The sequence below is a fragment of the Kineococcus esterisolvens genome (genome assembly GCF_050871405.1).
GTDB lineage: Bacteria > Actinomycetota > Actinomycetes > Actinomycetales > Kineococcaceae > Kineococcus.
In genome coordinates this window covers 114,673-162,800 of record NZ_JBJLRI010000002.1, presented here as the reverse complement: position 1 = coordinate 162,800, position 48,128 = coordinate 114,673, and the positions used below count along the sequence as shown (strand labels likewise).

Sequence of the window (48,128 nt, the reverse complement as noted above, 5' to 3'; positions counted from 1 at the left end):
GTACTGGCCCGAGGTCACGCAGGCGTCCAGCCAGACCGCTGCCACCCCCACCCCACCCCCCCCCCCCCCCCCCCCCCCCCCCCCCCCCCCCCCCCCCCCCCCCCCCCCCCCCCCCCGGGTAGGATCGAGCGCACAGGCGTCGACCCGGCCATCACCGGTGAGCCTCCGGAAGAACGGGCGCCGGCCACCGCGGCGGCGCCCCACTAGACCCGGACGGGTCCGGCCCGTGACAGCCGGGCGACGAGCGGTCGTCGCCGCACCTCCCGCGGGGAGGGGTGGTGGCGGCAAGCGGGGTGGTACCGCGGCACCGCCGGCCCCGGCGGGAGTCGTCCCCGCGGCAGCAGCGACGTCGTCGAGGAGCACACGTGTCCGAGGTCACGGACCAGGCAGTGGAGCAGGCCCCCGAGCCGGGGAACGCCGCCACCGAGCAGAGCGGCACCGGCCCCCGCTTCCCCGAGATCGAGCGCGCCGTCCTGGACTCCTGGGCGGCCGACGGCACCTTCGCCGCCAGCGTCGAGGCGCGCCGCGGGTCGGCCGCCGGCGAGTTCGTCTTCTACGACGGCCCGCCGTTCGCCAACGGCCTGCCGCACTACGGCCACCTGCTCACCGGGTACGTCAAGGACGTCGTGCCCCGGTACAAGACCATGCGCGGGTACCGCGTGGAGCGGCGCTTCGGGTGGGACACCCACGGCCTGCCCGCCGAGGTGGAGGCCGAGCGCCAGCTCGGCATCACCCACAAGTCCGAGATCGAGACGATGGGCATCGCGACGTTCAACGACGCGTGCCGCACCTCCGTGCTGCGCTACACGCGCGAGTGGGAGGAGTACGTCACCCGCCAGGCGCGCTGGGTCGACTTCGAGCACGACTACAAGACCCTCGACACCGACTACATGGAGTCGGTGATGTGGGCGTTCAAGACGCTGCACGACAAGGGCCTGGTCTACGAGGGCTTCCGCGTGCTGGCGTACTGCTGGCGCTGCGAGACGCCGCTGTCGAACTCCGAGACCCGCCTGGACGACGTCTACCGCAACCGCCAGGACCCCGCCGTCACCGTCGGGTACCCGCTGCTGGGCTCGCAGGCGCACCCCGAGCTGGCCGGCGTGCTCGCCCTGATCTGGACCACCACGCCGTGGACGCTGCCCAGCAACCTGGCGATGGCCGTGCACCCCGACCTCGACTACGTCGTCGTCGACGGCGCCGACGCCACCGAGCACGCCGGCCGGAGGTTCCTGCTGGCCGAGGCGCGGCTGGGCCACTACGCCCGCGAGCTCGGCGAGGACGCAGCCTCGCGGATCAGCGCCCGCTACCGCGGCGCCGACCTGCTCGGTGAGCGCTACCGGCCCCCGTTCGGGTACTTCGAGGGCCGCGAGAACGCCCACCAGGTGCTGGCCGCGGACTACGTCACCACCGACTCCGGCACCGGCGTCGTGCACATCGCCCCCGCCTTCGGCGAGGAGGACAAGGCCGTCACCGACGCCGCCGGCATCGTGCCCGTGGTGCCGGTGGACGCCCGCGGCCGGTTCACCGCCGAGGTGCCCGACTTCGCCGGCGAGCACGTCTTCGACGCCAACAAGGCGATCACGCGCGCGCTGAGGGACGGCACCCCCAGTGGTGCGCTGCTGCTGCGCCAGGAGACCTACGACCACCCGTACCCGCACTGCTGGCGCTGCGGCAACGCCCTGATCTACCGCGCCGTCTCCAGCTGGTTCGTGGCGGTCACGAAGATCCGCGACCGCATGGTCGAGCTGAACCAGCAGATCACCTGGGTCCCCGAGCACGTCAAGGACGGCTCCTTCGGCAAGTGGCTGGCCGGCGCGCGCGACTGGTCCATCAGCCGCAACCGCTACTGGGGCAGCCCCATCCCGGTGTGGGTCTCCGACGACCCGGCGTACCCGCGCACCGACGTGTACGGCTCCCTGGACGAGCTCGAGCGCGACTTCGGCGTGCGCCCGGCCGACCTGCACCGCCCCCACGTCGACGAGCTCACCCGCCCCAACCCCGACGACCCGACCGGGAAGTCGACCATGCGCCGGGTGCCGGAGGTCCTGGACTGCTGGTTCGAGTCCGGTTCCATGCCGTTCGCGCAGGTGCACTACCCGTTCGAGAACACCGAGTGGTTCGAGAGCCACTACCCGGGCGACTTCATCGTCGAGTACATCGGGCAGACCCGCGGCTGGTTCTACACGCTGCACGTGCTCGCCACCGCGCTGTTCGACCGGCCGGCGTTCCGCACCTGCGTCTCCCACGGCATCCTGCTGGGCGACGACGGGCGCAAGATGAGCAAGTCGCTGCGCAACTACCCCGACGTGTCCGAGGTCCTGGACCGCGACGGGTCCGACGCCATGCGCTGGTTCCTCATGAGCTCGCCGGTCCTGCGCGGCGGCAACCTCATCGTCACGGAGCAGGGCATCCGCGACTCGGTGCGCCAGGTGCTGCTCCCGCTGTGGAACACCTTCCAGTTCTTCCAGCTGTACTCGGGCACGTCCAGCCACACCCCGCGCTGGCGCACGAGCTCGGCGGACGTCCTCGACCGCTACGTGCTGGCCAAGCTGCACGACACCGTCGTGGCCGTCACCACCCAGCTCGACGAGTACGACATCGCCGGTGCCTGCGAGAACGTGCGGCAGTTCCTGGACGTGCTGACGAACTGGTACGTGCGCCGCTCCCGCTCCGCGTTCTGGGACGGGGAGTCCGAGCGGGCCCGCGACGCCCTGGACACCCTGCACACCGTTCTGGAGACCACCACCCGGATGCTCGCCCCGCTGCTGCCGCTGGTGAGCGAGCACGTGTGGCGGGCGCTGACGGGCGGCCGCTCGGTGCACCTGACCGACTGGCCGGACCCGGTCGACCTGCCCGCCGACCCGGACCTGGTGGCCGCGATGGACGCCGCGCGCTCGGCGTGCTCCTCGGCGCTGGCCCTGCGCAAGGCGAACGGGTTGCGGGTGCGGCTGCCGCTGAACCGCCTGGAGGTCCTCGTCCCCGACCCGGCCGCGCTCGAGCCGTTCGCGCAGCTGGTCGCCGAGGAGGTCAACGTCCGCGAGGTCGCCCTCGGGCCGGTCGAGCGGGCCGTGGAGCACGGCGTGACGGCCAAGCTCACCGTGAACGCCCGCGCCGCCGGCCCGCGACTGGGCAAGCAGGTGCAGCAGGCCATCAAGGCGTCCAAGTCCGGCGACTGGGAGGAACGCCCCGACGGCACCGTCATCGCCGGCGGCATCGAGCTGCAGCAGGGCGAGTACGAGCTCGCGACGACCGTCGAGGGCGGAGACCCCGACCTGGCCACGGCCGCGCTGGACGCCGGCGGGTTCGTCGTCCTGGACACCGCGGTCACGCCCGAGCTGGCCGCCGAGGGCATGGCCCGCGACGTGGTCCGCCTGGTGCAGCAGGCCCGCCGCGACGCCGGCCTGCACGTGTCCGACCGCATCCGCCTGACCGTGGCCGCCGACGGCCCCGTCTGGGAGGCCCTGGTCACCCACCAGAACCTCGTCGTCGACGAGACCCTGGCGCAGCAGTTCGGCTCCTCCGGGCAGGCCGACGTGCTGCCGGCCGAGCGCACCACCCTGGTGGGCTCGGTGGAGGGCCACGAGGTCCGCATCGCCGTCGAGAAGCTGGAGGAGCGGTGAACCACGACCCCGGCGGGGAGCACGGTCGCGAGCGCGGCGAGGAGCACGTCCACCTCGAACCCGGCGTCTTCGAGGACGACGTCGTGTTCGGCGGCGAGGCCCTGCGCCGCGGGCGCGTGCCGCAGGACCACCGGCCACCGGCCACCGGGGCCGAGCGCCGCCGCCGCGAGCAGCGCCGCGCCTCCGGGGCGGACGACGACCCCCGCTACGCCGAGGTCGTCGCCTCGATCCTGGCCCGCAACCCCGAGAACCGCATCCACCCCGCCCTGGACCGGGTCCGCGAGGCGTGCCGGTTGCTGGGCGACCCGCAGCGGGCGTTCCGGGTCGTGCACGTCGCCGGCACCAACGGCAAGACGTCCACGGCGCGCATGGTCGAGCGGCTGGTGCGCGAGCACGACCTGCGCACCGGGCGCTTCACCAGCCCGCACCTGTCGGAGGTCACCGAGCGCATCGCGATCGACGGCGAGCCGATCGACCGCCCGGCGTTCGTGCGCGCCTTCGACGACGTCGAACCCGTCGTGGCGATCCTCGACGCCCGTGCCGACGAGGCCGGCGAACCGCGGTTGAGCTTCTTCGAGGTCCTCACCCTCATGGCGTTCGCGGCCTTCGCCGACGCCCCCGTCGACGTCGCCGTGATCGAGACGGGCCTGGGCGGCACGTGGGACACCACGAACGTCGTGGTGCCCGACGTCACCGTCGTCACCCCCGTGTCGATGGACCACGAGGCGTGGCTGGGCTCGACGCTCGAGGAGATCGCCGCGCAGAAGGCCGGCATCGTCAAGCACGGCGCGACGTTCGTCATGGGGCGGCAGGAGGAGGAGGCCGCGGCGGTGCTGCTGGCCAGGGCCTCCGCCGAGCGCGTCACCGCGGTGCGCGCCGGCACCGACTTCGGCGTGGTGGAGCGCTCGCTGGCGGTGGGCGGGCAACTGGTCTCGCTGCGCACGCGCGGCGGCACCTACACCGACGTGCTGCTGCCCCTGCACGGCGCCCACCAGGCCGACAACGCCGCCACGGCGCTCAGCGCCGCCGAGGCGCTGCTGGCGCTGCCCAGCGACGCGCTGCCGCCCGGCCTGGTGGAGGCGGCCTTCGCGGACGTCTCCTCCCCGGGCCGGCTGGAGCTCCTGCGGACCTCCCCGGCGGTGCTGGTGGACTCGGCGCACAACCCGGCCGGGGCGCGGGCGCTGGCCGAGGCGGTCGCCGAGGCGTTCACCCTCACCCGCCTGGTGGGGGTCCTCGCCGTCGCGGGCGACAAGGACGTCGACGGCATCCTGAACGCCCTCGAACCCGTGCTCGCCGAGGTCGTCGTGACCCGCTCCTCCTCGCCGCGCTCGCTGGAGCCGTCCGAGCTGGGCGAGATCGCCGAGGACGTGTTCGGCGAGGACCGCGTGCACGTCGTCGAGCGGCTCGACGCGGCCCTGACCACGGCGGTGGACCTGGCCGAGTCCGAGGGCGGACCCGGTGCCGGTGTGCTGGTGGCCGGCTCGGTGGTCCTGGCCGGCGACGCCCGGCTCCTGCTGCGCCGGGGAGGTGCGCAGTGAGGAACCCCAAGCGGGTGCTGGCCGCGTCCACGCTGATCGCCGAGGCCCTCGTGGTCTTCTTCGCCACCCTGGCCGCCACCGCCCTGCACCGCGAGGAGCAGACCAGCTACCTCGTCGCCGGTGGCGTGGTCGCCCTGCTCTGCGTGCTGTGCGCGGGGCTGCTGCGCTCGCGCGCCGGTTACGCCCTCGGCTGGGTCCTGCAGGCGGTCATCGTCGCCTCCGGGTTCGTGGTGCCCGAGGCGTTCCGCTGGACGATGGTCGGCATCGGCGTGGCCTTCGCCGGCATCTGGTGGGGGTGCCTGCACGTCGGCACCCGCGTCGAGCGCGAGCGCGACCTCGTCGCGCGCGGCCTGGCGGAGAGGCGCCCCGAGGGTTCCTGAACCGTGCGGGGGTCCGCTTCCCCGGGTGGGGCTCCGTGGGCTGCGGCACCGCGGTGCTCGCCGGCCCCGCGCCGTGGTGGGGGTGGAGGCGATGGGAACACCCCACCACCCGGGCCCGAACGCGGACCCGAGTGGTGGGGGAGGGATCAAGCGGAGCGGGCGGAGTCCTCGGAACCCATCTCCTCGAGCTCCCGGCCCTTCGTCTCCGGCACGGCCTTGAGGACGAAGAAGAACGACAGCAGCGCGAACGCGGCGTACACGCCGTAGGCGACCGTCAGGCCCAGGTGCTCGGACATCGGCGGGAACGTCGTGGAGATCGTGAAGTTCGCGATCCACTGGGCGGCGGCCGCCACGGCCAGGGCGGCGGCGCGGATGCGGTTGGGGAACATCTCGCCCAGCAGAACCCACACGATCGGCCCCCACGTGGCGCCGAAGCCGATGACGAACAGGTTGGCGGCGACGACGGCGACCGGGCCCCAGGCGCCGGGCAGGCTGAGGTCCTCGCCGGTGCCGACGGACTGCGAGAAGGCCACCGCCATGACGCCCAGGGCGACGAACATGGTCGCGGAACCGGCGATCAGCAGCGGCTTCCGGCCGATCCTGTCGACGGTGGCGATCGCGATGAAGGTGACCACGACGTTGGTCACCGAGGTGATCGTGGACGTCGTGAACGCGTCGCTGGACTCGAACCCGACGGACCGCCACAGCGACGTGGAGTAGTAGAAGATCACGTTGATGCCGACCGCCTGCTGGAAGACCGACAGCAGGATGCCGATCCAGACGATGGGCTTCAGCCCCAGCCTGGGCCCGCGCAGGTCACTCAGGCTCGGCTCGTCCTCGCGCTGCATGCTGGTGCGGATGTCGGCGACCTTGCGCTGCAGCGCGCCGAGGTTGCGGGTGCCGAGCACCTCGCGCAGGACGTCGGTGGCGCGCTGGGTCTCGCCCTTGGCGATGAGGTAGCGGGGGGACTCGGGCACCTGCAGGGCCAGGAACGCCCACACCAGCGACGGGATGACGCCGACGAGGAACATCCACCGCCACGCCTCCCACCCGAGCCAGGTCTCCTCCCCGGCGCCGCCGGCCGTGTTGGCGATGAACGCGTCGGACAGCAGCGCGGCGAAGATACCGACGGTGATGGCCAGCTGCTGCAGCGAGCCCAGCCGGCCCCGGACGTGGGCGGGGGCGACCTCGGCGATGTACGTGGGGGCGATGACGGAGGCCACGCCCACGCCCACGCCGCCCACGACGCGCCACAGGATCAGGTCCCAGACGCCGAACGCGAACGCCGAGCCGACGGCGCTGATCGCGAAGAGCACGCCGCCGATGACCATGACGGCCTTGCGGCCGAAGCGGTCGGCGAGGCGGCCGGCGAACCAGGCGCCGGTGGCGGCGCCGAGCAGGGCGCAGGAGACGGCGAAGCCCTTCAGGAAGGCGGTGAGCCCGAACTGAGCGGCGACGGCGTCCACCGCGCCGTTGACGACGGCGGTGTCGAAGCCGAACAGGAAGCCGCCGATGGCGGCCACCACGGAGATGAGCACCACCTTGGTGGTGGTGCGGCGTTCTTCCTCGCCGGCGTCGGCGGCGCGTGCCGCCGGCTGGTCGGGGTGATCTGCTGACATGCCGGGTTCCTCGTGCTCGGTGGACGTCGCGGGGACGTTGCGCTCCGGTGCGGAGCGCGTGCTCGATGGTCCTGCCGCCGCTCCCGACGCGCACGCCGGGGGGTCTACCGCTCGGGGTGCCCGAGGTGGTATAGGCCGCGCCGGAGGGGTCAGGCGTCCTCGCCCCGGGCCGTCGCCAGGTCGTGCGCGGCCATGTCCACGGCCTCCTCGGCGCGCCGTGCGGCGTCGACCAGGCCGGCGAGGGCCGAGCCGTCCGGCACGCGCCCCGAGCGGGAGGCGTACGCCTTGGACAGCGACCGGGCCTCGGCGGCCAGCTCGGCCAGCACCTCGGCGGCCTCCTCGCGCGCGGACCGCAGGGCCAGCTCCTGCTCCCGGGTGTCCTCGCGGTCGCTGCGCAGCGCCACGGCGCCCTCCTCCCGTCCCGGCCGGCTGCTCGCCGGCGGTGCCCACCTCCCGGTGCCCGCCACCGGTGGGCGGCCATCGTGCCAGGCGCGCTCGGTAGGGTGCCGTCCGTGGCCACGCAGACCGACGTCCAGCGCACCCTCGTCCTCGTCAAGCCGGACGGTGTCCGGCGCAACCTCACCGGGGAGGTGCTGCGCCGCGTCGAGGCCAAGGGGTACTCGCTCGTGGCGCTGCAGCTGCGCACCGCCGACCGCGAGCTGCTCGCCGGGCACTACGCCGAGCACGAGGGCAAGCCGTTCTACGAGCCGCTGGTGGAGTTCATGTCCTCCGGCCCGGTCGTCGCGGCCGTCGTGGAGGGGCACCGCGTCATCGAGGGCTTCCGCTCCCTGGCCGGCACCACCGACCCCACGACCGCCGCGCCCGGCACGATCCGTGGCGACCTGGGCCGCGACTGGGGCCTGAAGGTGCAGCAGAACCTCGTCCACGGTTCCGACTCGCCGGAGTCCGCCGCCCGCGAGATCGGGCTGTGGTTCCCGAACCTCTGACGCACCGGTGAGTCCTGCGCCACGCTGAGGTCTGAACGGGCAGCAGGGCCCGCCCGGGGCCCGCGTCAGGAGGAGACCGCCGTGCGCATGATCTTCGTGAACCTCCCGGTGAGCGACCTGGAGGCGTCCAGGACCTTCTTCACCTCGCTGGGGTTCTCCCTGAACCCCGACTTCAGCGACGAGGGCACCACCTGCGTCGTCATCGAGGAGAACGTCATCGCCCTGCTGCACGCCCCGGAGAAGTGGAAGGGCTTCCTGCACTCGCAGCCGGCGGCGCCGGGCACCACCGAGGTGATGCTGGCGCTGTCGGCGTCCAGCCGCGAGGAGTGCGACGACCTGCGCGCCAGGGCGCTGGCCAACGGTGGTGCGGAGTACGCCCCGGCGATGGACTTCGGCTGGATGTACGGGGTGAGCTTCCGCGACCCGGACGGGCACGTGTGGGAGGTCAACTGGATGGACGTCGAGGCCGCGAGGCGGGCCGGCGCCGACGGCGCCTGAACGGGACCCGCGGGCGGTCCCCGGCCGCCCGCGGGCTCACAGGAGCGCGCCGGTCAGCAGCACCAGCGGTATCGACCCGGCCCAGGCGGCCGTCGTCAGGCAGGACCACCCCTTCAGCGCTGCGGTGCCCTCCAGGCCGGTGAACCGGGTGACGACCCAGAAGTACGAGTCGTTGAAGTAGCTGAACACCATCGAGCCGGCGCAGCAGGCGACGGCCGCAGCCAGCGCGGACACCCCCAGCCCTCCGACGAGCGGCGCCGTCACCGACGCCGCCGTGATCATCGCGACCGTGCCCGACCCCTGCGCCAGGCGAACCAGCGTGGCGATGAGGAACGGCACCAGGACCCCCGGCAGCGCGAGGGAAGCCACCGCCTCGGCGAGCGCGTCGCCGACGTCGGAGTCGCGCAGCACCTGCCCGAACCCCCCGCCGGCGCCGGTGATGAGGATGACGAGCCCGGCCGACGCCGCGGCGTCCGAGAGCCAGCCGGTCACCTGCCGGCGGCTCGTCCACCGGGGCAGCAGGCCGTACACGGCGATGACCAGGCCGATGATCAGCGCCACGACGGGGTGGCCGACGAAGGAGAACACCTGCGCGAGACCCGACGGCTCGTACCCGTCGTCGCCCTGCAGGACGCCCTGCGCCTCGCGGTCCACGGCCGTGGTCACGGTGTTCGCCACGATGAGCACCAGCGGCACCAGCAGCGGCAGGGCGCCGAGGAGGGCCCCCGGGCGGTGCGGGGCGGCCCCGTGCGGCGGCTCGCCCAGCGCTGCGGCCGGGTCCGGCGTCTCGTCGCCCGGCCCACCGGCGACCGCACCGGCACCGGTCCCGGCGGCCGCCCCGGCGTAGACGGCCTCGCGCACCTGCGGCTGCACCTGGTCCTCCAGCTTCGGCCCCACCCACGCCGAGTACAGGACCACCACCGGCAGCAGCAGCACCGAGAACACCAGGCCGGTGAGGATGAGCGCGCCGAGGTCGGCGCCCAGGATGCCCGCGACCCCCAGCGGGCCCGGCGTGGGCGGCACCATGTGGTGCGTCAGCGTCATCCCGCAGCCCAGCGCCAGCGCCAGCGCCACGTACCCGTGGCGCCGGCGGCGGGCGATGGACCGCGCCAGGGGGTTGAGGATGACGTACCCGGAGTCGCAGAACACCGGGATGGACACCACGGCTCCCGTGCCGCCGAGCGCCCACGCCTCCCGGTCCTTCCCCAGCGCGCGCACGAACGCGCGGGCCAGGGCGTCGGCGCCGCCGGAGACCTCCAGCACCTTGCCGACGGCCACGCCCAGGCCGATGACGATGCCGATGGACGCCAGCGTGTTCCCGAAGCCGGTGACGAGGGAGTCGAGCGTGTCGCCCGGTGCCGACCCGGCGATGGACCCGGTGACGAGGGCGGCGAGCAGCAGTGCGACGAAGGCGTCCAGCCGGGTGCGCAGGACGACGAGCACGATGACGGCGATGCCGGCGACGAGCGCCGCGAGCAGCTGGAGATCCACGGTGATCCTCCGGTGTCGGTGCGGGTGCGGTCACCCGACGCGGACAGGGTGGCGCTGCCCGCCGGTCCTGTCGACCGGTCCTGCCGACCGGTCCTGCCGACCGGTGCGGCGGGGGACCCGCGCGTCTAGGGTTCCCGGCGTCGCCGTGACGACGCGGCGGCGCCCCGCACGCCCCGAGGAGGACCCCGATGGCCACCGAGTTCCCGACCGCCCGCACCGCCGTCGTGACCGGAGGGGGTTCGCCGCGCGGCATCGGGCGGGCCCTCGCGCACCGCCTGGCGCGCGGCGGCTGGTCCGTCGCCGTCCTCGACCTCGACGGCGCGGCCGCGCGCACCGTCGCCGCCGAGCTGGAGGGGGCCGGTGCCGCCGCCCTCGGCGTGCAGGTGGACGTCGCCGACCCGGCGTCCGTGCACGCGGCCGCCGCCGCGGTCGAGCGCGAGCTGCCGCCCGTCGTCGGGCTCGCGAACCTGGCGGGCATCAGCTCCCCGACGCCGTTCCTGGACACCACGCCGGAGGAGTGGGACCGCGTCATGGCCGTCAACGCGCGCGGCACGTTCCTCGTCACGCAGCGCTTCGTGCGCGGCATGGTGGAGCGCGGCCTGGGACGCGTGGTGAGCGCCTCGTCGGTCTCCGCGCAGCGCGGTGGCGGCACCTACTCCAAGGTCGCCTACAGCGCGTCGAAGGCCGCGATCATCGGGCTGACGCGCGCCCTGGCGCGCGAGGTCAGCCCGATGGGCGTGACGGTGAACTGCGTCGCCCCCGGTCCCGTGGACACCGACATCATGGGCGGGCCGCTCACCGAGGACCGCAAGGCGGCGATGGCCGCCGACGGGCTGGTGGGCCGGGTCGGGACCGTCGACGACGTCGCCGCCCTGGTGGAGTTCCTGCTGGGACCGGACTCCGGGTACGTCACCGCCGCCACCTACGACGTCAACGGCGGCCTGCAGATCTCCTGACGGGGGGGGGCGGGGAGTCCTCAGGGGTCCCCCGGTGGTCACGGGGTGGGGCGGGAGGCGGCGTGGGCGGCCCAGGCCGCTTCCACGGCGGCCAGGGCCGTCTCGTCCTGCAGGGACGTGACGTCCCCGCCGCCGCGACCGGCGGTCAGGTCCGCCATGAGCCGGCGCATGATCTTCCCCGAGCGGGTCTTGGGCAGGTCCGGCACCACCACCACGTCACGGGGCTTGGCGACCGGGCCGATCGCCTCCGCCACGTGCGCGCGCAGCTCCTCGGCCAGCGCCGCGTCGGCGACGCCCCCGCCGTCACCGCGGGTGATGACGAACGCGACGATCCGCTGCCCCGTCGTCTCGTCCGGGGCCCCGACGACCGCGGCCTCGGCCACCCGCGGGTGCGCGACCAGCGCCGACTCCAGCTCGATGCTGGACAGCCGGTGCCCGGAGACGTTCAGGACGTCGTCGATGCGCCCGCCGATCCACACGTACCCGTCGGCGTCCTTCGTCGCCGCGTCCCCGGCCAGGTACCAGCCCTGCGCGGCGTACGGCTCCCAGTAGGACTTCACGAACCGGGCGTGGTCGCGCCACACCGTGCGGGCCATGCCCGGCCAGGGGCGGGTGATGACGAGCACCCCCGTCTCGCCGGGCGCCGTCTCGCGGCCGGCGTCGTCGACGACGGTGGCGGCCAGGCCCGGCAGCGGCACCGTGCCCGAGCCGGGCTTCAGCGGCGTCACGCCCGGCAGGGGAGCGACGACCGCGGCGCCGGTCTCCGACTGCCACCAGGTGTCCACGATCGGGCAGCGCCCGCCGCCCACCTCGCGGTGCAGCCACAGCCACGCCTCGGGGTTGATCGCCTCGCCCACCGAGCCCAGCAACCGCAGCGAGGACAGGTCGAAGCGCGCGGGCAGTTCCGGGCCGTGCTTCATGAACGTCCGCACCAGCGTGGGAGCGGTGTAGTAGGTCGTCACGCCGTACTTCTCGATGACCTCGAAGTGCCGGCCCGGGTGCGGCGTCAGCGGCGAGCCCTCGTAGATCACCTGGGTGGTCCCGTTCGACAGCGGCCCGTACATCTCGTAGCTGTGCGCGGTCACCCACGCCAGGTCCGCCTGGCACCAGTAGACGTCGTCGTCCTTGACGTCGAACACCGCCCAGTGCGACCAGGAGGTGTGGGTGAGGTACCCGCCGCTGGTGTGCACCAGGCCCTTCGGCTTCCCGGTGGTGCCGGAGGTGTAGATGATGAACAGCGGGTTCTCGCTGTCGAAGCTCGGCGCGTCGTGCTCGGTGCTCTGCCGGTCCACGACGTCGTGCCACCACACGTCGCGGCCCGGCGTCCACGGCACGTCCGGCGTCAGGTCCCCGGTGCGGCGCAGGACGAGCACGTGCTCGACGTGGTCGAGGCCCTCGACGGCTGCGTCCGCGGCGCCCTTGACGGCCACCGCCTTCCCGCGGCGGAACTGCCCGTCGGTGCACACCAGCAGCTTCGCGCCGGTGTCCTCCACCCGGAAGCGCAGCGCCTCGGCGGAGAAACCCCCGAAGACCAGGCTGACGACGGCGCCGATGCGCGCGCACGCCATCGTCGTCACGATCGTCTCCGGCAGCACCGGCAGGTACAGCACGACGCGGTCGCCGTGGCCGATGCCCAGCTCCTGCAGCGCGTTGGCCGCCCGGCACACCTCGTCCTGCAGCTGGGCGTAGGTGATCGTGCGGGAGTCGCCCGGCTCGCCCTCCCAGTGCAGCGCCACCTTGTCCCCGCGGCCGGCTGCGACGTGCCGGTCCACGCAGTTCACCGCGACGTTCAGCTTCCCGCCGACGAACCACTGGGCGGTGGGCAGCGTGGAACCGTCGAACACGGTGTGCCAGGGCTCGTCCCACTGCAGCCGCCCGGCCTGCTCGGCCCAGAACGCCTCCGGGTCCGCCGCGGCCCGCTCGTACTCCTGCGGCCCCACGTTGGCCCGGGCGGCGAACTCCGCCGGCGGGGGGAAGACCAGGTCGTCGCCGGCGGGGACGGGGGCGGTGCTCATGCGGGCGGGTCCTCCCGGGGGGGGGTCGTGGGTCCGGCGGTCAGCGTACCCAGCGGGTGGGGACGTCCCGCCGGTCGCGGTGGCGAACCGCAGGACGGGGGCAGGGCGGGGGCGTGAGCTGCCCCGGCCCGTCCCGCACGGCGTGCCGTACCCTGCTCGGACCATCCAGAGCGGCCGAGAGACCTGGCTCGACGACGCCGCAGCAACCCCCGCGCGGAGGGTGCTCACGCCAGGACCGATGGGAGAGCGCGCCATGAGCACGACGACGTCCGCCGGCGGCGGACCCGCCGAGGACGCCCTGCGCGAGGCGGCCGCGTGGTCCACCTGGCAGGAGTCGCCGTGGGGGCGGCTGCGCTACCGGGTGCTGGCGGCCCTGCTGCGCGAGCGGTGCGCACAGCTGGGCCCGGCGCCGCTGCGGGTGCTGGACGCCGGTGGCGGCGACGGCCGCGACGCGCTGCAGCTGGCGCTGGCCGGCCACGAGGTGACGGTGCTGGACACCTCCCCGGACGTGCTCGGCGCCGCCCGGGCGGCCGCGGCCGCCGCCGGGGTGGCCGACCGCGTGCGCACGGTGGCCGCGGACCTGGAGGACCTGGCCGCCCTGGCCGCGCTGACCCGCCACCGCGCGGGCGGTTCGGGGTCCTTCGACGTGGTGCTGTGCCACGACGTGCTGCAGCACCGCGGCAGCGTGCAGCAGGTGGCGGCGGACGTGGCGACGCTGGCCTCCTCCCTGCGGCCCGGTGGGCTGCTCTCGCTCATGGCCCCCAACCCGGCCGCCGACGTCCTGACCGCCGCGCTGCGCGACGGGCCGGCGCAGGCGTGGGTCCTGCTGGACGCCGAGCGGGGCGAGGACCGGGCCACCGGCCGCTCCGTGCTGCGGCTGGACCCCGCCGCCGTCGAGGCGGCCGCGGCCGCGGCGGGCTGCGAGGTCGTCGGTCGCGCCGGGGTCCTGACGGTCACGACGCTGCTGGAGGACGCGCAGCGGGCCGACGAGAACTCCGTCGCCGACCTGGAGGAGCTGGAGGTCGAGCTCAGCCGCCGCGAGGAGTTCCGCCGGACGGCGCGGTTCTGGCACCTGCTGGCCCGCCGGCGCTGACGGCCGCGCCCCCCACGTCGCCGCGGGTGCCGGCACCGGCACCGCCCGCCCTCACCGGCGGTGCCCCAGGACGAACGTGCGGATCGCGGTGACCGCCGCCCCCCGCGCCCACTCCGGGAAACCCGTGTGCTGCACGGCGACGTCGAGCTCGGAGGCGCGCGGGTTGCGGTGCGCGCGGATCCCCGCGCGCACCGCCTCCCGCCCCACCTCCGCCAGCCCGGCGTTCTCCCCGGACACCAGCACCGTGCGCGGCATCGTCAGGTTCCCGATCGCCGCCACCAGGACGCCGAGCGCGCGGGCGGAGTCGTCGACCACCCGCCGGGCCAGCGGCTGGCCCGCGACCGCCAGGTCCAGGACCTCCGTGAACCCCACGGGGCGGCGCAGCGCGAGGCCGGCGCGGACCTCGACCGCCTGGCGGGTGAGCATCGCCTCCGCGCAGCCGGTGTGCCCCTCGGGGCAGAGCGGCCCGGTCGGGTCCAGCGGGAAGTGCCCCAGCAGGCCCACCCCCGCGTCGGGGTGGTCCACGACCTCGTCGTGCACGACGAGGCCGTACCCCACGCCCGTGCCGATCGCCAGGACCGCGAAGCGGTCGCAGCGCCGGGCCGTGCCGAACCACTGCTCGGCGCGCGTCAGGGACAGCACGTCGTTGTCCACGACGACCGGCACACCCAGTTCCGCCTCCAGCGAGGGACCGAACGGCACGGACTCCCACCCCAGGTACCGGGCGGAGAGGACCTCCCCGTCGGGGGCGACCCGCCCGCCCAGCCCGACGCCGACCGCGCGCACCCCCGGGCGGCGCGGACCGGTCAGGTCCGCGAGCGAGCGCACCAGGTCGCCGACGACGGCGACGCAGGTGGCGGGGGAGCGGTCGGGCAGCGGCGCCTCCAGTTCCGCCACCACCCTCGCCCGCAGGGTCGTCAGCACCGCGTAGGCGGTGTCGGCGGTCAGCTTGACGCCCGCGAAGTGGTGGCCGTCCTCCTCCACGTCGAGCGGGCGCGTCGGCCGGCCCGACGTCGGGTCGAGGGCGCCGGGGGTCTCCACCAGCAGACCGGAGTCCAGCAGCGGGCGCGAGAGCCGCGTGAGGCTGCCGGGGGAGAGGTCCAGGCGGCGGGCGAGCTCGCTGCGCGGCAGCGGCCCGTCGAGCAGGACCTCCAGGGCGATGCTGTGGGCCGGGCCGGTCAGCGGCGTCCAGGCGGTGGCCGGTCGCCCCGGTGTCGTCGTGGTCATCCCGCTCCTCCGCTCGTCGCGCACCGGGGCGCGTGCCGGGAACGGTAGCTCAGTATCGTGACGAAACCCCCGGCGGCGCCCGCCTTCCTCCGAGGGTGGCTGGATCGAGCTCGGAGGACCGTTGACGGCGTGCTGAGTTTTGTCGTAGAACTCTGCGCAGCGCACGACCCCGTCCACGACGACGTGATCCGGAGATGCCGTGACCGTTCTGCAGCACGAGAGCACCGCCCCCACCCGCACTGCGGGGCCGGGGGAGGTGGTGCACCTGCGGGCCGCCGGCGTCGGCGTCGTCCTGCGCACGCACGCCGACCAGCTCCCCTCCGTGGTGCACTGGGGCGCCGACCTCGGCGACCTCGAACCGGCCGCCCTCGACGGCCTGGTCGCCGCCGGCGCCACCGCCCGCGCCAACAACGCCGTCGACGTCGAGCGGCCCCTGGCCCTGCTGCCCGAGCAGGCCCAGGGGTGGAGCGGGACCCCCGGCCTCGCCGGGCACCGCGACGGCACCGGCTGGACCACCCGCTTCGCACCCACCGCCGTCGAGGTCGCCGACGCCGGGCCGCTCGGCGGGCGCGTCGAGGTCCACGCCACCGACGCCGCGGCGGGGCTCGAACTGCGCCTCGAGCTCGACCTGCTGCCCTCGGGCCTGCTGCGCCACCGCGCGCACCTGGCGAACACCGGCCGGGGCGCCTACGAGGTCGGCGCCCTCGCCCTCGCGCTGCCGGTGCCCCCCGTGGCCACCGAACTGCTCGACATGGCGGGCCGCTGGGGCAAGGAGCGCGTGCCGCAGCGGCTGCCGTTCGTCGTCGGGGCCCACGTGCGCGAGAACCGCCGCGGGCGCACCGGCCCGGACGCGCCCCTCGTGCTCGCCGCAGGCACGGCCGGCTTCGGCTTCCGCACCGGGGAGGTGTGGGCCCAGCACGTCGCCTTCAGCGGCAACCACCGCAGCCTGGCCGAGCGCCAGCACACCGGCACCGCCGTCCTGTCCGGCGGGGAGCTGCTGCTGCCCGGCGAGGTGCGCCTGGCCGCCGGCGAGGGCTACAGCTCGCCCTGGGTGTACGCCGCCCACTCCGAGCACGGCCTGGACGGGATCGCCGCCCGGTTCCACACCCACCTGCGCTCGCGGCCGCACCACCCCTCGAACCCGCGCCCCGTCATCGCCAACACCTGGGAGGCGGTGTACTTCGACCACGACCTCGGCAGGCTCACCGACCTGGCCCGCGCCGCCGCCGAGGTCGGCGCCGAGCGGTACGTCCTGGACGACGGCTGGTTCCGGCACCGTCGCGACGACACCGCGGGCCTGGGGGACTGGTACGTCGACGAGGACGTCTGGCCGGACGGGCTCACCCCGCTCGTCGACGTGGTCACCGGCCTCGGCATGCAGTTCGGCCTCTGGGTTGAACCCGAGATGGTCAACCCCGACTCCGACCTGGCCCGTGCCCACCCGGACTGGATCCTGCGCCCCCGCGAGGACGTGCTGCCCCCCGCCGCGCGCCAGCAGCAGGTCCTCGACCTGGGCCACCCCGACGCCTACGCCCACCTGCTCGAGCGCCTGGACGCCCTGCTCACCGAGAACGACATCGCCTACCTGAAGTGGGACCACAACCGGGACCTGCTCGAGGCCGGTTCCGGCCCCGGGCGCCGACCCGGCGTGCACGCGCAGACCCTCGCGGTGTACCGGCTCATGGACGAGCTGCGCGCGCGGCACCCCGGCGTGGAGATCGAGTCCTGCTCCTCCGGGGGCCTTCGCGTGGACCTGGAGGTGCTCGAGCACACCGACCGCGTGTGGGGCAGCGACTGCATCGACCCCCTGGAACGTCAGCAGATCCAGCGGTGGACGGCGCAGCTGCTGCCGCCGGAGCTCGTCGGCTCGCACGTCGGCGCCTCCCCCTCGCACACCACCCACCGCAGCAGCGACCTCTCCTTCCGCGCCGGCACCGCGCTGTTCGCGTCCTTCGGCATCGAGACGGACCTGACGCGGATGGAGCCCGCCGAGCGCGCGGAGCTCGCCCGGTGGGTGGCCCTCTACAAGGAGCTGCGGCCGCTGCTGCACACCGGGACCACCGTGCGCGCCGACCCGCACGACGAGTCCCGCGCCGTGCACGGCGTCGTGTCCGCCGACGGCGCCGACGCGCTGTTCGCCGTGGTGCAGCTGAGCACCCCCGACACCAGCCTGCCCGGGCGGGTACGCCTGCCCGGCCTCGACCCGGACGCGACCTACCACGTCGCGCCGCAGCCGCCGGGCGACACCCCGGCGGTGCAGGGCGGGGACGTCCTGCCGTGGACGGCGGAAGGGGGCGTGCGGCTCACCGGTCGGGCGCTGGCCGCCGCCGGGGTCACGACCCCCGCCCTGCAGCCGCAGCAGCTCCTCCTCCTGCGCACCCGGAAGGTCTGACGCGATGGCACTCACGAGCAGAGCCGCTCGTCCGGGCAGCAGCACACGTCCCACCCTGCAGCTGCGCGGCTACCGCCCGGACAGCAACGGCACCCCCCGCGAGCGCCTCACGGCCCTGGCGTTCGTCCTCCCGGCGCTGCTGGGTTTCAGCGTCTTCTACCTCTGGCCCACCCTGCGGGGCCTGTACTACAGCTTCACCGACTTCGACGTCTTCAACCGGCCCACCTGGGTGGGGCTGGACAACTACGCGACGATCCTGGACGACCCGACGTTCTGGAACGCGATGAAGGTGACGCTGCAGTACGTCGTCATCAACATCGGTACCCAGACCGTCCTGGCGCTGCTGCTGGCCGTCCTGCTGCACCGGCTCACCCGCTCGGTCCTCGTCCGCAGCGTCATCGTCCTGCCGTACCTCATCTCCAACGTCGTCGTCGCCCTGGTGTTCTACTGGATGCTCGACGCCCAGATCGGCATCACCAACCAGTTCCTCGGCTGGCTCGGCGTCGACGCCGTCCCGTTCTTCGGCAGCCAGGACTGGGCGATCCCCACGATCGCGCTGGTGAACACCTGGCGGCACCTCGGGTACACGGCCCTGCTGATCTTCGCCGGGCTCCTCATGATCCCGGACCACGTGTACGAGGCCGGCCGGGTCGACGGCGCCTCGGAGTGGAAGATGTTCTGGCGGATCACGCTGCCGCTGCTGCGGCCGATCCTCGCCCTCGTGCTCGTCATCACGGTCGTCGGCTCGTTCCAGGCGTTCGACACCGTCGCCGTCACCACCGCCGGCGGGCCCGCCGACGCCACCAAGGTCATCCAGTACTACATCTTCGACCTGGCCTTCCAGCGCTACCAGTTCGGGTACGCCTCGGCCGTCTCGGTCGTCCTGTTCCTCATCCTCGCGGCCGTCGCCTTCGTCCAGCTCAGGCTGATGCGGGCCAACGAGTCCGACGTCGCCTGAGCGCGACCCCATCGAACGATCCCAGGAGGCGACGTGGCCACCGCAGTGACGACGTTCGACGAGGCCGTCGCGGCCTCACGACCCACCAGGACCCGCCGGGGACGGCCCGGTGCCGGACGGTTCCTGGCCTGGACCGCCCTGGTCCTCATCGTGCTCGTGACCCTCTTCCCGTTCTACTGGATGCTGCGCACCGCGTTCTCCAACGGTGCCTACCTCGCCACCCAGCCGTCCAGCCTGCTGCCGGTCGAGCCCACGCTCGGCGCCTTCGAGCGGGTCCTCGGCCTGGCGACCACCGAGGAGGCGCAGGCTCAGGCCGGTTCCGGCGCCTCCGTGAACATCGGCCGCTACCTGCTGAACTCCGTGGTCGTGGCCACGCTCATCACCGCCGGGCAGGTGTTCTTCGGCGCACTGGCCGCCTACGCGTTCTCCCGGTTGCGCTGGCCCGGCCGCGACGCGGTCTTCTTCGTCTTCCTCACCGCGCTCATGGTTCCGCCGATCTTCACGCAACTGCCGAACTTCCTGCTCATGCGGGACCTCGGCATCCTCAACACCTACGCCGCGATCGTCCTGCCGTTCTTCTTCATGACCCCCTTCGCGATCTTCTTCCTGCGGCAGTTCTTCCTCGGCATCCCGCACGAGGTCGAGGAAGCCGCCCGGCTCGACGGCGCGGGCGCCCTGCGTCGCTTCTTCGGCGTCGTGCTGCCGATGGCGTCCGGGCCGCTGGTGACCCTGACGATCCTGCAGTACATCCAGGCGTGGGGCGAGTACTTCTGGCCGCTGCTCGTCGCCAGCGACCCCGACGTCCGCGTGCTCACCGTCGGCCTGGGTGTCTTCCGGGCTCAGACGCCGCAGGGCTCGCCGGACTGGGCGGGCCTGATGGCCGCGACGCTGCTCGCCGCCCTGCCGATCATCGTCCTGTTCGCGATCTTCAGCCGGAAGGTCGTCAACTCCATCGGCTTCTCCGGCATCAAGTGAGGAACCCCGTGACGCACCAGCGCCCCACCTCCCGAGCCCGCCGCGCCGTCGCGGCCGCCGGCACCGCCCTGCTGCTGACGGCCTGCGGCTCCTACGGCGTCGACCCCGGCGCCGACGCCGGCACCGGCACCGTCACCTACTGGCTGTGGGAGTCCGCCCAGCTGCCCGCCTACCAGCAGTGCGCCGACGACTTCGAGGCCCGGAACCCCGACATCGACATCCAGATCGAGCAGTTCGGGTGGGACGACTACTGGAACAAGCTGTTCACCGGTTTCGTCGCCAACTCCGCCCCCGACGTCTTCGCCAACCACACCTCCCGGTACGGGGAGTTCGCCGAGCGCGGGCTCATCGTCCCCGTCGACGAGTACGTCGAGCGGGACCGCATCGACCTGTCGAAGTACGTCGCCGGAACCACCGAGCTGTGGGTCGGGCCCGACGGCAAGCGCTACGGGCTGCCGAAGGACTTCGACACCATCGGCATCTTCTACAACGAGGGGATGACCGAGGAGGCCGGCATCACCCGGGAGCAGATGGGGTCCCTCACCTGGAACCCGCAGGACGGCGGCACCTACGAGGACGTCATCGCGCGCCTGACCGTCGACGAGAACGGCGTGCGCGGCGACGAACCGGGGTTCGACAAGGACAACGTGCGCACCTACGGGCTCGGCCTGGGCAGCGCCGGTGCGCCGTTCGGCCAGGTGGAGTGGTCCTACCTGGCCATGACCACCGGCTGGTGGTACATGGACGCCGAGGCGTGGGGCACCGCGTTCCACTACGACGACCAGCGCTTCCTGGACACCTACGCCTGGTGGCGGGGCCTCATCGAGAAGGGCTACATGCCGCCGCTGGCGCTCACCGAGGGCGGCGCGCCGGACCAGCAGATGCAGGCCGGCCGGTACGCCATGGTCACCGAGGGCTCGTGGCAGACCGCCAACTACGGCGCCCTGGAAGGCGTCGACCTGGCCCTGGCCCCCACCCCCGTCGGGCCCGCGGGGCACCGCGCGGCCATGCAGAACTCCCTGGCCGACTCCATCTCCACGTCCTCGCAGGTGAAGGGAGCGGCCTGGGAGTGGGCCTCGTACCTGGGGTCGGTCCAGTGCCAGTCCGTCGTCGCCGAGGCCGGGGTCGTCATGCCCGCGGTCGCCAGCACGGTCGACACCGCGAAGCGGGCGCTCGGCCGCACCGGCTTCGACATCAGCGCCTTCACCGACCAGATCGAGGCCGGGACGACCTTCCCGTACCCGGCCGTCCTCAACGCCGCCGAGGTCCAGAGCATCACGACGTCGGCGATGGAGAACGTCATGGCGTTCAACGCCGACGTCTCCACGCTGAGCAGGATGAACGAGGAGGTCAACGCCCTGTTCGACTGAGCGCGGTGCCGGCGCTCGTGCCCGCCCGCGCGGCGCGGTACGCGCCCGGCGAGCAGCCGCACGCCCGGGTGAAGTGGGCGTAGAGGCTGCTCTGCGAACCGAAACCGGCGGCGTGCGCGACGGCCGCGGTGGTCATCGACGTCGTCAGCAGCAGCCGCTGCGCCTCGGCCACCCGGTGGCGCGCGAGCTGCTCGCCCAGAGAGACCCCCACCGACCGGCGGAACAGGGTGGTGGCGTAGTTCGGGTTGAGGTTCGCGGCGCGGGCGATGTCCGCGGCGGTCACCGGTTCGCGGAAGTGCTCCGCGGTCCAGCTGGCCATCCGGGCGACCGGGCGCAGGTCCGCCCGACCGCTCTGCCCCGCCCCGGCGAGGCCGGGTGAGCGGCCCGCTGCTGCCACGATCCTCAGCAGCAGCGCGTGCACCTCCAGCAGCAGCGCCTGCGCGCGCTCGCCGCCGTCGTCGAGGTCCTGCTGCCACGTGGTGAAGAGGGCCGGCGCGTGGGCGCCGACCTCGGCCGTGGGCACCACGAGCGTGCGGTGGGCCAGGACCTCGGTGGTGAACGCCTCCGGCAGCGACCACCGCAGGACCGTCGCGAGGGGGACGTGGATCCACGCGACGTCGCTGCGCGGCAAGGGGTCCTGCTCCAGCAGCCGGTGCGGTGCGGCCGCCCAGAACATCGCGGTGCTGCCGGCCGGGACGCTCGTCCGCGACCCGCCCGAGAGGTACTCCAGCCGCCCCTCGACGACGACGTTGACCTCCACGTCGTCGTGGCGGTGGAACCGGCGCATCGGCGGTGCGGGCCCGCGGTGCACCCACAGGGCGGACTCCTCGACCTCCGCCTCCTCCGGCACGCGGGCCAGCCTAGGTGCTGAGGATCCTGGAAGTTCCCGGTGGCTCGCCGGAGGCCCGCGGGCTCGGCTCCCTCCTAGCGTCGAGCTCATGAGCCCGACGCGCCCCCCGAAGATCACCATCATCGGCGCCGGGGGGTACGTCTTCCCCCTCCGCCTCATCGGCGACATCCTCAGCTTCCCGGCGCTGCGCTCGGCCCGGCTGTGCCTCATGGACGTCGACCCGGGCAAGCTCGCCCCCGTCGCCGAGGCCGCGCGCAAGCTCGTCGCGCACCACGGCTTCGGCGTGGAGGTCACCGAGACCACCGAGCGCCGCCGGGCGCTGGAGGGCGCCGACTTCGTCATCATCACCTTCCAGGTCGGGGGCGTGGCCTCCTACCGCCACGACGTGGAGGTCCCGCGCCGCTACGGCGTCGACCAGACCGTCGGCGACACCGTCGGCCCCGGCGGCGTCTTCCGCTTCCTGCGATCGGTGCCGGCCTACGAGGCCATCGCCGCCGACGCCCGCGAAGCCTGCCCGGACGCGGTCTTCATCAACTACGCGAACCCGATGGCCATGGCCACGGCCTTCCTCAACGCCCGGGGGCTGCGGACCGTCGGCCTGTGCCACAGCGTCCAGGGCACCACCCGCATGCTGGCCCGCACCCTCGGCGTGCCCTACGAGGAGGTCGACTACCTCTCGGCGGGCATCAACCACCAGGCCTGGATCCTGCGCTTCCGCCGCCGCGGCGGCGAGGACCTCTACCCGCGGCTGCGCGAGGTCATGACCGAGCGGCACGTCGTCGGCAGGGCCGCCGCCGACCTGGCCGGCGACGACGGTGACCACAGCGGTGCCGCGGCCGCGGCCAGCACCTACGAGGGCGGCAACGAGCAGGTCCGCACCGCGCTCATGAACGCCTTCGGCTACTTCGAGACCGAGTCCAGCCACCACGCCTCGGAGTACCTGCCCTACTTCCGCAAGGACCCCGAGACGGTCCAGCGGTACGTCCCGCAGCGCTGGGACTACTACGAGATCTGCGCCGCCCACGACGACCAGGGCGACATCGACGCCCAGCTGGCCAGGCTCCAGGCCGACCTGGCGCCGAGCGTGGAGTACGGCGCCACCATCGTGAACTCGGTCGTCACCGGCGTGCCGTCGGTCGTCTACGGCAACGTCCCCAACGCGACGGGGGTGATCGCCAACCTGCCCGCCGACGCGTGCGTCGAGGTCCCGTGCCTGGTCGACGCCAACGGCGTGCAGCCGACGGCGGTGGGGGCGCTGCCCCCGCAGCTGGCGGCGCTGAACCGCACCAACGTCAACGTGCAGACGCTCGCCGTCCAGGCGGCGCTGACGGGGGAGCGCGAGCACGTCTTCCACGCCGTCGCCCTCGACCCGCTGACCGCGGCGCTGCTCACCCTGGAGCAGGTGCGCGCGATGACCGGGGAGCTGCTCGCCGCCCACGCCGACCTGCTGCCCGAGGCCCTGAAGCCCTGAGCGCCGGCCCCCGCCGACGGGTCCGGCGCCGTCAGCAGGGAGCGGGCGGTGAGCCTGTGAGACACTGCGGACGGTCGGGCGTTCCCCACACCGGGCGACCGACCCGCCGACCAGACCGCCGTTCGGAGCGTGGCGGCCGGGCAGCGCCGCGGTCCAGTGGAAGGGCCTCGCAGGCGCCCCGGTCCCCGATCCGGCCGGAGGGCGGGCGGCGGCACGAGCGGAGCGCCGCCCACCGCGCGCGAACCCCGCCCGTGCACCGAGGACTTCCGCCGGGTGCGGGCCACCCCACCCGGCGATCCCTTCGAGGACGCCCTCCGGCGGCCACGGGTTCACCGGTGGAGTGGCCGTCGGCGGGCGACGGGAGCACCCGTGACGACCACACCTGAAGAGAACGAACGCAACGCGGCGACGCAGGCGGAGACCGGCCCCACCCGCCCGCGACGGCGCCGAGCCGCCAGTCGCCCCGCGGGGCCGCCGGTGCGCACCGAGCAGCCCGCGGCCGCTGCCGAGCAGTCCGCGGGGACGACTGCGGACCAGCCTGCCGGCGAGGTGGCCGGCGGCACCGCCGAGCAGACCGTGCCGGCACCTCCCGCTGCGCCGTCCGCGCGAGCCTCCGCGGCAGCTCCCGCGGAAGAGCCGGCCCCTGCGGAAGAGCCGGCCCCTGCGGAAGAGCCGGCCCCTGCGGAAGAGCCGGCCCCGGTGGAGGAGCCCGCCCCCGCGCCCCGGCGCCGCGCCCGCCGGGCCACGCGCCGCACCGGCACTCCCGCGGCCGTCGCCGAGGAGGCTGCCGTGGAGCAGCCCGTCGGTGAGGTGGCGGGCGGCACCGTCGAGCAGACCGTGCCGGCCACCCCCGCCGAGCCCGCTCCCGAGGCGCCCGCCGAACCCGCCGCCGAGGCGCCCGCCGAACCCGCCGCCGAGGCGCCCGCCGAACCCGCCGCCGAGGCGCCCGCCGAACCCGCCGCCGAGGCGCTCGCCGACCCGCCCGCGCGGCGCCGTCGCGCCTCCCGGTCGCGCTCGAAGGCTCCCGCGGAGCCGGCCGAGGTGGCCGTGGCGCAGGACCGTCCCGTCGAGGAGGAGCCGGTCCAGCCGCCCGCCGAGCCCGCCGCTCCTGAGGCCGCCGCCGAGCCCGCGGCCGAGCTCACCCCGGTGGCCGCGGCCGAGCAGGCCCCGTCGGACGACCTGCAGGACCTCATGGACGACCCGGTGCTCCTGCGCGCCGGGCTGGCGCGCCGTGAGCGCACCGCCGCCGAACGCGCTGCCGAGGCCGCCGCGCGCGCCACGGCCGTCTTCTTCCAGGCGCCCGCCGTCGACGAGGCGCCCCGCCGCAGCCGGCGCGCCTCCGCGCCGGCCGGCCCGCCCCGCCCCGCGGCCGAGCGCTCCGCGCACGAGCCCGGTGAGGACGCGGTCCGCGACCCCGAGGACCTCCTCGACGCGCTGACGACCACCGGTGAGGACGTCGAGGTCGAGGGCGGGCCCCTGCGGGGCGCCGGGGACGACGAGGTGGACACCGACGCCGAGGACGACGGCCCGGCCGGCACCGGGGCCGACGACGACGAGGACGCCGGCGGCCGCCGCCGTCGCCGCCGCGGTGGCCGGGGCCGGCGCGGCCGTTCCCGCGAGGACGCCGAGCGCGCCGCCGAGGACGAGGGCCACGGCGACGACCGGAGCGGGGACGAGGAGCCCCACGCGGTCGCGGACGACTCCGCCGCCGACGAGGACACCGAGGGTGACGAGGGCGCCGAGGCGGACGAGACGTCCGGCTCCTCCCGCCGTCGCCGTCGCCGCCGCCGCCGCGGCGGGGCCGCCGAGGGCGACGAGCCCTCGCCCGACGACCCGCCGAACACGGTCGTGCGGGTGCGCGAGCCGCGCCGCAGCCGCAGCGGCGGCACCGGCGGGGGCACCGGCGAGGACGAGATCACCGCGCTGAAGGGCTCCACCCGCCTGGAGGCCAAGAAGCAGCGCCGCCGGGAGGGCCGGGAGCAGGGGCGCAAGCGCACCATCCTGACCGAGGCCGAGTTCCTGGCCCGCCGCGAGAGCGTCGAGCGCGTCATGGTGGTGCGCGAGGGGGACGGCGTCACGCAGATCGGCGTCCTGGAGGACGGCGTCCTGGTGGAGCACTACGGGGCGCGCAAGGCGCAGACCACCATGGTGGGCAACGTCTACCTGGGCCGCGTGCAGAACGTGCTGCCCAGCATGGAGGCCGCCTTCGTCGACGTCGGCAAGGGCCGCAACGCCGTGCTGTACGCCGGCGAGGTGAACTGGGACGCCGCCGGCCTCGAGGGTCAGCCGCGCCGCATCGAGGCCGCGCTGAAGTCCGGCGACCCGGTCCTCGTGCAGGTCACCAAGGACCCCGTGGGCCACAAGGGGGCCCGGCTCACCAGCCAGGTCTCGCTGCCCGGCCGGTACCTGGTCTACGTGCCGCGCGGGTCCATGACCGGCATCTCCCGCAAGCTGCCCGACACCGAGCGCTCCCGGCTGAAGAAGGTCCTCAAGAAGGTCGTCCCCGAGGGCGCCGGCGTCATCGTGCGCACCGCCGCCGAGGGCGTGGCCGAGGAGGAGCTCGCCGCGGACGTGCAGCGCCTGCAGGCCACCTGGGAGTCCATCCAGGCCAAGGCGTCCTCCAAGAACGCCCCCGTCCTCCTGCACGGCGAGCCCGACCTGACCGTGCGCGTCGTGCGCGACGTCTTCAACGAGGACTTCTCCCGCCTGGTCATCTCCGGCGAGGAGGCGTGGGAGACCGTGCACGGCTACGTCGCCGACGTCGCCCCGGACCTCGCCGCCCGGCTGGAGCGCTGGGAGGGCGAGGAGGACGTCTTCGCCGCCCACCGCGTCGACGAGCAGCTGCAGAAGGCCCTCGGGCGCAAGGTGTGGCTGCCCTCGGGCGGCTCGCTGGTCATCGACCCGACCGAGGCGATGCACGTCATCGACGTCAACACCGGCAAGTTCACCGGTTCCGGCGGCACGCTGGAGGAGACGGTGACGCGCAACAACCTCGAGGCCGCCGAGGAGATCGTCCGCCAGCTGCGCCTGCGCGACATCGGCGGAATCATCGTGATCGACTTCATCGACATGGTCCTGGAGTCCAACCGCGACCTCGTGCTGCGCCGGCTCGTGGAGTGCCTCGGCCGCGACCGCACCAAGCACCAGGTCGCGGAGGTCACCTCGCTGGGCCTGGTGCAGATGACCCGCAAGCGCACCGGGCAGGGCCTGGCGGCCGTGCTGGAGGAGCTGGGGTCCGCGCCCGCCGAGAACGGCTCGGGTGCTGCCGAGAACGGCTCCGGGAGCGGCGCCCCGAACGGTGCCGGCGGGAGCCCGAACGGTGCCGGCGGCCCGAGCGGTCCGGGCGGTGGGTCGTCGGGCAAGTCCCGCGGTCGCCGGGGCCGCGGCTCGCGCGAGGCGCGCGCCGAGGTGGAGGCGCCCTCCCCGGAGCCCTCCGGTGCCGAGGCGCCGGCCAGGGAACCGGGCAAGGACCCCGCCGTGCTGGCCGCCATGGCGGCCGTCGCGGCGGCCGGGCGCAAGGAGGCGGGGCTCGCCGGGGCGAGCCCCGCCGAGGCCGTCGGCGACGCCCTCTCGCAGACCGGTGAGCCGGTCGGTGCGGACGGCGGCGGCGAGTCGTTTTGACCCCCGAGGGTGGCGTTACGTACGCTTGACCCTTGGTGCGCCACCGTGCGCGAGCCCTGGTCCGCGTCGAGCGGTCCGGTGGCGTCCCAGTTCGTGCGAGAGAAACGGGTTCGTTGTGGTCTACGCCATCGTCCGCGCCGGCGGCCGGCAGGAGAAGGTCTCGGTCGGCGACGTGCTGACCATCGACCGGGTCGCCGTTCCCAGCGGGGAGACCCTGCAGCTGCAGCCGCTGCTCCTCGTCGACGGTGAGACCGTCACCCACGACGCGTCCGCGCTGTCGGGTGTGAAGGTCGTCGCCGAGGTGATCGAAGGGGCCCGCGGGCCCAAGATCACCATCCTGAAGTACAAGAACAAGACCGGGTACCGCAAGCGTCAGGGGCACCGCTCCAAGCTGACCCGTGTCAAGATCACCAGCATCGGGGAGTGACGTCAGCTCATGGCACACAAGAAGGGCGCGAGCTCCTCGCGCAACGGTCGTGACTCCGCCGCGCAGCGCCTCGGCGTGAAGCGCTTCGGCGGCCAGGTCGTCGGCGCCGGCGAGATCATCGTCCGCCAGCGCGGCACCCACTGGCACCCCGGTGCCGGCGTGGGCCGCGGTGGCGACGACACGCTGTTCGCCCTGGTCCCGGGTGCCGTCGAGTTCGGCACCCGCCGCGGCCGCAAGGTCGTCAACGTCGTCGCGGGCGAGTGACGACGCACCAGTCGTGACACGGAGGGGCGGGCCGGGCATCCGGTCCGCCCCTCCGTGCGTTGCGCACGATCACCCACCCCGTCCGCCGGTCGGCGCGCGGGGGCCAGCAGTCCTCAGAGAGCCGGAGAGTCGCCATGTCCGCCACGTCCCCCACGTTCGTGGACCGGGTCGTCCTGCACGTCGCAGGCGGTGACGGCGGCAACGGCTGCGCGTCGGTGCACCGCGAGAAGTTCAAGCCGCTGGGCGGTCCCGACGGCGGCAACGGCGGGCGCGGCGGCGACGTCGTCCTCGAGGTCGACCCGCAGGTGACGACCCTGCTGGACCTGCACCGCCGCCCCCACCGCAGCGCCCCCGACGGCCGCTTCGGCATGGGCGGCAACCGCAGCGGCGCCGAGGGCGAGGACCTCGTCATCGGCGTGCCCGACGGCACCATCGTGCGCTCGGCCAAGGGGGAGCTGCTGGCCGACATGGTCGGTGTCGGCACCCGCTTCGTGGCCGCCGCCGGCGGCCGCGGCGGGCTCGGCAACGCCGCGCTGGCATCCCCGCGCCGCAAGGCCCCCGGTTTCGCGCTCCTCGGGGAGCCCGGCACCGCCCGCGACATCGTGCTCGAGCTGAAGACGCTCGCCGACGTCGCGCTCGTCGGCTTCCCCAGCGCCGGCAAGTCCAGCCTCGTCGCGGCCCTGTCCGCGGCCCGGCCGAAGATCGCCGACTACCCCTTCACCACGCTCGTGCCGAACCTCGGCGTCGTCGAGGCCGGCGACACCCGGTTCACCGTCGCGGACGTCCCCGGCCTCATCCCCGGCGCCAGCGAGGGCCGCGGGCTCGGCCTGGACTTCCTGCGCCACGTGGAGCGCTGCGTGGCCCTCGTGCACGTCCTGGACGGTGCGAACCTCGAGGCCGACCGCGACCCGGTCAGCGACCTGGAGGCCATCGAGAAGGAGCTCGCCGCGTACCGCGTCGACGACGGCACGGTCCCCCTGCAGGACCGGCCCCGCCTCGTCGTGATCAACAAGGCCGACGTGCCCGACGCCCGCGACATGGCCGAGATCGTCCGCGCCGACCTGGAGCGCCGCGGGGACCCGGTCTTCGTCGTCTCCGCCGTCTCGCACGCCGGGCTGCGCGAGCTCACCTTCGCCATGGCCCAGCTCGTCCAGGCCTCCCGCGACGCCGCCCCCGAGGCGGTGCCGACGCGCATCGTGCTGACCCCCCCGGCCGTGGACGAGACCGGCTTCACCGTCACGCGTGAGGAGTACGGCGACGAGCTGACGGGCGGCGTGCGCTTCCGCGTGCGCGGTGAGAAGCCGCGGCGCTGGGTCCGCCAGACCGACTTCACCAACGACGAGGCCGTGGGCTACCTGGCCGACCGCCTGGCCCGCCTGGGCGTGGAGGACGAGCTGTTCAAGGCCGGCGCGGTCCCCGGCGCCGAGGTCGTCATCGGCGACGAGACCGACGCCGTCGTCTTCGACTGGGAGCCGACCATGGTCTCCGGCGCCGAGGTGCTGGGCCAGCGCGGCAGCGACCTGCGGCTGGAGGACCACTCCCGCCCCACCCGCGCCGCCAAGCGCGAGCAGGAGCGCGAGCGCCGCGCCGCCAAGGCCGCGGCCCGCTCGGAGCTGGAGGTCGAGCGCCGCGCCGGGCACTGGACGGCCGACGACGACTCCGGCGACTCCGGCGACTCCGGCGGCTCCGCCGGGGCGGGCGCGCCCACGACGGGCGGGGCCGACGGGGAGGGAGCCGCCGGCGACGCGCGGCCCGCCGGCCAGCGGTGAGCGAGCTCACCGCGCCCGCACCCGCGCGTCGCGACGCCCTCGTCGGGGCGCGGCGGGTCGTCGTCAAGGTGGGCTCGTCCTCGCTGACCACCGCGTCCGGCGGTCTGGACGCCGCCCGGCTCGAGGCCCTCGTCGAGGCCCTCGTGCAGCGGCGGGCGGGTGGCGGCGACGTCGTCCTGGTCTCCTCCGGGGCCATCGCGGCGGGCCTCGCCCCGCTGGGGCTGCGCAAGCGCCCCCGCGACCTCGCCAGCCAGCAGGCCGCGGCCAGCGTGGGTCAGGGTCTGCTGCTGGCCGAGTACACCCGCGCCTTCGCCCGTGCGGGGCTCACCGTCGGGCAGGTGCTGCTGACCGCCGAGGACGTGGCGCGTCGCAGCCACTACGGCAACGCGCAGCGCACGCTGGAGCGGCTGCTGGCGCTGGACGTGGTGCCGGTGGTCAACGAGAACGACACCGTCGCCACCCACGAGATCCGCTTCGGCGACAACGACCGCCTCGCGGCCCTCGTGGCGCACCTCGTGCGCGCCGACGCGCTGGTGCTGCTCAGCGACGTGGACGCCCTCTACGACGCCCCGCCCGCCCGCCCCGGTGCCCGGCGCATCGCCCTGGTCCGCGGCCCGCAGGACCTCGCCGGCGTCACCGTGGGTGCCGCCGGCGCGGCCGGGGTGGGCACCGGCGGGATGGCCACCAAGGTGGAGGCCGCGAGCATCGCCGTGGCCGCGGGGGTGCCGGCGCTGGTGACCTCCGCGTCGCTGGCCCGCGAGGCGCTGAGCGGAGCCGACGTGGGGACCTGGTTCGCGGTGCCGCCGGCCCGCGGGTCGCGCCGCGGCACCCGGCAGCTGTGGCTCGCCCACGCCGCCAGCCCCGCCGGCCGCCTCGTGCTGGACGAGGGCGCGGTGCGGGCCGTGCGCGAGCGCAGGTCCTCGCTGCTGCCCGCGGGCGTCCTCGGGCTCAGCGGCCGCTTCCGGGCGGGGGACCCGGTGGACCTGGTCGACGGAAACGGCCGCGCGCTGGCCCGCGGGCTGGTGAACTACTCCTCGGAGGAGCTGCCGGACATGCTCGGCCGGTCGACGCGCGAGCTCGCCCGGCAGTGGGGTCCGGCGTACGAGCGCGAGGTGGTGCACCGCGACCACCTGGTGCTCCTGGGACGCCCCTGAGGCGCGTGCAGCGAGGAGCCGGAGTTGGGTGGAGCGCCGCTGTCGCTGTGGTCGGTGACCCTGACCCTGGCCGGGCAGCCGGTGGACGTCGGGCAGCTGCGCCCGGCGCTGGACCGGCTCGTGGGCGAGCACCCCTTCCTGTCGAGCATCCGCTACAGCGACACCCGCGCGGAGGTGCGGTACTGGGACGAGGCGCGCGACGTCGACGACGCCGCCGCCATGGCGGTGCGGCTGTGGCCCGAGCACCGCGCCAGCGCCGGCCTGCCCGCCTGGGACGTCGTGGGCGTGGAGGTCGTCGACCGCGCCACCGTCGAGCACCGGGCGGCCCAGCGCCAGCGCGGCCTGCTGCGGGTGCCCCGCCGCTCCCGCCCGGTGCGCGCGGGCCTGGACCTGCTGGGGGACGTGGCGCCCTGGTGAGGGCTCACCCCGGTGCCCGGCGGCCCGCGCCCCGTACCCTGTGGCCATGACCGCTCTGGCCGAGACCACCACCGGGAGCAGCGACGTCACCGAGGCGGTCCTGGAGACCTGCCGCCGCGCCAAGGCCGCCGCCCGGCCGCTGCGCCTGGCCACCCGCGCGGTCAAGGACGCCGCCCTGCTGGCCGTGGCCGACGCGCTGGAGGCCGCCACCGGGCGCATCGTGGCGGCGAACGCCGAGGACCTCGAGCGGGGCCGCGCCGGTGGCACCTCCGAGCACCTGCTGGACCGCCTGGCCCTGGACGCCGGGCGCGTCGCCGCGCTCGCGGCCGCCGTGCGCGAGGTGGCCGCGCTGCCGGACCCGGTGGGTGAGGTGGTGCGCGGCTCCACGCTGCCCAACGGCCTGCGGCTGCGGGAGCTGCGGGTGCCGATGGGCGTGCTGGGCGTGGTCTACGAGGCCCGCCCCAACGTCACGGTCGACGTGGCCGTGCTGGCCCTCAAGAGCGGCAACGCCGTCGTCCTGCGCGGCGGCTCGGCCGCGGTGAGCACCAACGCGGTGCTCGTGGACGTGGTGCGCGGCGCGCTGGAGGGCGCGGGCCTGCCGGCCGACGCGGTCCAGGGCATCGACGAGCACGGCCGCGACGGCGTGGGGGTGCTGCTGACCGCGCGTGGCCTGGTGGACCTGCTCGTGCCGCGCGGCGGGGCCGAGCTGATCCAGCGCGTGGTGCGCGAGGCCACCGTCCCGGTCATCGAGACGGGGGTGGGCAACTGCCACGTGTACGTGGACGCCTCGGCCGACCTCGAGCAGGCCGTCGAGGTCGTGCTGAACGCCAAGACCTCCCGCCCCAGCGTGTGCAACGCCGCCGAGACGGTCCTGGTGCACTCGGCGCTGGCGGCCGACTTCCTGCCGGGGCTGCTGCGCGCGCTGACCGGTGCGGGGGTGCGGCTGCACGCCGACGAGCGGGCCCAGGCCGCGGCGGCCGCGGCCGGCGTGCCGGCCGAGCCGGTCACCGACGCCGACTGGGCGGCGGAGTACCACGGCCTGGAGATCGCGGTGGGGGTGGTGGACTCCGTGGAGCAGGCCGTGGACCACATCGGCCGCTGGTCGTCCGCCCACACCGAGGCGGTCCTGGCCACCGACGTGCGGGTGGCCGACTACTTCTGCGCCGCGGTGGACTCCGCGGTGGTGGCCGTCAACGCCTCCACCCGATTCACCGACGGCGGGGAGTTCGGCCTGGGCGCCGAGGTGGGCATCTCCACCCAGAAGCTGCACGCCCGCGGGCCGATGGGTCTGGCCGAGCTGACCACCACGACGTGGCAGGTCCTGGGCGACGGGCACGTGCGCGCCTGAGGTTCACGCCTCCTCGTCGCCGGCGTCCAGGGAGTCGTCGGCGACGAGGTACGTGGGCCGCCCCTGCAGCTGCACGTACAGCCGTCCCACGTACTCGCCGAGCACGCCCAGGCACAGCAGCTGCAGCGTGCCCGCTCCGGCGACGACGGCCAGGGTGGACGTCCAGCCGGGCACGGTGGACCCGGCCGCGAAGGACGCCAGCGCGTACACCAGCAGCAGCGAGGTGAGGCCCGCGCCCCCGAGCCCGAAGAGGGTGGCCAGGCGCAGCGGTGCCGTGGACGAGCCGGTGATGGCGTCCAGCGACAGGCGCACCATCCGGTTCAGCGGGTACTTCGTCCGCCCGGCCCCGCGGGCGGCCCGCGCGTAGGGCACGCTCGCGGCGCGGAAGCCCAGCTCGGGCACGACCAGCCTCAGCACCCGGTGCTGCTCCGGCAGGCGCAGCACCGTGTCGACCACCGCGCGGCTCGTGTACCGGAAGTCGCCCGCCTGCGCCGGGGCGGTGCCGCCCAGCGACCGCACGAGCCGGTAGAACGCCGCGGCGGTGAGTCGCTTGAGGGGACCGTCCACGGAGCGGTCGCTGCGCACGGCGTAGACCACCTCCACGTCCCCGACGGCGGCGGCGAGCAGCTCGGGCAGCAGTTCCGGGGGGTCCTGCAGGTCGGCGTCCATGGTGATCACGCCGCGCCGGCCGCGGGCGCGCGCCAGCCCCGCCGACAGCGCCGCCTGGTGCCCGGCGCTCGTGCGCAGGCGCACGACGCGGAGCTGCGGCCACTGCCGGCGCAGCCGGGCCAGCACCACGGGCGTGGCGTCCGTGCTGCCGTCGTCGACGACGAGCACCTCGTAGCCGGCCAGCCCGTCGGCCCGCAGGCCGTCGAGCACGGGGCGCAGCCGTTCGGCCAGCGCGGGCAGCACCTCGGCCTCGTCCCGGGCCGGCACGACGACGGACAGCTCGGGCTGCTCGGGCTGCTCGGGCACGTCGCGATCCTGCCGCACCCTCCGCCGGGAGCGCGGGACCGGGGCGTGCGAGACTGTCGCGGAGCACCGCACGGACCCGGAGGATCACCCCATGCTGAACGCCCTGGTCGCCGCCCAGACCGCCGAGGAGTCGCACGGCTGGGAGGGCCACCTGCCGATGTCGCCGATCGCCTTCGCGATCGTCGCGATGTGCGCCCTGCTGGCCATGCTCATCGTCACGTGGGCCTTCAAGAGCGTGGGCAACCGCCACTGAGCGCGGAGGCGGGGCGCCGCCCGCGCTTGGGCGTGATGGGCGGCACCTTCGACCCGATCCACCACGGCCACCTGGTCGCCGCCAGCGAGGTGGCCGCCCGCTTCGAGCTCGACGAGGTCGTGTTCGTCCCCACGGGCCGGCCGTGGCAGAAGTCGCGCCGGGACATCGCGCCCGTCGAGCACCGCTACCTGATGACGGTGATCGCGACCGCCTCGAACCCGCGGTTCACCGTCTCGCGCATCGACGTCGAGCGCGAGGGCTTCACGTACACGATCGACACGCTGCGCGAGCTGGCGGAGCTGCGTCCGGACGCGGACCTCTTCTTCATCACCGGTGCCGACGCGCTGGCGCAGATCCTGCAGTGGAAGGACGTGGCCGAGCTGTGGTCCCTGGCCCACTTCGTGGGGGTCAGCAGACCGGGGCACGTGCTCAGCGGTGACGGCCTGCCCCTGGACGGGGTGAGCCTGATGGAGGTGCCGGCGCTGTCGATCTCCTCCACGGACTGCCGCCGTCGCGTGGCCGAGGGGCTGCCGGTCTGGTACCTCGTGCCGGACGGGGTGGTCCAGCACATCAGCAAGCACGGCCTGTACCGCCGTCGCGAGGGGGGGACGGGCGCGGGCGTGGGACAATCGGCACCAGACCTGATCGTCCCCGGGCCAGTGCCCGGACCACCCTAGGAGCCCCGTGCCCGCAACCGAGCGAGCTCTCGAGCTGGTGACGACCGCCGCAGCCGCGGCCGCCGACAAGCTCGCCACCGACGTCGTCGCCCTGGACGTGTCCGACCAGCTGTTCATCACCGACGCCTTCCTGCTGGCCTCGGCGCCGAACGAGCGGCAGGTGCGCGCGATCGCCGAGGCGGTGGAGGAGAAGCTGCTGCCCCTGGGCGCCAAGCCCGTGCGCCGCGAGGGCGAGCGCGAGGGCCGCTGGGTGCTGCTCGACTTCGTCGACCTCGTCGTGCACGTGCAGCACTCCGAGGAGCGCGAGTACTACGCGCTGGAGCGGCTGTGGAAGGACTGCCCGGCCATCGAGGTGCCCGCCGCCGCCACCCCGGGCGACGCGCAGGCGTGAGCGCCGCGACCGTCGTCCTCTGGCGCCACGGCCGCACCCCCTTCAACGCCGAGAACCGCTTCCAGGGCCAGCTGGACGTCCCGCTGGACGAGGTGGGACGCGCGCAGGTCGCCGCCTCGGCCGCCCACCTGGCCGGTCTGGCCCCGAGCGCCCTGGTGGCCTCGGACCTGACCCGTGCCGCCGACACCGCCGGTGCCCTGGAGGCCCTGACCGGGCTGCGGCCGCAGCTGGACCCCGCGCTGCGGGAGGTGCACGCCGGTGCCTGGCAGGGCCTGCTGCACTCGGAGATCACCGCGTCCTGGCCCGAGGAGTACGCCGCCTGGCGGCACGGGGGCGACGTGCGCGCCGGCGGCGGGGAGCGGCGCAGCGAGATGGCCGTGCGCACGGCCGACGCCGTGGAGCGCCACGCCGCCGGGGTGGCGGACGGTGGCACCCTCGTGGTGGCCTCGCACGGCGCGGCGCTGAAGGGTGCGCTGCTGCACCTGCTGGGGCTGGACCTGGGGGCCTGGACCGCGTTCGCCGGTTTCCGCAACGCGCACTGGGCGGTCCTGGCCCGCGGTCGCCACGGGTGGGTGCTGGGCGAGTACAACGCCGGCCCGCCGGGTGCGGGCGAGGGCGTCGAGGGCTGAGCGGGCCCGCTCGGCCGTCGACGGGGTGGTCACGAGGCCCCCGTGGGATGGGGTAGAGTTCTTCTCGTTGCCGCGGGGCAAACCCGAGGGAACGAGCAAGGGGCTGTGGCGCAGCTGGTAGCGCACCTCCATGGCATGGAGGGGGTCAGGGGTTCGAGTCCCCTCAGCTCCACACCGCACGAAGGCCCCGGACGAGAGTCCGGGGCCTTCGTCGTGTCCGGGACCAGCGCGGTGAACCGGCGGTCCCGCCCGTCCCGCGTCGAGCAGCAACGGACCGCAGGTGGTGCCCGGGGTGCCCCTCAGCCGCGCGGAGCGGGGGACCAGCCCAGAGCCGGGGCGACGTGGCGGGCGATCGTCCCCAGCAGGTGCAGGTTGTAGTCCACGCCCAGGGCGTTGGGCACCGTGAGCAGCAGCGTGTCCGCCTCGCGCACCGCGGCGTCCTTCGCGAGCTCCTCGGCCAGCTGGTCGGGCTCACCGACGTAGCTCCTGCCGAAGCGGGCCAGGCCCGGTTCGCCGAGCGAGCCGACCTGGTCGGTGCTGCCGCGCTCGGCGCCGAAGTAGTGGCGGTCCTCGTCGGTGACCAGGGGCATCACGCTGCGGCTGACGGACACCCGCGGCTCGCCCGCGTGCCCCGCCCCGGCCCACGCCCGGCGGAACACGGCGATCTGCTCGGCCTGCAGCTCGTCGAAGGGGACGCCGGTGTCCTCGGTGAGCAGCGTGGAGCTCATGAGGTTCATGCCCTGCTCGCCGGCCCAGCGAGCGGTGGCGCGGGTGCCCGAGCCCCACCAGAGGCGGTCCGCCAGGCCCGGGGACTGCGGCATCACGGGCAGCGCGACCGAGCGGCCGGTGCGGCGCGGGTCGGAGGCCGCCACGCCCTCGCCGGCGATGGCCCGGCGGAACACCTCGGTGTGCCGACGGGCCATGTCGGCTCCGCTCTCGCCCTCGGCGGGCACGTGCCCGAACGCCGCGGGACCGTCCAGGGCGGGTTCGGGTGAGCCGCGGCTGACGCCCAGCTGCAACCTCCCGCCGGCGAGCAGGTCGACCTGCGCGGCCTCCTCGGCCATGTACAGGGGGTTCTCGTAGCGCATGTCGATCACGCCCGTGCCGATCTCGATGCGCGAGGTCCGCGCGGCCACCGCGGCCAGCACCGGGAACGGAGCGGCCTGCTGGCGGGCGAAGTGGTGCACCCGCACGTAGGCGCCGTCGATGCCCAGCTCCTCGGCGCCGACGGCCAGCTCCACGGTCTGCAGGAGGGCGTCACGGGCGGTGCGGGTCCGCGACCCGGCGACCGGCTGGTAGTGGCCGAAGGACAGGAACCCGATGCGCTTCACCCCTCGTTCAACGTGCAACTTCCGTCGGGTGTTCCGGGCGGGGACGGGCAGGATGGGCCGGTGACCGAGCACCGCGAACCCACCACGGACCCGCGCCCCGCCCTGCCGCTGGAGCTGCGCGACCGGGTCTCCAAGGACACCCGCCTGTGCATCTCCCTGTCGGGCCGGCCGAGCAACCTGGGCACCCGGTTCCACAACTTCCTGTACGCCGAGCTCGGCCTGGACTACCTCTACAAGGCGTCCACCACCACCGACGTGGCCGCGGCCGTCGCCGGGATCCGGGCCCTGGGCATCCGCGGCTGCGGCGTCTCCATGCCCTTCAAGGAGGCCGTCATCCCCCTGGTCGACGAGATGACGCCCTCGGCCGCCGCGATCGACTCCGTGAACACCATCGTCAACACCGACGGCCGCCTCGTGGCCCACAACACCGACTACCTGGCCGTGGTGGGCCTGCTGTCCGCCCACGGCGTGCGCCCCACCGGCCCCGCCGTCGTGCTCGGCAGCGGGGGCATGGCCAAGGCGTGCCTCGCCGCCCTGCGCGACGAGGGCTTCGAGGACCTCACCGTGGTCGCGCGCAACCCGCAGGCCGGCCCCGCGCTGGCGGCCGCCTACGGCGCGCGCTGGCTGCCCGGGGCCGCGCAGCTGCGCCCGTCCCTGCTGGTCAACGCCACCCCCGTCGGCATGGCCGGCGGCGAGGACGCGCAGGAGCTGCCCGCGCCCCGCGACGTGGTGGCCGCGGCGGCCGCCGTCGTCGAGGTCGTCGCCGTGCCCGAGGACACGCCGCTGGTGCGCCTGGCCCGCGCGACGGGCGCCGAGGTCGTCACCGGCACCGAGATCGCCGCCGTGCAGGCCGCCGAGCAGTTCGCCCTCTACACGGGCGTGCGGCCCACCGACGAGCAGGTGCGCCGGGCGGGGGAGTTCTCCCGGGCCGGCTGACGCCGCCACCGCTGAGCCGCCGCCGCGTCGCATCACCCGCACGCCGCATCCAGCCGGGGCGCCCACGGGCCGAGACCCCTGCTGTGAGCGCCCCCGACCCCAGCAGCCCCCGCACGCCCCGCGCCGGCAGCCGCGAGCGCCGCCTGCGGGCGCTCGCCGGGGGTGTGCCCGCGGCGGGCGTGCTGGGGGTGCTCCTCACCGGGTTCGTCCCGGTGCGCGGTGCCGCGCTCGCGGCGGGTGCGCTCGTCGCGGCGGCCGCCCTGCTGACCCTGGCCCGGGCGCTGGTGGTCGCCGAGCGCTCGCGGCGGGCGGTGGAGGAGTCCGTGGACCTGCTGCACGCCGAGCTGGGCACCGTGCGCGACGAGGGCGTCAAGGACGCCGTCACGGACCTGCTGAACAGGCGCGGGCTGCTGCTGCTGGGCCACCAGGTGCTGGAGTCCGCCCGCCGCTCCGGTGGTGCGGTGCACGCCTGCGTGGTGGAGGTGACGCCGGGCGTGCTGCTGGGTGCCCGGGCCGTCCGGGCCGATGAGCTGCGCGGGCAGCGCGAGCAGGACTGGCGTGCGGCCGCCACCGCCCTGCGCTCCGCGACGCGCGCCTCCGACGTGGTGGCGCGCGAGGGGGAGGGGCGCTTCCTCGTGCTCGGGCCCGGCGCCGGGCTGCACGCCCAGGAGCTGGAGCGCCGCGTGCGGGTGGGGCTCGCCCAGCAGCGCCTGGGGGTGGGCGCCGGCGGGGGCGAGGCCGTGCCGCGCCTCGCGGTGGAGGTCGGCGCGGCCGTCCTGGCGCCGTGGGACGACGGCGGGGTGGCGGACCTGCTGGTGCGCGCCGAGCAGTCCCTCGCGCAGCGGCGCGCGCTGCGCCGCAGCACGCCGCAGCACGGCTGGGGCCGCCGGCGCGGCGACCGGAGCGCCCCCGGCGGCACGGGCGGCGGCGCGAGCGGTACCGAGCGCCCGGGGGCCTGAGGTCACGCGCTAGGCTGGTGGCGTGCGGACCCGCCGACTCCTCGCCGGACCGCGCTGAGCGGCTGCGGACGCAGCGCCGGCGCGGTGACCCCTCGTGAGCGAGGGGTTTTCCCATGTCGGGGGCGGGACCGGGCGCACGCGGCCCACCAGGAGGACGAGATGACGCAGACCGAGGCGGGGACCGGTGTCCCCGCGGCCCACGAGCCCGAACGGGACGGCGAGCGCTACGACGCGCACGCCCTGCAGGAGAAGTGGCTGCCGGTCTGGGACGAGCTCAAGCCCTTCCGCAGCGGCGAGCCGGGCGACACCCGGCCCAAAAAGTACGTGCTCGACATGTTCCCTTACCCCTCCGGCGACCTGCACATGGGTCACGCCGAGGCGTACGCGCTGGGCGACGTCATCGCGCGGTACTGGCTGCAGCGCGGGTTCGACGTCATGCACCCCATCGGCTGGGACGCCTTCGGCCTGCCCGCGGAGAACGCCGCGATCCAGCGCGGGCTGGACCCGCGGGCCTGGACGTACGACAACATCGCCCAGCAGCGGGCGTCGATGCGCCGCTACGCGTGCTCCTTCGACTGGGACCGCGTGCTGCACACCTCCGACCCCGAGTACTACAGGTGGAACCAGTGGCTGTTCCTGAAGCTGTACGAGCGGGGCCTGGCCTACCGCAAGGACTCGCTGGTCAACTGGGACCCGGTCGACCAGACCGTGCTGGCCAACGAGCAGGTGCTGCCCGACGGCACCTCCGAGCGCTCCGGCGCCAAGGTCGTCAAGAAGAAGCTGACCCAGTGGTACTTCCGGATCACCGAGTACGCGGACCGGCTGCTGGACGACCTGGACACCCTCGAGGGCACCTGGCCTTCCAAGGTCATCAGCATGCAGCGCAACTGGATCGGGCGCTCCACCGGTGCCGAGGTGGAGTTCGCCATCGAGGGGCGCGAGGAGCCGGTGACGGTGTACACCACGCGCCCGGACACGCTGCACGGGGCGACGTTCATGGTGGTCGCGGCCGACTCCGACCTGGCGCAGGAACTGGCCGCCGACGCCGAACCGGACGTGCGTGCCGCGTTCGAGGAGTACCGCACCCGAGTGCAGGAGACCTCCGAGATCGACCGGCTGGCCACCGACCGGGAGAAGACCGGCGTGCCGCTGGGGCGGTTCGCGGTCAACCCCGTCAACGGCGAGCGCCTGCCGATCTGGGCCGCGGACTACGTGCTGGCCGACTACGGCACCGGCGCCGTCATGGCCGTGCCCGCCCACGACCAGCGCGACCTGGACTTCGCCCGCGCCTTCGGCCTGCCGGTGCGGGTGGTCGTGGACGTGCGCGACGCAGAGGGCAACGCGTTGCCCGACCCCGCCGAGTCGGGGACGGCCACCGCCGGCGACGGCGTGCTGGTGAACTCCGGCGAGCTGGACGGGCTGGACAAGACGGCCGGCATCGCGCGGGCGATCGAGCTGCTGCAGGCGTCCGGCAAGGGCCGCGCGGCGAAGAACTACCGGCTGCGCGACTGGCTGATCTCGCGCCAGCGGTACTGGGGCACCCCGATCCCGGTCGTGCACACCGCCACCGGCGAGGTGCCCGTGCCCGAGGACCAGCTGCCGGTGCTGCTGCCGCCGAGCGAGGGGCTGAACCTCACCCCCAAGGGGACGTCCCCCCTCGGGGCGGCCGAGGAGTGGGTGAACGTGCCCAGTCCCGTGGACGGCACGCCCGCCCGGCGCGACCCGGACACCATGGACACGTTCGTCGACTCGTCCTGGTACTTCCTGCGGTTCGTCTCCCCGAAGGACGACACCCAGCCCTTCGACAAGGACCTCATCGCGCAGTGGGGCCCCATCGACCAGTACGTCGGCGGCGTGACCCACGCGATCCTGCACCTGCTGTACGCGCGGTTCATCACCAAGGTGCTGCACGACATGGGGTACCTGCCCTTCGACGAGCCGTTCGCACGGTTGCTGAACCAGGGCATGGTCCTCATGGAGGGCTCGGCGATGAGCAAGTCCAAGGGCAACATCGTGCGCCTGTCGGACCAGCTCGACGAGCACGGCGTGGACGCGGTGCGCCTGACGATGGCGTTCGCCGGCCCGCCGGAGGACGACATCGACTGGGCGGACGTCTCCCCGTCCGGGTCGGCGAAGTTCCTGGGCCGGGCGTGGCGGCTGGCGCGCGATGTCACCTCCGAGCCCGGCGCGGACCCGGCGACCGGTGACGGCGCCCTGCGCGCGGTGACGCACCGCACGGTCCACGAGATCGGCCAGCACGTCGAGGCGTACCGCTTCAACGTCGCCGTCGCCCGCCTCATGGAACTGGTCAACGCCACCCGCAAGGCGATCGACTCGCCCGGCGTCGGTCCCGCCGACCCGGCGGTGCGCGAGGCCACCGAGGCGGTCGCGGTGGTGCTCAGCCTGTTCGCGCCGTACGCGGCGGAGGACATGTGGTCGCTGCTGGGCCACGACCCGTGCGTGGCGCGCGCCGGCTGGCCCGTCGTCGACGAGTCGCTGCTGGTGCAGGAGACGGTGACGTGCGTGGTCCAGGTCAAGGGCAAGGTCCGTGACCGCCTGGAGGTCGCTCCCGACATCACCGAGGACGCGTTGCGCGAGCAGGCGCTGGCGAGCGAGAAGGTGCAGGCGGCCATCGGCGGTGCCGCGCTGCGCACCGTCGTGGTGCGCGCGCCGAAGCTCGTGAACGTCGTCCCGGGCCGGGCGTCAGGACTGCGCGGCCTTCGCCTCCCAGGTGGGCAGGTCCTCCTCGGCGATCGGGAACCCGGGGAACCGGGTCAGCCGCACCAGCGGGATCGCGCGCATCATCTGACCGTGCTGCGGGTCGTCCAGCATCGCCGTCCACTGGCCCTCGCCGAGGGACTCGCGGACCAGTGCACCGGCGACGGGGTGCTGCAACCACGCGTCGACCGGGGAGTCGCCCGTCAGCGGGAGCGTGACGTCGTCGCCGTCGAGGTGCACGACCTCCGCGAGCCGCACGTCGCGCGAGGACGCCCCGACGCGGACCTGGAACTCGCCGCCTTCGACGACCCAGCGCCCGGCGGCGGTGTGCCAGAACGCGAACGCGCGACGGTCCAGCGCGATGGTGGCGGTGCCGCTCTCCCCGGGCGCGAGGGTGAGGCGGGCGAACCCCTTCAGCTCCTGCTCGGGCCGGTACACGCCGGCGACCGGGTCGCTGACGTAGACCTGGACGGTCTCGGTGCCCGCGACGTCGCCGGTGTTGGTGACGGTCACGGTGACCTCCGCGCCGTTCGCGTCCGGGCGCACCGACAGGTCGGAGTAGGCGAACGTCGTGTAGGACAGGCCGTGCCCGAACGGGTAGGCGACCGGCAGGGCGTGCGCGTCGTACCAGCGGTAGCCGATGAGCAGGCCCTCGCCGTAGCGCACGTGGCCGTGCTCGCCGGGGAAGTTCCCGACGGTCGGGTTGTCGTGGTGGCTGACGGGGATCGTCTCGGCGAGGCGGCCGGAGGGGTTCACCGCGCCCGTCAGCAGGTCGGCGACGGCTCCACCGCCCGCCTGGCCCAGCAGCCAGGTCTCCAGCAGCGCCGGCACCTGCTGCTGCCACGGTTCGACCGTCACGGCCGAGCCGTTGGACAGCACGACGACGACCTTCCCGTTCGCCGCGGCGACGCGCCGCAGCAGTTCGACCTGCGCGGCGGGCAGGTCCATGTGGTCGCGGTCGTAGCCCTCGGACTCGTAGCGCGGCGGCAGGCCGAGGAACACCACGGCGACCTCGGCGGCCGCGGCGGTGGTGACGGCCTCCTCGACCAGCGCGCCGTCGAGCTCCTCGGAGTCCGGGTCGTACCCGGCGGCGAAGGCGACGTCGCGGGAACCCTCGAACGCGGTCCGCAGGGCGGTGAGCGCGTCGTCGAGGCGGGTGGGGTTGACCTGCGAGGAACCGGCCCCCTGGTAGCGGGGGGTGCGGGCGAACTCGCCGATCACCGCGACGGTGCCCCCGGCCGGTGCCAGCGGCAGCAGGGGAGCACCGTCCACGGGCTCGTTCTTCAGCAGCACCGCGCTGGCGGTGGCGGCTTCGCGGGCCAGCGCGTGGTGCGCCTCCACGTCCACGGTGCCGGGCTCGGCGAGGGCAGGGGCCGCCTTCTCGAGCAGTTCCAGCACGCGGCGCGCGGCGCGGTCGACGTCCGCCTCCGACAGCGTGCCGGCGGCGACCGCGTCCAGGACGCGCCGGGTGCCGCTGCCGCCGGAGGACGGCATCTCCAGGTCCAGGCCGGCGCGCACGCCGTCCTCGCGCACGTTCACCGCCCCCCAGTCGGAGACGACCAGGCCCTCGAAGCCCCACTCGTCGCGCAGCACCCGCGTCAGCAGCCACGGGTCCTCGGAGGCGTACACGCCGTTGATGCGGTTGTAGGAGCACATGACGGTCCACGGCTGCGCGGTGCGCACGACCCGCTCGAACGCCGTCAGGTAGATCTCGCGCAGCGTCCGCTCGTCCACGTCGGCGGAGACGGTCATGCGCTCCGTCTCCTGGTTGTTGGCGGCGAAGTGCTTCAGGGAGGTGCCCACGCCCTGGCTCTGCACGCCGTCGACCATCGCGGCAGCCAGGTCGCCGGCGAGCACCGGGTCCTCGGAGAAGTACTCGAAGTTCCGCCCGCACAGCGGGGTGCGCTTCATGTTCACGCCCGGGCCCAGCAGGACGGCGACCCGCTCGGCGCGGGTCTCGCGGCCCAGGGCCTCGCCGACGCGGCGCAGCAGGGCGGTGTCCCAGGAGGACGCCAGCCCGGCGGCGGGCGGGAAGCAGGTCGCCGGGACGCTGGCGTTCAGCCCGAGGTGGTCGGCGCCCTCCGCCTGCTTGCGCAGGCCGTGCGGGCCGTCGGTGACCATCACGGCCGGGACGTCGAGGCGCTCGACGGGCTGGGTGTGCCAGAAGTCGGAGCCGCCGAGCAGCGACGCCTTCTCCTCGAGGGTGAGCTGGGCGAGGAGTTCGGGGACGCGGGAGCCGGCCGGGGCCGGGGTGGGGACGGCGTTGTCGGTCATGCGGCGCACCGTACCTCCAAAACCGACCAGGTGGTAGGCATTGGGTCGGTGAGCTGGTAGACACTCCCCGTGCAGCGCAACGGGGCGGGGACCGGGGACGACGCGGGGCGCGGTGCGCGCGCCGACGGGTACGCCAAGGGGCGTGAGCGGCGCCGGTTGATCCTGGACGAGGCCGTGCGCCTGTTCGGCGAGTCCGGCTACCGCGCCGCCTCGCTGCGCGAGCTGGCTGCACGCTGCGGCCTGTCGCACGCCGGGCTGCTGCACCACGTCGGCAACAAGCAGGCCCTGCTGCTGGCCGTCCTGGAGCACCGCGACGCCCTCGACGCCGCCGAGTTCGCGCTCGTCGAGCGCAGCGGGGCGGACCGGCTGCACGCCCTCGTGGAGGTGGCGCGCCGCAACGCCGCCCGCCCCGGCATCGTCGAGCTGTTCACGGTCCTCTCCGCCGAGGCCACCGCTCCCGGCCACCCCGCCCGCGCCTTCTTCACCGAGCGGTACGCGCGCACCGTGGAGCAGGTGCGCTCCGCGTTCGCCGACTGCACCCACCCCGACCCCGCCTCCGCCGCCCGGCGGCTCGTGGCGGTCATGGACGGCCTGCAGGTGCAGTGGCTCCTGGACCCGGACGGGCTGGACATGGCCGCGGAGGTGGCCACCCACCTGGAGGCGGAGCTCGCGCGCGTTCCCCAGGCGGCCGGCACCGGCCGGGATCCACAGCCCACCGGCTGAACCGGCCGACGCCGGCGCGGGCGCGCCTAGCGTCCCCGTGTGCCTCCGCCCCCGCCGTCCGACCGCGTCGCCGCGGCGCGCGCCCGCGCCCTGGCGCGGCGCCAGCTGCGCCCGCCCGCGCCGCCGGGCGGGCGGGCGGCGGGCGGTGCTCCTGGCCGGCACCGCGCCGGGCCCCGGTGGGCGTGCGAGGTGGTGCAGCGCCTGGAGGACCGCCTGCCGCCCGGGGTGCGCGCCGTCCGCTGGCGCGTCGGCCCGCGCGCGGCCGCAGGGGTCCTGCTCGCGTCGGTCCTGCTCGCCGCCGCCCTCGGCGTCCTGGCGTGGCGGACCTGGCCCGGCGGGTCCGCTCCGCGCAGCGGCACCGACGCCGGGCTCGCGCTGCCGGCCCGCAGCGAGGCCGGTGCCCGTGCCGGCGCCTCGCTCGCGCCCGCACCCACGCCCGCACCCACGCCCGCACCCACAGACACGCCCACGGGCACGCCCACGGGCACGGTCGTGGTGCACGTCGCCGGTCGCGTCCTGGCGGCCGGCCTGGTCACGTTGCCGGCCGGCAGCCGCGTCGCGGACGCACTGACCGCGGCGGGCGGCCCGGCGCCCGACGCCGACCTCGCCGCGGTCAACCTCGCTCGCCCCCTCGTCGACGGGGAGCAGGTCCTCGTGCCCGCACCGGGGCAGCAGCCGCCGCCCGCGCCCGCCGGCCCGGCCGCTGCCGGAACCGGAACCGGAACCGCGGCACCCGCACCGCTCGACCTCAACACCGCCACCGCCGAGCAGCTCGACGCGCTGCCCGGCGTCGGGGAGGTCCTCGCGGCCCGGGTCGTCGCCTGGCGCCAGGCCCACGGGCGCTTCACCTCCGTGGAGGAGCTCGGGGAGGTGCAGGGGATCGGGCCCAAGCTGCTCGACGGCGTGCGCGACCTCGTGCGGGTGTGAGCGCCCCGATCCCTGCAGCTCCCGCCACCGCGCCGCTGGACCTGCGGCCGGTCGCCGCCGCGCCGCTGGACCTGCGGCTGGTCGCCGCCGCGCTCGCCGGGTGGGCGGCCGCCGCGTGGGCGCCCACCGCTCCCACCACCGCCCGCACCGCCCTGCTCGCCGCCGGCGCGGTGCTCCTGCCCACCGGCCTCCTGGTGGTGCTTCGCCGCCGCGGGGGGACGGCACTGCTGGTGCTGACCGCCGTCGTCGCCGTCCTCACCTCCGTCGTCGTGCAGCACGCCCGCGCCACCAGCGGCGACCTGCCCGGCTGGGCGCAGCAGCGCGCCGTCGCCCAGGTCGTCGCCGAGGTGCGCTCCGACCCCCGCCCGCTGCGCGCGTCCAGGCCCGGTGCGCCCGCCCGCGTCGCCGTGGACGTGCGCCTGGCGCAGGTGCTCGTGCGCGGGCACCACCTCGACGTCGCCGCCCCGGCGACGGTGTTCACCACCGCATCCTCCTGGCGGGCCGCGCCCGGTGCCCGTGTGCTGCTGACGGCGCGCCTGACCCCGGCGGAACCGGGGGACCGGGCCGTGGCGCTGCTGCAGGCGCGCAGCGGCCCACGGCCCGCCGCGTCCGCCGGTGCCGTGCACCGCACCGCCGAGCGGTTGCGCGCCGGACTGCGCGAGGCGTGCGCCGGGCTGCCCGCCGACGCGCGCGGCCTGCTGCCCGGCCTGGTCACCGGGGACACCTCCGCACTGCCGGAGGACCTCAAGGCGGACATGCGCGCGGTCGGGCTGAGCCACCTGACCGCTGTCAGCGGCGCCAACACCACCCTCGTGGTCGGGGCCCTGGTGGTGCTGGCCTCCTGGGTCGGGCTGGGGCGCCGTGCGCGGCTCCTCGCAGCCGGCGCGGGCCTGGCCGGGTTCGTGGTGTTGGCCCGGCCGGAACCGAGCGTGCTGCGGGCGGCCGTGATGGGCGCGGTGGGGCTGACCGGCCTGCTGGCCGGGCGGCCGACGCGCGGGGTGCCGGTCCTGGCCGGGGCGGTGCTGGTGCTGGTGGTGGCCGATCCCTGGCTGGCCCGCGAGGTCGGGTTCGTCCTGTCGGTGCTGGCCACGGCCGGGTTGCTGCTGCTCGCCCGGCCCTGGGCGAGACGCCTGCAGGACGCGGGGGTGCCGCGGGTCCTCGCGCACGCCGTGGCCGTGCCGGCCGCGGCGCAGGCGGTGTGCGGGCCGGTGGTGGTGCTGCTGACCCCCGCGGTGAACCCGGTGTCGCTGCCGGTGAACGTCCTGGTGGCGCCCGCGGTGGCGCCGGCCACGGTGGTCGGTCTGGCCGCGACCGTCCTGGCGGCGCTGTGGCCGGCTGGTGCGGCGGTGCTCGTGCTGCCGGCCGGGGTCTGCGCCGGGTGGATCGCCCGGGTCGCGCGCCGTGCGGCGGACGTGCCCGCGGTCGTGCCGGTGCCGGCCGGTGCGGCGGGCTCGCTGCTCGTCGCCGTCGTCACGCTGCTGGTCCTGCTGGCCGTCGCGGCGCTCGCGCGCGGCCGCCGCGCCGGAGCGGGGCGTCGCCGGCTGGTGGCGCTCGCGCTGGTGCCCGCGGTGTGCGCGGCCCTGCTGGTGCGCTGCGCCCCGCGCTGGGGCGGCCCGGCGGGGCCGTGGCCGGCGCCGGACTGGCTGGTCGTGGGCTGCGACGTCGGGCAGGGCGACGCGGTCGTGCTGCGCTCCGGGCCCCGCTCGGCGGTGCTCGTGGACGCCGGGCCCGACGCCGACCTGGTCGACGGCTGCCTGGACCGCCTCGACGTGCAGCGGCTGGACGCGGTGGTGCTCACCCACCCGCACGCCGACCACGTCGACGGCCTGGCCGGTGCGGTGCGCGGGCGCGAGGTGGAGCAGGTGCTCGTGTCCCCGCTCGCCGTGCAGCCGGCCTCGCGGCGGGTGGCCGAAGTTGCCTCACGGGCGCGGGCGGCGCTGCGGACGGTGAGCACCGGCACGAGCGGCGGGGTGGGGGAGGTCACCTGGACGGTGCTGGCCCCCACCGCCGCGGTCGCCGGTACCGGCGATCCGGACTCATCGCAGGTCAACGACGCCAGCGTGGTGCTGCTGGCGCAGGTGTCGGGCGTGCGGGTGCTGCTGACCGGCGACCTGGAGCCCGAGGGGCAGCGGCGGCTGCTGCGCACCGCGGGTTCCTGGCCCGGCGGGGCGCTCGTCGACGTCGTCAAGGTCGCCCACCACGGTTCCGCCCGGCAGGAGAGCGACCTGTACGCGGCGCTGCGCCCCCGGGTGGCGCTGGTACTGGTCGGTGCCGCCAACGACTACGGCCACCCCGCCGCTGCCACGCTGGGGGTGCTCGACGCCCTCGGCGCCCGCACGCTGCGCACCGACCGTGACGGCGACCTGGCGGTGGCCGGAACCCCGGACCGGCTGCGCACCCTGGTCCGCGGCTCGGACCCGCGCGAGGCGGAGCGCCGCGCCCGCTACTCGGACGGGTGAACCCCGACCGGGCCCGGGCTCGACCCCGGCCGGACCCCGTCCCCGGTTTCGCCGCCGGACGCACCACCGCCCCCGAGCCGCTGGGCTCGGGGGCGGTGCAGCGGTGCGCTCCGCCGTCAGCGGATCGGCTGCCAGGCCACCGGCCCGCAGGGGGCCCCGCCGATGCGCTCCGTGATGCGGCCCCTCGTGGTGGCGACCAGGCAGTCCGGCTCGCCCGCGTAGCCGACGAAGAGGAACGACGTGCCGTCCGGAGACCAGGTGAACGTGTAGGCGGAGATCGGCGTCGCCTTCGCGCCGCGGCCCCTCGTGTCGGCGATGGTGATGTGCTGGTCGGAGCCCCTGATCCAGGCGAGCCTGGTGCCGTCGGGGGAGTAGTCCGGGTCCACCGCGTCGCGCGCCACGAGGGTCGAGCGGCCGCCGCCGGCGGGGACGGTGCGCACGCCGTCCGGCGCCTCGTAGGCGACGGTGCCGCCCTT

The 48,128-nt window shown here is 75.1% G+C and carries 38 protein-coding genes, 1 tRNA gene, 1 pseudogene and 1 riboswitch (1 of these 41 running past the window's edge); of the genes and pseudogenes, 30 read left to right on the top strand and 10 right to left on the bottom strand.

What is annotated here, in order from left to right; genetic code table 11:
* Window positions 1–389 precede the first annotated feature (389 nt).
* The 3 genes from ileS (at window position 390) to ACRYR8_RS01740 (ending at window position 5,538) form a co-directional block, all read left to right on the top strand.
* Window positions 390–3,620 (top strand): isoleucine--tRNA ligase, encoded by a 3,231-nt coding sequence (gene ileS / locus ACRYR8_RS01750; protein WP_432482359.1) that lies wholly within the window; start codon window positions 390–392, stop codon window positions 3,618–3,620.
* Between the two features lie 116 nt (window positions 3,621–3,736).
* Entirely contained in the window at window positions 3,737–5,158 is a 1,422-nt protein-coding gene (locus tag ACRYR8_RS01745) for a bifunctional folylpolyglutamate synthase/dihydrofolate synthase (protein WP_432482358.1), read from the top strand.
* The gene (locus tag ACRYR8_RS01740) at window positions 5,155–5,538 is read left to right on the top strand and encodes a DUF4233 domain-containing protein (protein ID WP_432482348.1); all 384 of its coding nucleotides are present in this window, start codon (window positions 5,155–5,157) and stop codon (window positions 5,536–5,538) included. Before ACRYR8_RS01745 ends, ACRYR8_RS01740 begins: the two co-directional genes overlap by 4 nt.
* Window positions 5,539–5,684: 146 nt before the next feature.
* On the opposite strand, the gene ACRYR8_RS01735 is transcribed toward ACRYR8_RS01740, so the two are convergent.
* Both ACRYR8_RS01735 and ACRYR8_RS01730 read right to left on the bottom strand, forming a co-directional pair.
* On the bottom strand, window positions 5,685–7,157 hold the full coding sequence (locus ACRYR8_RS01735) for a sugar porter family MFS transporter (RefSeq protein WP_432482347.1): 1,473 nt from the start codon (window positions 7,155–7,157) through the stop codon (window positions 5,685–5,687).
* Window positions 7,158–7,306: 149 nt separating this feature from the next.
* Complete coding sequence (locus ACRYR8_RS01730; RefSeq protein WP_432482346.1) at window positions 7,307–7,561, bottom strand: hypothetical protein; 255 nt, start codon at window positions 7,559–7,561, stop codon at window positions 7,307–7,309.
* A gap of 108 nt (window positions 7,562–7,669) precedes the next feature.
* Here ACRYR8_RS01730 and ndk point away from each other — a divergent pair, with 108 nt between their 5' ends.
* Window positions 7,670–8,104: a nucleoside-diphosphate kinase gene (ndk, locus tag ACRYR8_RS01725; RefSeq protein WP_432482345.1), complete on the top strand. Its 435-nt coding sequence runs from the start codon at window positions 7,670–7,672 to the stop codon at window positions 8,102–8,104.
* Window positions 8,105–8,185: 81 nt separating this feature from the next.
* Window positions 8,186–8,602 carry a VOC family protein gene (locus ACRYR8_RS01720; protein ID WP_432482344.1) on the top strand — a complete coding sequence of 139 codons (417 nt, stop codon included), beginning with the start codon at window positions 8,186–8,188 and terminating at the stop codon, window positions 8,600–8,602.
* 36 nt (window positions 8,603–8,638) lie between these two features.
* Here ACRYR8_RS01720 and ACRYR8_RS01715 read toward each other — a convergent pair whose 3' ends face one another.
* A complete protein-coding gene (locus ACRYR8_RS01715) occupies window positions 8,639–10,093 on the bottom strand; it encodes a GntP family permease (protein WP_432482343.1) in 1,455 nt (484 codons plus the stop codon).
* 188 nt (window positions 10,094–10,281) lie between these two features.
* Here ACRYR8_RS01715 and ACRYR8_RS01710 point away from each other — a divergent pair, with 188 nt between their 5' ends.
* Entirely contained in the window at window positions 10,282–11,049 is a 768-nt protein-coding gene (locus ACRYR8_RS01710) for an SDR family NAD(P)-dependent oxidoreductase (RefSeq protein WP_432482342.1), read from the top strand.
* 38 nt (window positions 11,050–11,087) lie between these two features.
* Here the strand turns inward: ACRYR8_RS01710 and acs are convergent, their stop codons facing one another.
* Window positions 11,088–13,064: an acetate--CoA ligase gene (gene acs, locus ACRYR8_RS01705; RefSeq protein WP_432482341.1), complete on the bottom strand. Its 1,977-nt coding sequence runs from the start codon at window positions 13,062–13,064 to the stop codon at window positions 11,088–11,090.
* A gap of 158 nt (window positions 13,065–13,222) precedes the next feature.
* Window positions 13,223–13,309, top strand: a riboswitch (SAM riboswitch).
* An 8-nt stretch (window positions 13,310–13,317) separates the two neighbouring features.
* Between acs and ACRYR8_RS01700 the strand changes: the two genes are divergently transcribed.
* Complete coding sequence (locus ACRYR8_RS01700; protein WP_432482340.1) at window positions 13,318–14,157, top strand: class I SAM-dependent methyltransferase; 840 nt, start codon at window positions 13,318–13,320, stop codon at window positions 14,155–14,157.
* Window positions 14,158–14,208: 51 nt separating this feature from the next.
* Here the strand turns inward: ACRYR8_RS01700 and ACRYR8_RS01695 are convergent, their stop codons facing one another.
* Window positions 14,209–15,384 carry an ROK family protein gene (locus ACRYR8_RS01695; RefSeq protein WP_432482339.1) on the bottom strand — a complete coding sequence of 392 codons (1,176 nt, stop codon included), beginning with the start codon at window positions 15,382–15,384 and terminating at the stop codon, window positions 14,209–14,211.
* A gap of 199 nt (window positions 15,385–15,583) precedes the next feature.
* Between ACRYR8_RS01695 and ACRYR8_RS01690 the strand changes: the two genes are divergently transcribed.
* Genes ACRYR8_RS01690 through ACRYR8_RS01675 form a run of 4 tightly spaced genes read left to right on the top strand, consistent with a single transcriptional unit; the run spans window position 15,584 to window position 21,079 of the window.
* Window positions 15,584–17,776 (top strand): alpha-galactosidase, encoded by a 2,193-nt coding sequence (locus ACRYR8_RS01690; RefSeq protein WP_432482338.1) that lies wholly within the window; start codon window positions 15,584–15,586, stop codon window positions 17,774–17,776.
* Window positions 17,777–17,780: 4 nt separating this feature from the next.
* Window positions 17,781–18,734 (top strand): carbohydrate ABC transporter permease, encoded by a 954-nt coding sequence (locus tag ACRYR8_RS01685; protein ID WP_432482337.1) that lies wholly within the window; start codon window positions 17,781–17,783, stop codon window positions 18,732–18,734.
* A gap of 33 nt (window positions 18,735–18,767) precedes the next feature.
* On the top strand, window positions 18,768–19,709 hold the full coding sequence (locus ACRYR8_RS01680; RefSeq protein ID WP_432482336.1) for a carbohydrate ABC transporter permease: 942 nt from the start codon (window positions 18,768–18,770) through the stop codon (window positions 19,707–19,709).
* A gap of 8 nt (window positions 19,710–19,717) precedes the next feature.
* Window positions 19,718–21,079, top strand: a complete 1,362-nt coding sequence (locus tag ACRYR8_RS01675; protein WP_432482335.1) for an ABC transporter substrate-binding protein — start codon at window positions 19,718–19,720, stop codon at window positions 21,077–21,079.
* Here ACRYR8_RS01675 and ACRYR8_RS01670 read toward each other — a convergent pair.
* Window positions 21,060–21,929, bottom strand: a complete 870-nt coding sequence (locus tag ACRYR8_RS01670) for a helix-turn-helix domain-containing protein (RefSeq protein ID WP_432482334.1) — start codon at window positions 21,927–21,929, stop codon at window positions 21,060–21,062. The genes ACRYR8_RS01675 and ACRYR8_RS01670 overlap by 20 nt on opposite strands.
* An 88-nt stretch (window positions 21,930–22,017) precedes the next feature.
* On the opposite strand from ACRYR8_RS01670, the gene melA reads away from it, so the two are divergent.
* The 8 genes from melA (at window position 22,018) to ACRYR8_RS01630 (ending at window position 32,400) form a co-directional block, all read left to right on the top strand.
* Entirely contained in the window at window positions 22,018–23,400 is a 1,383-nt protein-coding gene (melA, locus tag ACRYR8_RS01665; protein WP_432482333.1) for an alpha-galactosidase, read from the top strand.
* A 789-nt stretch (window positions 23,401–24,189) separates the two neighbouring features.
* Window positions 24,190–27,021 (top strand): Rne/Rng family ribonuclease, encoded by a 2,832-nt coding sequence (locus tag ACRYR8_RS01660; protein ID WP_432482332.1) that lies wholly within the window; start codon window positions 24,190–24,192, stop codon window positions 27,019–27,021.
* A gap of 115 nt (window positions 27,022–27,136) precedes the next feature.
* Window positions 27,137–27,448: a 50S ribosomal protein L21 gene (rplU, locus tag ACRYR8_RS01655; protein ID WP_432482331.1), complete on the top strand. Its 312-nt coding sequence runs from the start codon at window positions 27,137–27,139 to the stop codon at window positions 27,446–27,448.
* Window positions 27,449–27,457: 9 nt separating this feature from the next.
* A complete protein-coding gene (rpmA, locus tag ACRYR8_RS01650; protein ID WP_242129231.1) occupies window positions 27,458–27,712 on the top strand; it encodes a 50S ribosomal protein L27 in 255 nt (84 codons plus the stop codon).
* Between the two features lie 134 nt (window positions 27,713–27,846).
* A complete protein-coding gene (obgE, locus tag ACRYR8_RS01645; protein ID WP_432482330.1) occupies window positions 27,847–29,481 on the top strand; it encodes a GTPase ObgE in 1,635 nt (544 codons plus the stop codon).
* Entirely contained in the window at window positions 29,478–30,635 is a 1,158-nt protein-coding gene (proB, locus tag ACRYR8_RS01640; protein WP_432482329.1) for a glutamate 5-kinase, read from the top strand. Before obgE ends, proB begins: the two co-directional genes overlap by 4 nt.
* Before the next feature lie 24 nt (window positions 30,636–30,659).
* The gene (locus tag ACRYR8_RS01635; protein WP_432482328.1) at window positions 30,660–31,052 is read left to right on the top strand and encodes a DUF8830 family protein; all 393 of its coding nucleotides are present in this window, start codon (window positions 30,660–30,662) and stop codon (window positions 31,050–31,052) included.
* Window positions 31,053–31,098: 46 nt separating this feature from the next.
* Window positions 31,099–32,400, top strand: coding sequence for a glutamate-5-semialdehyde dehydrogenase (locus tag ACRYR8_RS01630; protein ID WP_432482327.1), 1,302 nt, complete (start codon window positions 31,099–31,101; stop codon window positions 32,398–32,400).
* 3 nt (window positions 32,401–32,403) lie between these two features.
* Here the strand turns inward: ACRYR8_RS01630 and ACRYR8_RS01625 are convergent, their stop codons facing one another.
* Window positions 32,404–33,375 (bottom strand): glycosyltransferase family 2 protein, encoded by a 972-nt coding sequence (locus tag ACRYR8_RS01625; RefSeq protein ID WP_432482326.1) that lies wholly within the window; start codon window positions 33,373–33,375, stop codon window positions 32,404–32,406.
* A gap of 91 nt (window positions 33,376–33,466) precedes the next feature.
* Between ACRYR8_RS01625 and ACRYR8_RS01620 the strand changes: the two genes are divergently transcribed.
* The 5 genes from ACRYR8_RS01620 to ACRYR8_RS01600 all read left to right on the top strand — a co-directional run bounded on the left by ACRYR8_RS01620 (window position 33,467) and on the right by ACRYR8_RS01600 (window position 35,497).
* Window positions 33,467–33,628: a hypothetical protein gene (locus ACRYR8_RS01620; RefSeq protein WP_432482325.1), complete on the top strand. Its 162-nt coding sequence runs from the start codon at window positions 33,467–33,469 to the stop codon at window positions 33,626–33,628.
* Window positions 33,625–34,305 carry a nicotinate-nucleotide adenylyltransferase gene (nadD, locus tag ACRYR8_RS01615; RefSeq protein ID WP_432482357.1) on the top strand — a complete coding sequence of 227 codons (681 nt, stop codon included), beginning with the start codon at window positions 33,625–33,627 and terminating at the stop codon, window positions 34,303–34,305. Before ACRYR8_RS01620 ends, nadD begins: the two co-directional genes overlap by 4 nt.
* 7 nt (window positions 34,306–34,312) lie before the next feature.
* Window positions 34,313–34,696: a ribosome silencing factor gene (gene rsfS, locus ACRYR8_RS01610; RefSeq protein WP_432482324.1), complete on the top strand. Its 384-nt coding sequence runs from the start codon at window positions 34,313–34,315 to the stop codon at window positions 34,694–34,696.
* Window positions 34,693–35,325, top strand: coding sequence for a histidine phosphatase family protein (locus ACRYR8_RS01605; protein WP_432482323.1), 633 nt, complete (start codon window positions 34,693–34,695; stop codon window positions 35,323–35,325). Before rsfS ends, ACRYR8_RS01605 begins: the two co-directional genes overlap by 4 nt.
* Window positions 35,326–35,424: 99 nt before the next feature.
* Window positions 35,425–35,497, top strand: a tRNA-Ala gene (locus ACRYR8_RS01600).
* 127 nt (window positions 35,498–35,624) lie between these two features.
* Here the strand turns inward: ACRYR8_RS01600 and ACRYR8_RS01595 are convergent.
* Window positions 35,625–36,656, bottom strand: a complete 1,032-nt coding sequence (locus ACRYR8_RS01595) for an LLM class flavin-dependent oxidoreductase (protein WP_432482322.1) — start codon at window positions 36,654–36,656, stop codon at window positions 35,625–35,627.
* Window positions 36,657–36,770: 114 nt separating this feature from the next.
* Here ACRYR8_RS01595 and ACRYR8_RS01590 point away from each other — a divergent pair, with 114 nt between their 5' ends.
* The 3 genes and pseudogenes from ACRYR8_RS01590 to leuS all read left to right on the top strand — a co-directional run.
* The gene (locus tag ACRYR8_RS01590) at window positions 36,771–37,592 is read left to right on the top strand and encodes a shikimate 5-dehydrogenase (RefSeq protein ID WP_432482356.1); all 822 of its coding nucleotides are present in this window, start codon (window positions 36,771–36,773) and stop codon (window positions 37,590–37,592) included.
* A gap of 83 nt (window positions 37,593–37,675) precedes the next feature.
* Window positions 37,676–38,551 carry a diguanylate cyclase domain-containing protein gene (locus ACRYR8_RS01585; protein WP_432482321.1) on the top strand — a complete coding sequence of 292 codons (876 nt, stop codon included), beginning with the start codon at window positions 37,676–37,678 and terminating at the stop codon, window positions 38,549–38,551.
* 159 nt (window positions 38,552–38,710) lie between these two features.
* Window positions 38,711–41,239, top strand: a pseudogene (gene leuS / locus ACRYR8_RS01580) (leucine--tRNA ligase); the annotation flags it as partial.
* A gap of 15 nt (window positions 41,240–41,254) precedes the next feature.
* Here leuS and ACRYR8_RS01575 read toward each other — a convergent pair.
* Complete coding sequence (locus ACRYR8_RS01575; RefSeq protein ID WP_432482320.1) at window positions 41,255–43,543, bottom strand: glycoside hydrolase family 3 C-terminal domain-containing protein; 2,289 nt, start codon at window positions 43,541–43,543, stop codon at window positions 41,255–41,257.
* 69 nt (window positions 43,544–43,612) lie between these two features.
* On the opposite strand from ACRYR8_RS01575, the gene ACRYR8_RS01570 reads away from it, so the two are divergent.
* From ACRYR8_RS01570 to ACRYR8_RS01560, 3 genes are read left to right on the top strand one after another with little or no spacing between them, the layout of a single operon-like run.
* Window positions 43,613–44,266, top strand: a complete 654-nt coding sequence (locus tag ACRYR8_RS01570) for a TetR/AcrR family transcriptional regulator (RefSeq protein ID WP_432482319.1) — start codon at window positions 43,613–43,615, stop codon at window positions 44,264–44,266.
* A 39-nt stretch (window positions 44,267–44,305) separates the two neighbouring features.
* Entirely contained in the window at window positions 44,306–45,193 is an 888-nt protein-coding gene (locus ACRYR8_RS01565; RefSeq protein WP_432482318.1) for a ComEA family DNA-binding protein, read from the top strand.
* The gene (locus ACRYR8_RS01560; protein WP_432482317.1) at window positions 45,190–47,652 is read left to right on the top strand and encodes a ComEC/Rec2 family competence protein; all 2,463 of its coding nucleotides are present in this window, start codon (window positions 45,190–45,192) and stop codon (window positions 47,650–47,652) included. The genes ACRYR8_RS01565 and ACRYR8_RS01560 overlap by 4 nt, the downstream gene beginning before the upstream one ends.
* A gap of 116 nt (window positions 47,653–47,768) precedes the next feature.
* On the opposite strand, the gene ACRYR8_RS01555 is transcribed toward ACRYR8_RS01560, so the two are convergent.
* On the bottom strand, window positions 47,769–48,128 hold the 3' portion of the coding sequence (locus tag ACRYR8_RS01555; RefSeq protein WP_432482316.1) for a TolB-like translocation protein. 477 nt of this gene lie beyond the right edge of the window; the window shows 360 of its 837 coding nt (coding positions 478–837); its start codon lies off the right edge, out of view; its stop codon occupies window positions 47,769–47,771.

Excerpts from the sequence above, each read along its gene's own strand:
- acs (WP_432482341.1), bottom strand. The coding sequence starts at position 13,064 with ATGAGCACCGCCCCCGTCCCCGCCGGCGACGACCTGGTCTTCCCCCCG.
- ACRYR8_RS01695 (WP_432482339.1), bottom strand. The coding sequence starts at position 15,384 with ATGACCACGACGACACCGGGGCGACCGGCCACCGCCTGGACGCCGCTG.
- ACRYR8_RS01685 (WP_432482337.1), top strand. The coding sequence starts at position 17,781 with ATGGCACTCACGAGCAGAGCCGCTCGTCCGGGCAGCAGCACACGTCCC.
- obgE (WP_432482330.1), top strand. The coding sequence starts at position 27,847 with ATGTCCGCCACGTCCCCCACGTTCGTGGACCGGGTCGTCCTGCACGTC.
- rpmA (WP_242129231.1), top strand. The coding sequence starts at position 27,458 with ATGGCACACAAGAAGGGCGCGAGCTCCTCGCGCAACGGTCGTGACTCC.
- ACRYR8_RS01700 (WP_432482340.1), top strand. The coding sequence starts at position 13,318 with ATGAGCACGACGACGTCCGCCGGCGGCGGACCCGCCGAGGACGCCCTG.
- ACRYR8_RS01710 (WP_432482342.1), top strand. The coding sequence starts at position 10,282 with ATGGCCACCGAGTTCCCGACCGCCCGCACCGCCGTCGTGACCGGAGGG.
- ACRYR8_RS01630 (WP_432482327.1), top strand. The coding sequence starts at position 31,099 with ATGACCGCTCTGGCCGAGACCACCACCGGGAGCAGCGACGTCACCGAG.
- melA (WP_432482333.1), top strand. The coding sequence starts at position 22,018 with ATGAGCCCGACGCGCCCCCCGAAGATCACCATCATCGGCGCCGGGGGG.
- ACRYR8_RS01735 (WP_432482347.1), bottom strand. The coding sequence starts at position 7,157 with ATGTCAGCAGATCACCCCGACCAGCCGGCGGCACGCGCCGCCGACGCC.
- ACRYR8_RS01575 (WP_432482320.1), bottom strand. The coding sequence starts at position 43,543 with ATGACCGACAACGCCGTCCCCACCCCGGCCCCGGCCGGCTCCCGCGTC.
- ACRYR8_RS01620 (WP_432482325.1), top strand. The coding sequence starts at position 33,467 with ATGCTGAACGCCCTGGTCGCCGCCCAGACCGCCGAGGAGTCGCACGGC.